This is a genomic window from Arthrobacter sp. Soil762, assembly GCF_001428335.1.
Lineage (GTDB): Bacteria > Actinomycetota > Actinomycetes > Actinomycetales > Micrococcaceae > Arthrobacter.
In genome coordinates this window covers 1-57,671 of the sequence record NZ_LMSG01000017.1, presented here as the reverse complement: position 1 = coordinate 57,671, position 57,671 = coordinate 1, and the positions used below count along the sequence as shown (strand labels likewise).

44 protein-coding genes and 1 pseudogene (1 of these 45 running past the window's edge) are annotated in these 57,671 nt (G+C 66.2%); 17 read left to right on the top strand and 28 right to left on the bottom strand.

The window, feature by feature from the left end:
• The 10 genes from ASG77_RS11290 to ASG77_RS11245 form a co-directional block, all read right to left on the bottom strand.
• On the bottom strand, positions 1 to 361 hold the start of the coding sequence (locus ASG77_RS11290) for an energy-coupling factor transporter transmembrane component T (RefSeq protein ID WP_056345396.1). It extends 386 nt beyond the left edge of the window; 361 of the gene's 747 nt are visible here — the first part of the coding sequence; its start codon is at positions 359 to 361; its stop codon lies beyond the left edge, outside the window.
• Positions 362 to 371: 10 nt separating this feature from the next.
• On the bottom strand, positions 372 to 1,220 hold the full coding sequence (locus ASG77_RS11285) for a hypothetical protein (RefSeq protein WP_056345393.1): 849 nt from the start codon (positions 1,218 to 1,220) through the stop codon (positions 372 to 374).
• Between the two features lie 318 nt (positions 1,221 to 1,538).
• Positions 1,539 to 2,564, bottom strand: coding sequence for a nucleoside hydrolase (locus ASG77_RS11280; protein WP_056345389.1), 1,026 nt, complete (start codon positions 2,562 to 2,564; stop codon positions 1,539 to 1,541).
• A gap of 12 nt (positions 2,565 to 2,576) precedes the next feature.
• Positions 2,577 to 3,554 carry an aldo/keto reductase gene (locus ASG77_RS11275; RefSeq protein WP_056345386.1) on the bottom strand — a complete coding sequence of 326 codons (978 nt, stop codon included), beginning with the start codon at positions 3,552 to 3,554 and terminating at the stop codon, positions 2,577 to 2,579.
• Between the two features lie 11 nt (positions 3,555 to 3,565).
• Positions 3,566 to 4,126 (bottom strand): hypothetical protein, encoded by a 561-nt coding sequence (locus ASG77_RS11270; protein ID WP_056345381.1) that lies wholly within the window; start codon positions 4,124 to 4,126, stop codon positions 3,566 to 3,568.
• Positions 4,123 to 4,740 (bottom strand): DUF402 domain-containing protein, encoded by a 618-nt coding sequence (locus ASG77_RS11265; protein WP_082575974.1) that lies wholly within the window; start codon positions 4,738 to 4,740, stop codon positions 4,123 to 4,125. The genes ASG77_RS11270 and ASG77_RS11265 overlap by 4 nt, the downstream gene beginning before the upstream one ends.
• Complete coding sequence (dxs, locus tag ASG77_RS11260) at positions 4,737 to 6,710, bottom strand: 1-deoxy-D-xylulose-5-phosphate synthase (RefSeq protein WP_056345378.1); 1,974 nt, start codon at positions 6,708 to 6,710, stop codon at positions 4,737 to 4,739. The genes ASG77_RS11265 and dxs overlap by 4 nt, the downstream gene beginning before the upstream one ends.
• A 129-nt stretch (positions 6,711 to 6,839) precedes the next feature.
• Complete coding sequence (gene acnA, locus ASG77_RS11255; RefSeq protein ID WP_056345377.1) at positions 6,840 to 9,650, bottom strand: aconitate hydratase AcnA; 2,811 nt, start codon at positions 9,648 to 9,650, stop codon at positions 6,840 to 6,842.
• Positions 9,651 to 9,802: 152 nt separating this feature from the next.
• Positions 9,803 to 11,230: a class I SAM-dependent RNA methyltransferase gene (locus ASG77_RS11250; protein ID WP_056345375.1), complete on the bottom strand. Its 1,428-nt coding sequence runs from the start codon at positions 11,228 to 11,230 to the stop codon at positions 9,803 to 9,805.
• Positions 11,227 to 13,203: an APC family permease gene (locus ASG77_RS11245; RefSeq protein ID WP_056345373.1), complete on the bottom strand. Its 1,977-nt coding sequence runs from the start codon at positions 13,201 to 13,203 to the stop codon at positions 11,227 to 11,229. The genes ASG77_RS11250 and ASG77_RS11245 overlap by 4 nt, the downstream gene beginning before the upstream one ends.
• Positions 13,204 to 13,321: 118 nt before the next feature.
• Here ASG77_RS11245 and ASG77_RS11240 point away from each other — a divergent pair, with 118 nt between their 5' ends.
• Positions 13,322 to 13,993, top strand: a complete 672-nt coding sequence (locus ASG77_RS11240) for a potassium channel family protein (RefSeq protein ID WP_056345371.1) — start codon at positions 13,322 to 13,324, stop codon at positions 13,991 to 13,993.
• A complete protein-coding gene (locus ASG77_RS11235; protein WP_056345368.1) occupies positions 13,993 to 14,742 on the top strand; it encodes a potassium channel family protein in 750 nt (249 codons plus the stop codon). The genes ASG77_RS11240 and ASG77_RS11235 overlap by 1 nt, the downstream gene beginning before the upstream one ends.
• On the opposite strand, the gene ASG77_RS11230 is transcribed toward ASG77_RS11235, so the two are convergent.
• The 4 genes from ASG77_RS11230 to dut form a co-directional block, all read right to left on the bottom strand.
• Positions 14,709 to 15,461, bottom strand: a complete 753-nt coding sequence (locus ASG77_RS11230) for a DUF3159 domain-containing protein (protein WP_056345366.1) — start codon at positions 15,459 to 15,461, stop codon at positions 14,709 to 14,711. The genes ASG77_RS11235 and ASG77_RS11230 overlap by 34 nt on opposite strands.
• On the bottom strand, positions 15,458 to 15,820 hold the full coding sequence (locus tag ASG77_RS11225) for a hypothetical protein (RefSeq protein ID WP_442854242.1): 363 nt from the start codon (positions 15,818 to 15,820) through the stop codon (positions 15,458 to 15,460). The genes ASG77_RS11230 and ASG77_RS11225 overlap by 4 nt, the downstream gene beginning before the upstream one ends.
• A complete protein-coding gene (locus tag ASG77_RS11220) occupies positions 15,813 to 16,550 on the bottom strand; it encodes a DUF3710 domain-containing protein (protein WP_056345360.1) in 738 nt (245 codons plus the stop codon). The genes ASG77_RS11225 and ASG77_RS11220 overlap by 8 nt, the downstream gene beginning before the upstream one ends.
• Before the next feature lie 105 nt (positions 16,551 to 16,655).
• Positions 16,656 to 17,198 carry a dUTP diphosphatase gene (dut, locus tag ASG77_RS11215; protein WP_056345357.1) on the bottom strand — a complete coding sequence of 181 codons (543 nt, stop codon included), beginning with the start codon at positions 17,196 to 17,198 and terminating at the stop codon, positions 16,656 to 16,658.
• A 115-nt stretch (positions 17,199 to 17,313) separates the two neighbouring features.
• On the opposite strand from dut, the gene ASG77_RS11210 reads away from it, so the two are divergent.
• The gene (locus ASG77_RS11210; protein WP_056345354.1) at positions 17,314 to 17,802 is read left to right on the top strand and encodes a DUF3093 domain-containing protein; all 489 of its coding nucleotides are present in this window, start codon (positions 17,314 to 17,316) and stop codon (positions 17,800 to 17,802) included.
• Positions 17,803 to 17,812: 10 nt separating this feature from the next.
• On the opposite strand, the gene ASG77_RS11205 is transcribed toward ASG77_RS11210, so the two are convergent.
• Positions 17,813 to 18,112: a DUF4193 domain-containing protein gene (locus ASG77_RS11205; RefSeq protein ID WP_056345352.1), complete on the bottom strand. Its 300-nt coding sequence runs from the start codon at positions 18,110 to 18,112 to the stop codon at positions 17,813 to 17,815.
• Between the two features lie 282 nt (positions 18,113 to 18,394).
• Between ASG77_RS11205 and sepH the strand changes: the two genes are divergently transcribed.
• Positions 18,395 to 19,768 (top strand): septation protein SepH, encoded by a 1,374-nt coding sequence (gene sepH / locus ASG77_RS11200; RefSeq protein WP_056345350.1) that lies wholly within the window; start codon positions 18,395 to 18,397, stop codon positions 19,766 to 19,768.
• A 4-nt stretch (positions 19,769 to 19,772) separates the two neighbouring features.
• Here sepH and ASG77_RS11195 read toward each other — a convergent pair whose 3' ends face one another.
• The 3 genes from ASG77_RS11195 to ASG77_RS11185 form a co-directional block, all read right to left on the bottom strand.
• Positions 19,773 to 20,939, bottom strand: coding sequence for an alkaline phosphatase family protein (locus ASG77_RS11195; protein ID WP_442854241.1), 1,167 nt, complete (start codon positions 20,937 to 20,939; stop codon positions 19,773 to 19,775).
• Positions 20,940 to 21,018: 79 nt separating this feature from the next.
• On the bottom strand, positions 21,019 to 21,765 hold the full coding sequence (locus ASG77_RS11190) for a DUF5998 family protein (RefSeq protein WP_056345345.1): 747 nt from the start codon (positions 21,763 to 21,765) through the stop codon (positions 21,019 to 21,021).
• 42 nt (positions 21,766 to 21,807) lie between these two features.
• Positions 21,808 to 24,492 (bottom strand): bifunctional acetate--CoA ligase family protein/GNAT family N-acetyltransferase, encoded by a 2,685-nt coding sequence (locus ASG77_RS11185; protein WP_056345342.1) that lies wholly within the window; start codon positions 24,490 to 24,492, stop codon positions 21,808 to 21,810.
• Positions 24,493 to 24,603: 111 nt separating this feature from the next.
• Between ASG77_RS11185 and ASG77_RS11180 the strand changes: the two genes are divergently transcribed.
• Both ASG77_RS11180 and ASG77_RS11175 read left to right on the top strand, forming a co-directional pair.
• The gene (locus tag ASG77_RS11180) at positions 24,604 to 27,114 is read left to right on the top strand and encodes a DNA gyrase/topoisomerase IV subunit A (protein WP_056345339.1); all 2,511 of its coding nucleotides are present in this window, start codon (positions 24,604 to 24,606) and stop codon (positions 27,112 to 27,114) included.
• A gap of 9 nt (positions 27,115 to 27,123) precedes the next feature.
• A complete protein-coding gene (locus ASG77_RS11175; protein WP_056345336.1) occupies positions 27,124 to 27,642 on the top strand; it encodes a DinB family protein in 519 nt (172 codons plus the stop codon).
• Positions 27,643 to 27,648: 6 nt separating this feature from the next.
• On the opposite strand, the gene cydD is transcribed toward ASG77_RS11175, so the two are convergent.
• Genes cydD through ASG77_RS11160 form a run of 3 tightly spaced genes read right to left on the bottom strand, consistent with a single transcriptional unit; the run spans position 27,649 to position 33,820 of the window.
• Positions 27,649 to 31,149, bottom strand: a complete 3,501-nt coding sequence (gene cydD / locus ASG77_RS11170; RefSeq protein WP_056345334.1) for a thiol reductant ABC exporter subunit CydD — start codon at positions 31,147 to 31,149, stop codon at positions 27,649 to 27,651.
• Positions 31,150 to 31,155: 6 nt separating this feature from the next.
• Positions 31,156 to 32,205 (bottom strand): cytochrome d ubiquinol oxidase subunit II, encoded by a 1,050-nt coding sequence (gene cydB, locus ASG77_RS11165; RefSeq protein WP_056345332.1) that lies wholly within the window; start codon positions 32,203 to 32,205, stop codon positions 31,156 to 31,158.
• A 22-nt stretch (positions 32,206 to 32,227) separates the two neighbouring features.
• A complete protein-coding gene (locus ASG77_RS11160; protein ID WP_056345329.1) occupies positions 32,228 to 33,820 on the bottom strand; it encodes a cytochrome ubiquinol oxidase subunit I in 1,593 nt (530 codons plus the stop codon).
• 262 nt (positions 33,821 to 34,082) lie between these two features.
• Here ASG77_RS11160 and ASG77_RS11155 point away from each other — a divergent pair, with 262 nt between their 5' ends.
• Positions 34,083 to 34,469, top strand: coding sequence for a BlaI/MecI/CopY family transcriptional regulator (locus ASG77_RS11155; protein ID WP_056345326.1), 387 nt, complete (start codon positions 34,083 to 34,085; stop codon positions 34,467 to 34,469).
• A 6-nt stretch (positions 34,470 to 34,475) separates the two neighbouring features.
• Positions 34,476 to 35,504, top strand: a complete 1,029-nt coding sequence (locus ASG77_RS11150) for a M56 family metallopeptidase (protein WP_056345323.1) — start codon at positions 34,476 to 34,478, stop codon at positions 35,502 to 35,504.
• An 81-nt stretch (positions 35,505 to 35,585) separates the two neighbouring features.
• Here the strand turns inward: ASG77_RS11150 and ASG77_RS11145 are convergent, their stop codons facing one another.
• Complete coding sequence (locus ASG77_RS11145; RefSeq protein ID WP_056345320.1) at positions 35,586 to 37,694, bottom strand: DNA gyrase/topoisomerase IV subunit B; 2,109 nt, start codon at positions 37,692 to 37,694, stop codon at positions 35,586 to 35,588.
• Between the two features lie 256 nt (positions 37,695 to 37,950).
• Between ASG77_RS11145 and ASG77_RS11140 the strand changes: the two genes are divergently transcribed.
• Positions 37,951 to 38,172: a DUF7455 domain-containing protein gene (locus tag ASG77_RS11140; protein ID WP_056345317.1), complete on the top strand. Its 222-nt coding sequence runs from the start codon at positions 37,951 to 37,953 to the stop codon at positions 38,170 to 38,172.
• A gap of 169 nt (positions 38,173 to 38,341) precedes the next feature.
• Here the strand turns inward: ASG77_RS11140 and ASG77_RS11135 are convergent, their stop codons facing one another.
• From ASG77_RS11135 to ASG77_RS11120, 4 genes are all read right to left on the bottom strand, one after another.
• Entirely contained in the window at positions 38,342 to 39,649 is a 1,308-nt protein-coding gene (locus ASG77_RS11135; RefSeq protein ID WP_056345315.1) for an RNA polymerase sigma factor, read from the bottom strand.
• A 266-nt stretch (positions 39,650 to 39,915) separates the two neighbouring features.
• Complete coding sequence (locus ASG77_RS11130; RefSeq protein ID WP_056345312.1) at positions 39,916 to 41,178, bottom strand: DUF4192 domain-containing protein; 1,263 nt, start codon at positions 41,176 to 41,178, stop codon at positions 39,916 to 39,918.
• An 81-nt stretch (positions 41,179 to 41,259) separates the two neighbouring features.
• On the bottom strand, positions 41,260 to 42,621 hold the full coding sequence (locus ASG77_RS11125) for an MFS transporter (protein WP_056345309.1): 1,362 nt from the start codon (positions 42,619 to 42,621) through the stop codon (positions 41,260 to 41,262).
• A 69-nt stretch (positions 42,622 to 42,690) separates the two neighbouring features.
• Positions 42,691 to 43,629: a proteasome assembly chaperone family protein gene (locus ASG77_RS11120; protein ID WP_056345306.1), complete on the bottom strand. Its 939-nt coding sequence runs from the start codon at positions 43,627 to 43,629 to the stop codon at positions 42,691 to 42,693.
• A 260-nt stretch (positions 43,630 to 43,889) separates the two neighbouring features.
• Here ASG77_RS11120 and ASG77_RS11115 point away from each other — a divergent pair, with 260 nt between their 5' ends.
• From ASG77_RS11115 to ASG77_RS11095, 5 genes are all read left to right on the top strand, one after another.
• Positions 43,890 to 45,416 carry a leucyl aminopeptidase gene (locus ASG77_RS11115; protein ID WP_056345305.1) on the top strand — a complete coding sequence of 509 codons (1,527 nt, stop codon included), beginning with the start codon at positions 43,890 to 43,892 and terminating at the stop codon, positions 45,414 to 45,416.
• A gap of 281 nt (positions 45,417 to 45,697) precedes the next feature.
• The gene (gene lpdA / locus ASG77_RS11110; protein ID WP_056345300.1) at positions 45,698 to 47,080 is read left to right on the top strand and encodes a dihydrolipoyl dehydrogenase; all 1,383 of its coding nucleotides are present in this window, start codon (positions 45,698 to 45,700) and stop codon (positions 47,078 to 47,080) included.
• Between the two features lie 124 nt (positions 47,081 to 47,204).
• The gene (gene sucB, locus ASG77_RS11105) at positions 47,205 to 48,947 is read left to right on the top strand and encodes a 2-oxoglutarate dehydrogenase, E2 component, dihydrolipoamide succinyltransferase (RefSeq protein WP_056345297.1); all 1,743 of its coding nucleotides are present in this window, start codon (positions 47,205 to 47,207) and stop codon (positions 48,945 to 48,947) included.
• Positions 48,948 to 49,111: 164 nt separating this feature from the next.
• Positions 49,112 to 49,462 carry a hypothetical protein gene (locus ASG77_RS11100; protein WP_056345294.1) on the top strand — a complete coding sequence of 117 codons (351 nt, stop codon included), beginning with the start codon at positions 49,112 to 49,114 and terminating at the stop codon, positions 49,460 to 49,462.
• 233 nt (positions 49,463 to 49,695) lie between these two features.
• On the top strand, positions 49,696 to 50,124 hold the full coding sequence (locus ASG77_RS11095; RefSeq protein ID WP_056345291.1) for an OsmC family protein: 429 nt from the start codon (positions 49,696 to 49,698) through the stop codon (positions 50,122 to 50,124).
• A 125-nt stretch (positions 50,125 to 50,249) separates the two neighbouring features.
• Here ASG77_RS11095 and ASG77_RS11090 read toward each other — a convergent pair whose 3' ends face one another.
• A complete protein-coding gene (locus ASG77_RS11090) occupies positions 50,250 to 53,756 on the bottom strand; it encodes a S41 family peptidase (protein WP_056345288.1) in 3,507 nt (1,168 codons plus the stop codon).
• A 74-nt stretch (positions 53,757 to 53,830) separates the two neighbouring features.
• On the opposite strand from ASG77_RS11090, the gene ASG77_RS11085 reads away from it, so the two are divergent.
• Positions 53,831 to 54,724: a TIGR01777 family oxidoreductase gene (locus ASG77_RS11085; protein ID WP_056345285.1), complete on the top strand. Its 894-nt coding sequence runs from the start codon at positions 53,831 to 53,833 to the stop codon at positions 54,722 to 54,724.
• 27 nt (positions 54,725 to 54,751) lie between these two features.
• Here ASG77_RS11085 and ASG77_RS11080 read toward each other — a convergent pair whose 3' ends face one another.
• Complete coding sequence (locus ASG77_RS11080; protein ID WP_056345283.1) at positions 54,752 to 56,677, bottom strand: serine/threonine protein kinase; 1,926 nt, start codon at positions 56,675 to 56,677, stop codon at positions 54,752 to 54,754.
• Between the two features lie 128 nt (positions 56,678 to 56,805).
• Here ASG77_RS11080 and lipB point away from each other — a divergent pair, with 128 nt between their 5' ends.
• Together lipB and ASG77_RS11070 are read left to right on the top strand one after the other, a co-directional pair.
• Positions 56,806 to 57,474: a lipoyl(octanoyl) transferase LipB gene (gene lipB, locus ASG77_RS11075; RefSeq protein ID WP_056345280.1), complete on the top strand. Its 669-nt coding sequence runs from the start codon at positions 56,806 to 56,808 to the stop codon at positions 57,472 to 57,474.
• Positions 57,471 to 57,671 (top strand): annotated as a pseudogene (locus tag ASG77_RS11070) (hypothetical protein); the annotation flags it as partial. The gene lipB and the pseudogene ASG77_RS11070, both read left to right, overlap by 4 nt.

Below are 57,671 nucleotides of genomic sequence, written 5' to 3'. Positions count from 1 at the left end.
CAAGGTCCGGGACGCTTATGGTGAAAGAACATAGCAGCAGCACCAGCACCGCCGCGGAAAGCTGTGCAGCCCGCTGGAGGGCAAAATGGAGCCCTTCCACGGTGACCCGCGCAGGGCCCCATTGCGCCAGGACCGTGGTGCCCTCAGGAAAAAAGAGTCCGTGCATGGCCAGCAGTGACAGGACCAGCGGAGCCAGGATGACCGCCACCACAGGCAGCATCCGGCGGGCCACTCCCCCGGCTACCGACAAGCCCGCGGCCGCGGCGATCACGGTGAGGGACAGCGGCCAGCTGGCAGCCGCCGTCGTGATGACTGCAGTGCTGCCGGCAGCCGCCAGCGACGTCAGCGGGTGAAGACGCATCAGGGCCGGGTCAGGCGTCCTGGCCGGTGGATTTGCCGGTGGATCCGCCGGTGGGCCGGCTGATGGCTGTTCCGGCCAGCACGCGGTACCGCCGGACAAACGGGAACTGCAGGCGGGTGCGGCGCGGCAGGGCGTACACCAGGACGGCCACCAACGTGAAGACGATGGCCTTGTCCATGGGGTCCGAGATGAGGGCCTGCTTGGTGATGGCCGCCAGGAGGGTGTCACCCATGGAGCGGAAGGCGCTGACGATGGCGCCGGTGGCCAGGCCGGAGGTGCCGCCGAAGACGAACGCGGCAACGGGAGCGGAGACCACACCGCCGATGATGCCGGCCAGGAACCCTGCCACCGGCGCCAGGTAGAAGCGCCGGAACAGGCCGTGGCGCGCGGCGACGCCGGCCAGGAAGCCGATCAGGGCGGCACCGGCGGCGAACGGCAGGACGGTGGGGTTGAAGAAGGACCAGACAATGCTGCTGAGGGCACCCGTGGCTGCTCCGGCGGCGGGTCCGGCCAGGACGGCGATCAGGACGGTGCCGATGGCGTCGAGGTAGAAGGGCACCAAGGTGCTGCCCACGAACTGGCCCAGGACAATGTTCAGCACCAGTGCCACCGGGATCAGCACCAGCGTGGATACGGGCAGCGTGGGCAGCACGCCGATGATCAGCAGCACGGCCCCGATGAGGAAGCCGGACAGGGCGATCAGTGCCGACGCGCTGCCGGGGCCGCCGGTGATGTCCGCGGGCTGGTTCAACACCAGGTAGATGTACGTGCCGGCGATGGCCAACGCTCCGAGGGTTTCCAGCAGGCGGCGGTTCCGGGCAGTGGCCGGGGACGGCAAGGTGAGGGAGGGCGATGACATGGCGTTCCTTCTGGGATGCAGGCTGTGGCGCCCGGATGGCCCGGGCAGTGAGGAACGCCGCCTATGTCACCTCGGCGGCAGCCGGGGGCGTCTGCGCCGGCCCGGATCCGGCATCAGTCTACCGGTTCCGGAATCCCGGCATGGTGACGGGCAGGGATACCCTTGGACGAGGAAGGGGTGGTCAAGCTTGTGGCCGAGCGGTCCACCGGCCGCGCGGGGACCGTACTGGATCCATCCGGCCCTCATGGAAGTGGTGGAGAACGCCCTGCTCGCGCTGGACGTGGACTTACCTGAAACGCGCCGCTGTAGGGCGGACGTTCAGCGCAGCCGCGCCGCGAGGCCGCCGACGGACCGTATCAATTCCCCGAAGGCCTGCTCCGGGTTGTTGTTCGAGACGATCCGGGCATTTGGCGGGTGATTCCACAGGCTCCGGTAATCGGCCACGGTGGTCCCCATCAGCAGGGTCGATTCAACCTCGACGTCCACAGTGGCCAGGCGGGTTGCGTAATCGAGAGTCCCGGCGGCCACACCGGCAGCGAAGTAGTCGTGGACGTGCGCCAGGTAGCCCTGGCCGTAGAGACGGTGAAACTCAAAGTAGAAGCGCAGGGCATCGGACAGGTGCCGCACCAGCGGACTGTCGGCCGTGCTCCTGAGCCCTTCAGGCTGCTTCGGCAGGACCAGCTCCCGCTCACTGCAGCCGGCCGCCTCCGCGAGCCGCAACACATGCTCCGGCCGCAGCTCGATCCGCTCAGTGGTGTCCAGTGAACAGACAATGGGCAGCCGGTCCAGCGGCAGGCCGCGGTAGGCCGCATAAACTTCCTTGGCCGCCTGCGGATCGACGTGCGTATTCCATTCGGCGGTGGGAGTGGTGTTCCCCTGGTGGTAGAAGCTGCCACCCATGATCACCACCTTGCCCAGCAGTTCGGGCAACCGCGGTTCGCGGCGGATGGCCAGCGCGAAGTTCGTCAGCGGCGCCGTGATCAGGGCCGTGAGCTCCCCCGGTCTGGCCCGGGCCGCCTCCACCCACAGGTCGGCGGCGGGTCGCGCCGAGACCGTCCCGGACGGCGGCGGCAGGACGGCGTGTCCAATGCCCTGGGGTCCGTGGGTTTCCGGCGTTGTCACCAGCGGAATGCTCAGCGGAGCGAATGCGCCGACGGCGACCTCCACGTCTGTGCGTCCGCACAGTTCCAGCATGGCGAGGGTGTTTCGCGCCACCTGGTGTGCGTCCACGTTCCCGGGCGACGCCGTCACGGCCACAAACTCCATGTCCGGCAAGGAGGCCAGGTAGGCCAGCGCCAAGGCGTCGTCAATCCCGGTATCCACGTCCAGCAGCAGCTTGGTCATCGTCAGGGTTTCCTAAAAGAGTGCCGCTTTGGGGACCTTCGGGAAGATCGCATCCAGTTCGGCGAGTTCGGCCGGCGACGGTACCCAGGCGACAGCGGCCGCATTTTCACGGATCTGCTCCGGCCTGGTGGCCCCGGCGATCACGCTGCTGACGGCAGGCTGGGCCGCGAGCCAGGAGAAGGCCACCTGGATCTCGGTCAGGCCGCGGTCGGCCGCGAAGGAACTGAAACGCTGGAGCTGGTCCCAGTCTGCGTCGCGCACCATGTTGGTCCGCGTATGGCTCAGCCGCGACCCCGCCGGAGCCGAGCCCGGAGAATACTTGCCCGTCAGCAGGCCGTTGGCCAGCGGGAAGTAGGGCAGGACACCCAGGCCGTAGGCTTCTGCCGCCGGGGTGACCTCGAGTTCTGCCCGCCGGTCCAAGAGGTTGTAGTGATTCTGCGTGGAGATAAAACGGGTGCCACCGGCGGCCCTGGCCACAAATTCCGCCTCGGCAATCTGCCAGCCGGCGCGGTTGGAGTGTCCGATGTAGCGGACCTTGCCGCTGGAGACAAGGTCATCGAGAGCACCCAGCGTCTCCTCGATGGGGGTCAGGGGGTCGGGCGTGTGGAACTGGTAAAGGTCGATCCAGTCAGTGCCCAGCCGCCGCAGCGACGCCTCCACCGCACGGACTATGTAGCGCCGGGACCCCCGGGCCCCAAAGTCGTTGCCATTGGCACCCCGGACGTCCATGCCGAACTTGGTGGCTACCACCGCATCATCCCGTTTGCCGGCCAGGGCCTTGCCCAACATCGTCTCGCTGAGTCCGGGCTCACGCCCGTAGTTGTCAGCAACATCGAAAAGCGTCACGCCGGCGTCGAGGGCGGCATGAACGACGGCGTCAGTCCCCGCCTGCGATTCGGTCACTGTGTTGGCGCGGCCCAGGTTGTTGCAACCGAGCCCCACCACGGAGACGGTCAGCCCGGATTTTCCCAGGCGTCGGTAGTCAGGCATGGATTCCCCCTCTAGAGGCTGAAGGAGTTGGCAGGCTTCGGGGAGTGCTTGAGTTTGAAGTTGTCCGGTTCGCTGAAGGGCGCGGCGCCGATGCTGAGCTTGGTGAAGTCGAGGTCTTCCCCGCGGCTGCAGACCTTGATGGCGCTGACGGCCTTGTTCACGTCGGGGCAGAGGCAGACGATGTTCAGTTTGTAGTCCCTGAACTCCGAGCGTTCCACGGTTCCCAGGCCGCGCCAGGCCAGGTGGCTGATGAGGGCGTCCTTCGCCTTTTCCTCAAGGTAGCGGTCACGGTCGGTGCCCTCCTTGGTTTTGAGGGCGAACTGCGCCACCACCCAGAACTGGTCCTCGTTGGGGATTTCGTCGAAGCCGTCCTCTGCGCACTGCACGGCAAAGGCATCCATGAGGCCCTCCACCGCAGCGGCGTCAGCCACATCGGTCTCTTCGGTTTTACTCTGGTGGCCAACCACGCCGTAGTTCATCACAAACTGGCTGTAGTCCTCGTCGAACCAGCCTTCACGGAAGTGCAGGACTCCCTCGTCGTCCCGTTTGTAGACCCTGATGATTCCGCTCATGACCGTCCCTTCGTGAACCATTCGGCATCTGTTCCGTCAAATGGTGCGTGCTGTGCCTTGACGGCCTGATAAAGCTCATCCGCGGCGGCCTGGATGTCATCCACCAGCAGGTCCGGGTAATTCATCGCGATGCGGTGCTCGGCGAACTCGTCCTGGTCATCGATGAAGACGCCCCGGCCAGCCATGCGGATCACGTCCAGGTCCATGTCGATCACATGGAACTCGGTGACCGCGGGCCGGATGTCCGTCCACTCGTGGGCGACGGCGAGGTCAACATAGACCCTGACGCCGCTGGGGTGGGCGTCGTCGTAGAACGTGGCCACCCAGTCTCCGGACCGCGGCACCAGCAGCACGGCGTCGGATGCTGTGTAAAAGGCAGCGCCCGGGCGCGAACAGAATTCGTTGGTCCCCTGGAAGATCCACCAGCCGTGCCGGTCCTCGCCGAGGTACCGCCCCGGGACCACCCAGTGGGCTTGCCCGTTCCATTTCCGGTTCCGGGCCACCACCAGCTGGCCTGGCTGCAGTCCCGCGGGAACGCGGGTGGTGCTGGTGTGCCGCGCCGGGCTTGAATCCCCGACGGCGGCCGGATCCTTCAGTGCGTCTTCTTCCCTCACAGGATCGGCAGGCTGCCGGTAGTGGGGTGTTCCTGCCCTGGCAGGGGGCGCGCGAAGGGGACCTTTGTCCCCAGAACCTGGGCGACGACGTCGTGCGTGATCTGCTGGGCCGTCAGCCCGACGCGCTCCAGCACCTGGCTGCGTGTGCCGTGGTCCAGGAACTCCGCAGGGAGCCCCACCTCGTTCAGGGCGGTGTCCACGCCGGCGGCGCGCATTTCCTGCCGGATCCGCGATCCGACGCCGCCTGCCCTGACACCGTCCTCGATGCAGATTACCAGCCGGTGGTGGGAGGCCAGCGCGATGATGGAACGCCGCACGGGCAGCACCCAGCGCGGGTCCACCACGGTGGTGCTGATGCCTTGGGCGCCCAGGCGGTTGGACACGTCCAGGGCCAGTTCGGACATGGCTCCGACGCTGACAATCAGGACATCGTTTTCGGTGGAGCCGGCCGGCCGGCGGGCCAGCACGTCAACACCGTCGCCCAGACGTTCGATGGCTTCCACTTCGGAGCCCACGGTGCCCTTGGAGAAACGCACCACAGTGGGGGCGTCGTTGATGGCCACGGCCTCGCGCAGCTCTTCCCGCAGCCGGGAAGCGTCGCGCGGCGCGGCGAGGTGGAGTCCGGGAACGATCTGGACCATTGCCATGTCCCACATGCCGTGATGGCTGGCCCCGTCCGGGCCGGTGACGCCGGCCCGGTCCAGGACGATGGTGACGCCGGCTTTGTGCAATGCCACGTCCATCAGGAGCTGGTCAAAGGCACGGTTGAGGAAGGTGGCATACACGGCCACCACGGGGTGGAGCCCGCCGAAAGCCATGCCGGCGGCGGACGTCAGCGCATGCTGCTCGGCGATGCCGACATCGATCACGCGGTCCGGGTGCTTGGCCGCAAACTTGTGCAGGCCCACGGGAATGAGCATTGCCCCGGTGATGCCCACGATGTCGAGGCGTTCGTCGGCGATCTTCGCGATCTCGTCAGCAAAAACAGACGTCCAGGACTGTGCCCCGGAAACTCCGGTCGGCTCACCCGTCTCCGGATCGATAATGCCGACGGCGTGGAACTGGTCCGCTTCATGGGCCCTGGCCGGGGCGTAGCCGTGGCCCTTTTCGGTCATGGCGTGGACAATCACGGGTCCGGCGTAGTTCCTGGCCGTGGACAGGGCGTGCTCCATGGCCTGCAGGTTGTGGCCGTCAACGGGGCCGATGTACTTCATGCCGAGGTCTTCGAACATGCCCTGCGGCGCCCACCAGTCCTTGATGCCCTTTTTCATGGCATGCAGGCTCTTGTAGGTGAACTGGCCTATGGGGCCGCCGTTCTGGAGCTTCTTCTTCCACCAGTCCAGCGTGCCCTCATAGGCAGGCGCCGCGCGGAAAGAGTCGATGGTGGGGCGCAGTGAGGCAAGGTAGTCTGCGAAGCCGCCCACTGTGGGGGCATAGGAGCGGCCGTTGTCGTTGACCACGATCACCACGCGGCGGCGCTTGTCCGCCGCAATGTTGTTGATGGCTTCCCAGGCCATGCCGCCGGTCAGCGCCCCGTCTCCGACGACGGCGACGGTGTATCGCTCCGACTCACCGGTGAGCTGCCTGGCACGGGATATGCCGTCCGCCCAGGAGAGAGAGGAGGAAGCATGCGAGCTTTCCACAATGTCATGCTCGGACTCGGCGCGGGACGGGTAGCCGGACATGCCGCCCTGCTGGCGCAGCGTACTGAAGTCCTGGCGGCCGGTGAGGAGCTTGTGCACATAGGACTGGTGGCCCGTGTCGAACACAATGCTGTCCCGGGGCGAATCGAAGATGCGGTGCACGGCCAGGGTCAGTTCCACAACGCCGAGGTTCGGTCCGAGGTGTCCACCGGTCTGGGAGACGTTGGTGATCAGGAAACTCCTGACCTCAGCGGCCAGCTCTTCGAGCTGCCCTTGAGACAGCTGGTTAAGGTCCTGCGGATTCCGGATGGTGTCCAAGATTCCCAATGACCCCTCCTTCGGGTGGTAGACGTGCCTGTTAACTCTAACGCCTCGCGGAAAATGCAAAGCCGAAGCCCCGGCTGGTCGGTGACCGGCCGGGGCTTCGAAAGAGTACTGCGTGGGTACAGATTCCGGCTAGTTGGCCGAGATCTGGCGCAGGACGTACTGCAGGATGCCGCCGTTGCGGTAGTAGTCGGCTTCGCCCGGAGTATCGATGCGGAGTACTGCATCGAAGGACTTGGCGGAGCCGTCTTCTGCGGTGGCGGTGACCTTGAGGGTCTTGGGCGTGGTCCCTTCGTTCAGGGCAATGACGCCCTCAACCGAGAAGGTTTCCGTGCCGGTCAGCCCCAGGGTGGCTGCGGATTCTCCAGCCGGGAACTGCAGGGGCAGGACGCCCATGCCGATCAGGTTGGAGCGGTGGATACGTTCGTAGCTCTCGGCGACGACGGCCTTGACGCCCAGCAGGGCGGTGCCCTTCGCTGCCCAGTCACGCGAGGATCCGGAACCGTATTCCTTGCCCGCCAGGACCACCAGCGGGGTGCCGGCTGCCTGGTAGTTCTGCGCGGCGTCGTAGACATATGCCTGCGGGCCGTCAGCCTGGGTGAAGTCGCGGGTGAAACCACCTTCGACGCCGTCCAGGATCTGGTTCTTGATGCGGATGTTCGCGAAGGTGCCGCGGATCATGACTTCGTGGTTGCCACGGCGTGAGCCGTAGGAGTTGAAGTCCTTGCGCTCCACACCGTTGGCCAGCAGGTACTGGCCGGCCGGGGTGTCCGACTTGAAGGAACCGGCCGGGGAGATGTGGTCGGTGGTGACCGAATCGCCCAGCTTCAGCAGCACGCGGGCGCCGGAGATGTCCTGGACGGGTTCCGGCTGCGCCTTGATGCCGTCGAAGTACGGGGGCTTCCGGACGTAGGTGGAGTTCGGATCCCAGGCGAAGGTGTCACCGGCCGGGGTGTCGAGCGCCTTCCAGCGCGCGTCGCCGTCAAAGACGCCTTCGTAGCCGCGGGCGAACATGTCCTTGTCGATCGAGGAATCGATGACCTGCTGGACCTCCACCGGGTTGGGCCAGATGTCCTTCAGGAAGACGTCGTTGCCGGCTTCGTCCTTGCCGAGGGAATCGGTGTCGAAGTCGAAGTCCATGGAACCGGCCAGGGCGTATGCGATGACCAGCGGCGGGGAGGCCAGGTAGTTCATCTTCACGTCCGGGTTGATCCGGCCTTCGAAGTTGCGGTTACCGGAGAGCACCGCGGTGACGGAGAGGTCGTTGGCCTGGATGGCCTCGGAGATTTGGGCGTCCAGCGGTCCGGAGTTGCCGATGCAGGTGGCGCAGCCATAGCCCACGATGTAGAAGCCGAGCTTCTCCAGGTACGGGGTCAGGCCCGACTTGTTGTAGTAGTCGGTGACAACTTTGGACCCGGGAGCCACGGAGGTCTTGACCCACGGCTTCGAGGTCAGGCCCTTGTCGACGGCGTTGCGGGCCAGCAGGGCTGCGGCCAGCATCACCGAGGGGTTGGACGTGTTTGTGCAGGACGTGATCGAGGCGATGGATACCGCTCCGTGGTCCAGTTCGAACTCGCGGCCGTCTTCAGTCTTGATGTGCACCGGGTTGGACGGACGCCCGTGGGCGCCGTTCGCTGCGGACACAACACGGCTGGTCTCGGTGGTGTGCGAGTCGGCGTGCGTGAAGGACGGGGCGTCCGAGGCGGGGAACGACTCGTCCAGGGACTCGTCCACGCTGCCGTCTTCGATGGCCACGTAGTTGTGGATGTCCTTGCGGAACTGTTCTTTGGCATCCGTCAGCTCAATGCGGTCCTGGGGACGCTTGGGGCCGGAGATGGAGGGAACAACCGTGGACAGGTCCAGCTCGAGGTACTCGGAGAACTTGATCTCGCGGGAAGCATCGTGCCAGAGGCCCTGTTCCTTGGCGTAGGACTCCACGAGTGCCACATTTTCGTCCGAGCGGCCGGTGAGGCGCAGGTAGTCCAATGTGACGTCGTCGATGGGGAACATTGCGGCGGTGGAGCCGAATTCCGGGCTCATGTTGCCGATGGTGGCGCGGTTGGCCAGCGGCACTGCCGCAACACCTTCGCCGTAGAATTCCACGAACTTGCCCACAACACCGTGCTTGCGCAGCTGCTCGGTGATGGTCAGCACCACGTCCGTGGCGGTGGCGCCGGCCGGAATGGACCCGGTCAGCTTGAAGCCAACAACACGCGGGATAAGCATCGAGACAGGCTGTCCCAGCATGGCCGCTTCGGCTTCGATGCCGCCAACGCCCCAGCCCAGGACACCCAGGCCGTTGACCATGGTGGTGTGCGAGTCGGTGCCGACGCAGGTGTCCGGGTAGGCCCGGAGGACCCCGTCGATTTCGCGGGTCATGACGGTGCGGGCCAGGTATTCGATGTTGACCTGGTGCACAATGCCGGTTCCCGGGGGAACAACCTTGAAGTCGTCGAATGCGGTCTGGCCCCACCGCAGGAACTGGTAACGCTCGCCGTTGCGCTGGTATTCGATCTCCATGTTGCGCTCCAGTGCGCCGGAGTTGCCGAAAGCGTCGATCTGCACGGAGTGGTCAATGACCATTTCCGCAGGAGCGAGGGGGTTGACCCGCTTGGGGTCGCCGCCGAGTTCCTTGACTGCTTCACGCATTGTCGCCAGGTCCACCACGCAGGGGACGCCGGTGAAGTCCTGCATGATCACGCGGGCAGGCGTGAACTGGATTTCTGTATCTGGCTGGGCATTAGGATCCCAGCCGGCCAAGGCACGCACGTGATCGGCCGTGATGTTCGCGCCGTCCTCGGTCCTCAACAGGTTTTCAAGCAATACCTTGAGGCTGAACGGAAGGTTTTCTGCACCTTCAACGGAGTTCAACCGGAAAATTTCGTATTCGGTTCCGGCTACATTAAGTTTGCCTTTTGAACCGAAGCTGTCCACAGTGCTCATCGCAGGACTCCTCTCGCAACAGTTTCATCTTTGTCGCGCGGTAGACCGCTTGCTAGTTAGGCAGGCCTAATTAGTGCTGGCCACACAAATTGCAGGAGGTCAGCCGTGAATACGGGGCGCGACGTGGGATTACTACCGCCATCCTAGTGGCATCAAGGACCCGGCGTCAGCAACGCCACCGTCTCCAGGTGGTGGGTGTGCGGATAGAGATCGAAGGCCCGCAGGCCCGCCAGGGACCAGCCAGCCTGCTGGAAGTACCCAACATCCCGGGCAAACGATGCCGGGTCGCAGGAGACGTAGGCGATGGCGCGGGGCCCGGCAGCGATCAGCTGGCTGACCACGGGCTTCCCGGCACCCGCCCGGGGCGGGTCCAGAACAATGGCATCGAAATTCCGCGGCTTTTGGCGGAGGACTCGTTCCACCCGGCCGTGTTCGATCTCCACTTGCGGCGCACCGTGAAGGTTCTTGCGGGCGTCCCGGCTGGTTCCCGGAGCACCTTCCACCGAGAGAACGGACCCGGTCTCCCCCACCGCATCAGCCAAGGGAGCCGTGAACAGCCCGGCCCCGGCGTAGAGGTCTGCCACCACGGAACCCGGCGCCAGGAATCCGCCATTGTGAAGGAATTCTGTGATGGCCCCCACAAGCGTCCCGGGCGCGTCGCGGTGGATCTGCCAGAAACCGGCGCCCGTAACCCTGTAGTCGTGGCCGGCTGCCGACTCCTGGACCCAGGTCCGGCCGCGCAGCTGCGCGACTTCCCCGGTCAGGGGGTCGAACGTGGCCACGGAGACATCGTCCGGAAGCTGGGCCGCGATGGCACTGAGCCGCTTGGGCTTGGTGCCGGGTGCAGGAGCCAGCAGCACCAGTGGGCGTGAACCGTTCGACGGCGCTGCCACCTCCACGCGTTCGATGCCGGTCAGGTCGAGGTCCCACAAGCGCAGCCGGTTGATGCGCTCCGTTGCGAGCGGCATCTCCCGGACGGCAATGATGTGGTCGGAACGGTGCGCGTGCATGCCCAGTTTGCCGCCCGGAGTCACCGAGAAGCTGGCGCGCGTCCGCCACCCCAGGCCAGTGCCGGCGTCGTACGTTGGCTCAGTCTCCTGGCTGGAATCCGGCCCGCCCGCGTCCACAGCCTCCACGAGGTTTCCTGTGTCTTGGCCATGGCCGTGCCCTTCGGGCAGGCGTTCGACGGCGGCGAGCCGCTGAAGCTGTTCGGCCAGTACCGCCGACTTCAGCGCGCGCTGGCGGGCAAGGGAGATGTGGCCGAATTCGGCTCCGCCCACCGGCGGATGTCCGTGGGCCCAGGCGCGGAGGGAGTCCGCCGGACGCCAGAAGTGCTCCACCCGGTCCGGGGAGGCTTCCAGCACCTCCACAACGTCGGCGCGCCAGAACTTGGCAGACTCCCCCGCGTCGGTGAGGCGGACGCGTACCTTTTCGCCGGGGATGCCGTGCCGGACAAAGATCACCCTGCCCTCGTGCCGGGCCACGCAGTGGCCGCCGTGGGCCACCGGGCCGACGTCGAGCACCAGTTCGGTGGGGGCTGCTGTGGCAGCTGCGGAGTGGGTCTGGGTCTGGGGGTTCATCGGATATCCTGCATGTTTTTGGCTTCTTCGGACGATTTCAACTGCCATGGAACACTGGCCACCATCACGCCAGGTTCAAAGTGCAGCCGGGTTTTGATGCGCAGCGCCGTCTGGTTGTGAACCAGCTGTTCCCACCATTTACCGACCACGTATTCGGGAATGTAGACCACGATCAGGTCGCGGGGGGAATCACGGCGCATGTTCTTCACGTATTCCATGATGGGCGTGATGGTTTCCCGGTAGGGGCTGGCGAGGACGGTCAGCGGCACGGGGATCTCCAGCTTTTCCCAGTCGGCGACCGTGTGCGCGGTTTCTTCCGCGTTAATGTCCACCGTGATGGCGTCCAGCCGCGACGGTCGCGAAGCGCGTGCGTAGGCCAGCGCGCGCAACACGGGCTTACGCACGTGGGACACCAGCAGCACCGCGTGGACCCTTGATGGCAGGGCCCGCGGCGAGGAGTCCTCGTCCACGGCCAGTTCCTTGGCCACGTTGTCATAGTGTGCCCGGATGCTCCACATGATCAGGAACAGGATTAACATGGCCAGCAGCGCGATCCACGCGCCTTGCTGGAACTTGGTGATCAGCACGATCACCAGCACCAGGGACGTCATGCCGAACCCGATGCTGTTGATGGTGCGGGACTTAACCATCCGGCGTCGGGTGGCTTTGTCCTTGGCGAGCTTGAGGTGCCTCCCCCAATGCCGGATCATGCCCAGCTGGCTGAGGGTAAAGGAGATAAAGACGCCCACGATGTAGAGCTGGATCAGCTTGGTGACATCGCCGTTGAACGCGAGGATCAGGACCAGCGCTCCGGCGGCCAGGGCAAGGACGCCGTTGCTGAATGCCAGGCGGTCTCCCCTGGTCCGCAGCTGGCGCGGCAGGTAGCCGTCCTGGGCGAGGATGGAGCCAAGTACCGGGAACCCGTTGAACGCGGTGTTCGAGGCGAACACCAGGATTACTCCGGTGGCGGCGACCACGATGAAGAACAGGATTGATCCCGGCCCGAAGATGGTCTGGGCGATCTGGCTGATGGCAGGACTCTGGATGTAATCCTCCGGCAGCGGCAGGCCGTTCATCAGGAATTCCGTCGCCGGATCCAGCACGATGTGCACCTTCGTGGCGTTGGCCAGAAAGATGATGCCGGCCAGCATGGACGAGGCGATGAGGCCGAGCAGCAACAGCGTGGTGGCCGCGTTTTTGCTCTTCGGTTTCTGGAAGTTCGGCACACCGTTGCTGATGGCCTCAATGCCGGTCAGCGCGGCGGCGCCGGAGGAGAACGCCCGGAGCAGGAGGAAGGCGCCGGCCAGGCCCACCAGCCCTTCGTCGAAACCGGGAGCCGGCACAATCTCGAAGGCCGCCGACGGTGCTTCGCCCAGCTGGCCTGTCGCGGCCTGGAAGACGCCCACCGCTGTCATGCCGAGGATAGCCGCCATAAAAATGTACGTGGGGACAGCGAAAACGCTGCCGGCTTCCTTGATGCCGCGGAGGTTAACGAGGGCAAGGATTACGACGCCGATGGTGGCGAACAGGGCCTGTTGCCCGTGCAGGGAAGGCACCGCCGTGGTGAGGTAGGTGGCCGCCGAGGACATCGAGACGGCCACCGTCAGGACGTAGTCCACAAGGAGCGCCGAGGCGACGGTCAGCCCGGAAAACTTGCCCAGGTTTTCATTGGCGATCTCGTAGTCTCCGCCACCGGAAGGGTAGGCGTGCACGTTCTGCCGGTAGGACGCCACCACAGTCAGGAGGACCACCATGACGGCCAGGCCCACCCACGGCGAAAAGGCCACCGCACTCACGCCGGCCAGGGCCAGGGTGAGCAGGATTTCATCGGGGGCATAGGCCACCGAGGACAGTGCGTCGGAAGCGAAAACCGGAAGTGCTATCCGTTTGGGGAGCAAGGTATGGGCGAGCCTGTCATTCCTGAAGGGCCTGCCCACCAGCACCCGTTTCACGGCATTCAATATAGTCAGCACTCCACAAAGCTAGTCTGATTCCCCGCCCATGTCATGACGGGGTCCGGGCGGCGGCAGCACGCGCGCTGCCGGTAGAGTTCTAGCAGCAGCAACAGGCTACGGAAGTTGAGGAGATACGGTGGCGCATTTCGTGATCATGGGATGTGGCCGGGTAGGGGCCACTCTGGCGCACACGCTGGAGGACGCCGGTCATTCCGTCGCCATCATCGACCAGGACGACCGCGCGTTCCGCCGGCTTCGGCAGGGCTTCACGGGCAGGAAAGTCACCGGTGTGGGCTTCGACCGGGACACGCTCCAGCAGGCCGGCGTGGCAGAGGCGTACGCCTTCGCGGCCGTTTCCAGCGGTGACAACTCCAACATCCTGGCCACCCGCGTGGCGCGCGAGACCTTCCACGTCCCCCACGTTGTGGCCAGGATCTACGACCCCGGCCGGGCAGAAATCTATCAACGGCTCGGCATCCCCACCGTCGCAGCCGTCAGATGGAGCGCAGACCAGGTCTTGCGCCGCATCCTGCCCGAACAGCATCTCGCCGGCGATTTCCGCGAGCCTTCCGGCCGGCTGGTCCTCGCCGAAGTGGACCTCGACGCCGGCTGGATCGGCCACCGGATCAGCGAAGTCGAAAAAGCTGCCGACATCCGGGTGGCATACCTCACCAGGTTCGGCGAAGGCATGCTCCCGGAAACCGGGACTTCGTACCAGGACGGCGACACAGTCCACGCCATGCTGCCGGTGGACCGCAGTTCCCAGGTCGCCCAGATCCTGGCCAAAGCACCCGCCAAGGAGTTGTAGTGAAAGTTGTTATCGTCGGCGCCGGCAGCGTCGGGTCATCGATCGCCAGGGAACTGCTGGCCCACAAGCACGAAATCCTGCTGATCGACCTCAAGCCTGAGGTCATCGGACGCAGCGGGCTGCGCGGCGCGCACTGGCTCGTGGGGGACGCCTGCGAGCTCAGCACCCTGCAGGGAGCGAAGGTGGAGGACGCCGACGTCGTTGTTTCAGCCACGGGCGACGACAAGGTGAACCTGGTGGTCTCACTCCTGGCCAAGACCGAATTCGGCGTGGGCCGCACGGTGGGCCGGGTCAACAACCCCAAGAATGACTGGATGTTCAACGACTCCTGGGGCGTAGACGTTGCCGTCAACACCCCCCAGCTGATGACCGCGCTTGTGGAGGAAGCTGTGGAGATCGGTGACCTGGTCCGGCTCCTGACGCTGCAGACCGGCGTCGCTTCGCTGGTGGAGTTCACGGTGCCGCACGATTCGCACGTCATTGGCCTGACGGTGGGCGACATCCATTGGCCCGAGGACGCCACGCTGGTGGCAATCCTCCGGGACCACGCGCCCATCACTCCCAGCCGGGATGACGTCATCGATGGCGGGGACGAGTTGTTTTTCGTCACCACTATCGCGGCCGAGGATCAGTTGCGTGCGCTGCTGTCGCCCGAATCAGAGGAGGAGCCGGAGGAGGCCTCCCATGAGCCCGAAGGCCTGCAGCCTGCCGAAACTCAGGCGCCGGAGGACGACGGCTTCGGCGGCTGATCCGACGTCGGGGCGTCGGCGTCCGCCGGTACCGGCCGGGTGACAAGCCACGCGATCCAGACGCCGAGGATATAGAGCGGCGCCCCCATGATCAGGCGGGTCGTGGCCAGGGCGGCGAGTCCGTCCTCGCCCATCAGGTACAGGGGAACCTGAACGATCAGCCGAAGTACCAGGACCGCCACGATGATCCACGTGCCCAGGCGGTAAGCCTTAAGCCGCCCGGGATCCTTGCGCCAGTCCAGCCCTTCGTTGCGGATGATCCCGAACAGCAGGCCGGCCACCGGCCACTTGATCGCGATGGAGATCACCATGGCGAGGATGTAGGCGGTGTTCGTGAAGAAGCCCGGCAGGTAGAAGTCCTCGGCCTTGCCCGTAGTGTTGGCGAGCCAGGCCGAGATTCCCACCCCCACCACGCCGGCGAGGGCCTGGGTCAGCGGGCGCCGCTGGACGAGGCGGACCACCGTAAACAGCGCGGCGGAGGCCAGCGCGGCCACCAGCGACGGCGTCAGGTCCCGGGTGATGGTAAAGGCGATCAGGAAGACCAGGCCAGGCACAATGCTCTCGGCGATGCCCTGGATTCCGCCGGCGCTCTTGAGGACATCGATCCGGCCGTCATGGGTGCGGTGCAGGCCGGCTTTGGCTGCATAGCCTTCAGCAAGTCCCTTCACCGGGGACGGCTCGGGCTGTTTGGACGGCTCGGGCTGCTGGGGCGAAGTCATTCGTTCTCCTGGCGGGAAAGTATTTCATAGCGTGGATTGAACATGGTGGGCAGGCCTTGGCTTTGGGACAGCATGCCCTCAAGGCGGACTACGGTCCCGGCCTCGATGCCCGGCACCCTGCGCCGCCCCAGCCAGACCACACGCAAGCGGCCACCCGGTCCATGTGCCGGTTTGGCGCCCGTCTCGCGAATGTCGGGGTCCGAGACAATGGCGGTGAATGCCGCGTTCTGGTCCGCGGGCATGTAGGTGACGGATTCGATGTGCCCCTGGCACACCACCCTCCCCCGTTCCGGCAGCCGGCTGACCGGCATCCCCGCGTCCGGGGAGGAGTCCTGGGGACCTTGGCGGGAATCAGCCAATCTGGGTGGTTTCCGGACCACGTTCGGGGCCCTTGAACTCGGGGGCACTGAATTCGGGGGCAACAGGCGGCGGGGTGACGCTGGCATCCTTGGGCAGCCGCAGCTGAAGCAGGTCACGGGGCGGCATGGGGCTGTCGCCCCGGATGACCACAATCTTGCGGAAAAGGGACTCAAGCGGTGCCGCAGCCTCGCGCTCCATCGCTGCCGCGCCGCCCAGGACGCCGCGCAGGAACCAACGCGGCCCGTCGATGCCTATGAAGCGCGCCACCCGGTAGCCCTGGCTGCCGTCCTGTGCACCGGCGGGCAGTTTGGCGATCAGTTCGGTTCCGAAGCCACCCTGGACTTCTTCAACCTGCCCGCCCTGGCTTCCCACGGACTGACCGATCTGTTCGCGGATCTCGTCCCACAGTCCCTCGGTCTTGGGAGCAGCAAACGCCTGCAGCTGAAGGCTGGAGCCGTTCAGGTCCATAGTCACAGCGACCACGCGCTGGGTGGCTTCCTCAACTTCGAGCCGGAGCTGGAGCCCCTCGCTCGGAGAAATGAGCAGCGCACCGAGGTCAACATATCCCTCGCGGCTGGAGACCTCGGAAACATCAAAGGGGCCCGAGACCCGACGCCCGGCGCCCACCGCGGCCGTGTCAGCGGAATCCGTTGATTCCACTGAGGCCTGGGATTCGTCCGGGTCGGCCGGATGTTCCTTCTTTGATTTCCTGCCGAGCCCAAAAACCATGGGGATTGTCTCCTTAGTTGTGAAAGTGACTCGCCGGGCCCGGTGGGTACCGTCGGAAGTCTTGCTGCCGCGGGCAACCAACGCTGGTTGCCGCCGTCGGCTGTGTCAGGCGTTCGGCGAGGTGAAGCCGCCGGTGGATCCGAATCCGCCGGCTCCCCGCACGGATTCGCTCAATTCGTTGACGGGGACAAACCGCGCATATTCCACCCGCTGGATCACCATCTGTGCAATTCTATCGCCGCGCCGCAGCTCGATGGCGTTCCTGGAATCGGTGTTGAGGAGGGTCACGGAAATTTCCCCGCGATAACCGGCATCCACAGTGCCGGGCGCATTGACGATGGTCAGCCCATGCTTCGTGGCCAGGCCGGAGCGAGGGTGGATCAGGGCGACAAACCCGTCCGGCAGCGCGATGGAAACACCGGTAGCCACCAGCTTCCGCTCCCCCGGTGCCAGGACCACATCTTCCCGGGTCCGCAGGTCAGCTCCCGCATCGCCGGGGTGGGCATAGGAAGGTGCCTCCAGCCCGGCGTCGAGCATTTTCAGCTGCACCTGCAGCGTCGGGGCCCCGTAGGCTGCCTCTGCATCCGGTGCAGAGACGGTCAGCTCATTGTCAGGAACGGTTTCAACAGTGGCAAGTTCGTCAGTCACAGTCACTCACTCTAACGCCCAGCCGCAGTTCCGTCCTAGATTCAACGGGACGCCGCAGGCCAAGACAGGATGAACCCAAGATGAAATAGCCAGCCAAAGGTGGAAAGCTGGTGGCATGCCCGAATCCAGCTCCACCGCGCCCGTCCCTGACGCCCCCTCTGCCGGCACCCCGGCAGTTTTCCGGGAGAGGCTGTGGCCGAACGTCTGGATCTGGATCATCGCGGCGGGGATCTCCGGTGCCGGGATCCTTGTTTTCGCCCCGATCAGCATGGTTGCGGGCTATACGGCGGCCGGCGTCCTGTTCACGATCATGGCTGTCCTGCTCGTGCTGTCCACTCCGACGATCCTGGTCACCAGTGACGCCTTAACGGTAGGACGCGCCACCATTGAGCGCCGCTTCATCGGCGACGCGGCAGCGTTCCACGGCAAGGACGCCACGGCCCAGCGCGGGACCCGGCTCAACGGCCTCGCCTACCTGTGCATCCGTGGCTGGATCGACCCGGTGGTGCGGATCGAAATCACGGACCCGTCTGACCGGACACCCTATTGGCTGACGTCGTCCAGGCGGCCCGAGGAACTCGCTGCCGCGCTTTCGCGGAAATAGGCACCCCGCATCAGCCCTCACACTCCTTGCAATAGAAATGGCCGTCCTTTTCCCGCGCAATCTGCGAACGGTGCCGGACCAGGAAGCACGAGGAACACGTAAACTCGTCCGCTTGTGGAGGCACCACCAGAACCAGCAGCTCCTCGCCGGACAGGTCCGCCCCGGGAAGCTCGTAGCCTGCGGCGAGGTCGCTTTCGTCCACATCAACCGCGGCCGTCGGGTTATCTGATCGCCGGGTTTTCAGATCCTCCAGCGAATCCTCGGTGAGGTCTTCTTCGGATTTTCGCGGCGCATCGTAGTCGGTGGCCATCGCGGCTTAACTCCATTCCTTTCCGGTCAGCGGGTGACACCCTTGATAACGCCGGACACCTCATGTTTGTGCCCGGCGTGGGCTCATCCTTCCGCATGCACGCGGCAAAATCCAGACTTCCGCGCCCGGTGCGGTCCGCTGGCACTGCGCAAACCCCCGCCGCTGACCGCACTGGTGTCCGAAAGTGCCGGAATATCGCGGCGCGCCCTTGCTCCTAACCCAAAAGGGTGCCGGTGAGTGGCAGAGTTTCGATTGATAGTAATGCCAGGGTGGAGGATTTGTATGCAGGATCTACGGCTTGTAGGCGTACACGACGACGGGGAGCATCTCCTGTTGAGCGGTGCCGGCGGCGAGATGTTCCAGCTGCCGATCGATGAAGCACTGCGGACGGCCAGCCGGTCTTCGGCGAAGACGGCTTCCGCGGCTGCGCCCATTGCCATGTCCCCGCGGGACATCCAGTCACGGATCCGCAGCGGTGCCACCGCAGCGGACGTGGCTGAGCTTTCCGGGCTTCCCCTCGCAAAAGTCGAGCGGTATGAGGGCCCTGTCCTTGCAGAGCGGGAGTATGTAGCGCAACAGGCACGGAAGGTGGAAGTGGCTTCGCCCTCCCCCGGCCATGACACCTACCGCTCCATTTTCGGCGACCACCCGGCTTCCCTCCACGACATGGTCAACCACCGGCTCTCAGCCCACGGGATTGAACCTTCCACCGTGGAGTGGGATTCGTGGCGGCGCCAGGACGGCAATTGGACCGTGGTGGCCCGTTTTGAAGCCAAAAAGGACGGCACCTCCGGCATCGGGGAAGAGCCGCCTGCGCAGTGGACGTTCAGCCCGGCCCGCAAGTCGCTGCAGAACGCCAACCGCTGGGCCCAGCAGCTCAGTGAGCTGGAACCGCTGGACGGTCCCGTTCCGGCCCGCCGTCTCACTGCCGTCTCGGACCGCCCGTTTGACTTTGAAACCGACGCGGAAGCAGCGGCCGCCCGAAATTCGACCGGCCCGCAGGCCGTCCCGCAGGCCAGGGAATCTGACGGTCTCCTGGATATGCTCCGTTCACGCCGCGGCCAGCGTCTGGGTGTCGACGAAGACGCGGACGACGCCCTGGCGCTGTTGCTGACCCACGGCGTGCCCGCTGCCCATCCACGTCCCTCTGAGGTGGTCCCTGAACCGGATTCCAGGGAACAGAAGTACCGGGAGCCCGAAACGCGCGAGGCAGCACCTGCCGAGTCCACCGCGCAGGATGACGCCGCGGCCGCCGATCCACTCACCCGCAAGCGTGATGCGCGGCCGTCAATGCTGTCCCGGCTGAGCCTCATCCCGCCGCACCGGGACTCCGAGGATGACGACGTCCTGAAACTGCACGACGGCGTCAGCACCGAAACGAGGGAAGTCACCATTGTGGCGTCCCCGCTTTGTCCCGCAGGGCAGGGTGCCCCCGGCGAGACAGCTCCGGGGCGTCCCGCGCCGAACGTGGGCCTGGACGAGCTGCTGGGCGGCGGCAGCCCGCGCCGGGCAGCCTACGCGGCCGGCACCGACGACGCAGGATCGGGCCAGCACCCCGACCATGATGCGGACCAGCCTGAACGGCAGCCCGCTAAACCGAAGCGGTCCACGGTTCCCAGCTGGGACGAGATCGTGTTCGGGACTAAGCGGGACTGACGCCTCAGCGTCGCCGTGGCTTGCCTTCGGCCTTAAAGCACAGCAGCGGTACTTCGCGTTCCGCTTTGGTCAGCGAGCCGTGCTGGCCCACCACCTCCATGGCGGCTGGGCGCCCGCGGCGGGTGTCGTAGAGGGCCAGCGCGTCCCGGGCCGCAATCATGATGTCGCCAATCCGGGGCCCGACGGCCGGGCGCAGTGTCCCGAACAGTCCGGCGGCGATGGCATCTTCCCGGGTAAAGGCCCAGATCCTGTCGCCGAAACGGGCACGCCACGCGCCCAGCAATCGCTCCCGGCCCGCGGCGTCTGCCGCATCCTCAAGGTAGAGATGGACCATCCGGGGCTCCCCCGCCGTATGCCGCACGCCGTCAACAAGCGACGCGTCCGCGGCGAAGTCGATCCGCTGCTGTTCCGGGACGTCGAGCATCCCGTGGTCCGCGGTGAGCAGGACGGTGGTCCCTGCCGGCAGCGACGCGTTGAGCCGTTTGACGGTTGCGTCAAGCTCTTCGAGCTGGTGCTCCCACTGTTCGGACTGGCAACCGTGCCGGTGGCCGGCCTTATCCAGTTCGTTGACGTAGAAGTACATCAGGGACTTGCCGGCTGTGTCCATGGCTTCGGCCGCGGCTTCTGTGCGCGCGTGGGCCGTCACGGCAGAAACGAAATTCCCGCCGCGGAGGGCCGCCTGCGTCATGGGCGAGTTGCCGAACTGCGGCAGGCTGACCGTGGTCACATTAACTGATTCGGCAGCCCGTTCGAGGACGGTAGGGAACGGCTGCCACTCAGCGGGGTCCACCTTGGCATCCCAGTTGCCGAGCATGTTGACGACTTTGTCCTGGTCCGGGTCCAGGACGTCATAGCCCACCATTCCGTGCTGGCCGGGCGGGAGTCCTGTGCCGAAGCTGGCCAGGGCAGCGGCCGTGGTTGAGGGGAACGTGGAGTCCAGCCAGACGGGAACTTCCCCCTGCCCGGACTGCATCACGGAGCGCAGGAAGGGTGTGTGGGCAGACTTCTGTTTGAGCAGGTTCCGGCCCAGGCCGTCGGCCAGGACCACGCAGACGCGCGACGCCGGCGGAAGGCCCAGGGAGTTCGTGAAACCTTCTACCCCGAGGCTGGCCGCCGCGCTGGTGAGGACATCCCCGATGGACCGCCGCCCAAAGGCAGGCGCGGGCGGCATGCTCAGCTGCGGGGAGGCCCCGTGGGAAACCGCTGCGGAAGAGGCTGGGGAGACTGTTGCTTTCCCTTGGTCCGGCATCTCAGCGCTGCTGGTGCCCGCGGCTGAGCCGGTTTCCGAACACACCCGTCCGGGGCCGGGGCTGGAGTGTCTGGCCGGCGTGCGGCACGGGAGCCGTGGAGCCGGTGTTCACGGCCCGCAGGGCGCGGGCAAAGAGTTTGGCGTCCTGGACGGCCTGCGGACCGTCGGCTTCGGCGCTGATCCGCAGGACGATGTCCTCCTGGGCAATGGTGCCGCTATAGCCGTGGTCTGCCTCGCATTGCGGGTCGCCGCAGCTGGCGGGGCCCATGTCCAGCCGCTGGCCGCCGGACCAGGCAATGGCGAGGGTGACTTCCCGGACCGGGTCCGAGGGCTTGTAGTCCTGCGGCTGGGAGTACATGTAGCTCAGGACCACGGAGCGGATCTGCGCGACGGGCACGGATTCGGTGGAAATCTGGGCCACGATCTGTTCGCCGGCCTCATCGAGCTGTTGGTCGTCCACGTGGGTGATCACCAGCATGTCTGAGGTCAGGACCAGCACGGTGATGTGGCGGCGGACTTCAGCCCGGTCAAAGTGGGTTTCCAGGTGCACCAGGTGGGCCACGCATTCGCGCCCGTCGAGGGCGTCGTCAACGACGTCGGCCACCAGGCGCGGGTAGAAACCAGCCTTCTGGAGCGCACCGTCCAGGCTCTGGCCCTGCGGCGTGTGGCTGTGTGAGCTGTGGGGGCGGGTTGCCTGGCTGTCACTGCCGGAGGTGGAAGGCGTCGACGGGGAAGGCTGTGAGCTCATCCCCCCATTTTCACAGATCGGCCGGGGACATGCTAACCGCGGTCAGCCCAGCATGGCCCGGCGGGCGCTGTCGGTACGCTGTGCTGCGTTGCCGATCCGGATATCTGCGGCCAGGATGTTCACGCCCCGGGTTCCGCAGAGGACCGGATTGAATTCCACCAAGGCTATTTCCGGATGGTTGTCCTTCATCCAGGCCAACCGCCCGGCGACTTCCTCCAGGGCGTCAATGTCCACGGCGGGAAGGCCCTGGTAGCCGAAGAGTTTGCGGGCGGCCCGGGGCCCACGGATGAAGTCTTTCACGTCGGCCGCGGACAGCGGAGGAACGCGGTGTGCCCAGTCATCCAGCAGGTTGACGGCGTCCCCGGCCAGCCCGAAGGAGACTACCGGTCCAAGCAGCGGATCCTCAATGGCCCGGAACGTGCACGCCTGCCCCACCGGGGCCATGGACTGCACCTCCAGGGCCGGCGAACCGTAGGGTGCCAGTGAGCGCCGCATCTGCACGATGTTGCGGCGGAGGGAATCCGGATCCTCGACGTCGAGGCGGACTCCGCCCAGGTCCAGGCGGTGGCGGAGCGCCGGGTCGGTCGTTTTCAGCGCGACCGGCCAGCCCAGCCTGCCGGCGGCAGCAACCGCCTCGTCCTCTGAGTCGAAACCGGCGGACGGGAGCACCGCAATGCCGTAGTGCGCCAGCAGCTCTGCCGCGGACGCCGGATCGAGGGTCTTAAGGTGCTCCCCGTGGACATCGCGCAGAAGCTGATCCAGCAGGATCCGTGCGCCTTCCGGATCGCAGCCGTCAGGTTGGACAAAGTGGCCGGGGTCCCGCGCCACCCATTCCGCGTAGCGCACGACGGCGGCGAGCGCCGCCACAGCCGCACCGGCGTTCGAGAAGCATGGCACTGTCCGGCCCTCACCTCCCACCATGCCCTCCACGTAGATGGAGGGATCAAGGATGCCGGTGAAGGCAGCGACTACCGGCTTTCCGGCGGCGGCCGAGCATTCGGCCAGGACCTCGGCGATATGGTCCACGGTCAGGCCACGCACCGGCAGCAGCGCGGCCACCACGGCGTGGACGGCGTCGGACGCGAGCGTGTCCTGGAGGCTGTGGCGGAGGGCCGGCAGCGCCAGGGACATGCCGGCGTCGAGATCCACGTCCGTGATGATGCCATCCACGGTCAGGCCGTGGGCCTCGGCGCTGTCCGCCACCACTTTGCCCAGCGCCAGGGAGTTGCTGAAGATGGCCAGTCCGGGCCCCGCCGGGAGCGGCTGGCTGGACACTATCTGGGTGATGTCCATCAGCTGTTCGATGGTCTCGACCCTGATGACGCCGGCCTGGCGCATCATGGCGTCCAGCGCACCGGCGGGCGCCTGGGTGGTCCGGACGGCGTGGCCGGGCGGCAGCCGCAAGCCCATGGTTTCCGACTTGGCCACTACCACGGGCTTGGTGCGGGCGAGCCGCCGGGCGATCCGGGAGAATTTGCGGGGGTTCCCGATCGACTCCAGGTAGAGGCCCACCGCGGCGGTGTCGGCGTCGTCCTCCCAGAACTGCATGATGTCGTTGCCGGAGACGTCCGCACGGTTGCCCGCCGACAGGAACGTGGACAGGCCCAGCCTGCGGCGGTGTGACGCCGCGTAGAGGGAAACACCGATCGCCGCCGACTGGCTGAACAGGCCCAGGCCCCCGCGCCGCGGCAGTGAGGGCGCCATGGAGGCGTTCAGTTTCACGTCGGGATGGGTGTTCACGATCCCCAGGGACGCGGGCCCGATCACCCTCATGCCGTTGGCCCGGGCCTTGCGGACCAGGTTGCGCTGGCGGGTGAGGCCGCGTTCGCCGTCGTCCGCGAAGCCCGCGGAGGCAATCACCAGCCCCTTGACCCCGGCCGCGGCGCACTGGTCAACCACGGTGGCCACTTCCTCGTAAGGGACGGCGATCACGGCCAGCCCCACCGGCTCCGGGATCTCGGAAATCCGGCCGAAGGACAGCATTCCGGCGAGCTCCAGTGCCTCCGGGTTGATGGCGTAGACCTGCCCGGAAAAACCGCCTTCAATGATGTGTTCCAGCAGCTGGTACCCCACGGTCCCCCACTTGCGGCTCGCGCCGATGACTGCAATGGACGACGGCGCCAGCAGGTCCCGGACGCTCCTCGCCTCGGCGCGGTGCTCGCGTGACTCCATCACCGCCCGGGACTTTTCGGTGGGGTCGATGTTGAACTCCAGGCTCACCACGCCGTCGTCGAAGTGGCGTTTGACGTCGTAGCCGGCGTCGGCGAACACCATCAGCATTTTGCGGTTTTCGGGCAGCACTTCGGCGCTGAAGCGGCGGATCCCGTTTTCGTGGGCGGCTGCGGCAAGGTGTTCGAGCAGGATTGAGCCGATGCCCCGGCCCTGGTGGGCGTCGGCGATGTTGAACGCAACTTCGGCCTCGAGGGGGTCATCCAGCCTGTCGTAGCGGCCGATCCCCAGGATTTCGCCGCCGATGGTGATCACCAGGGCAACCCGGTCCTTGTAGTCCACTTCGGTGAAGCGCTTGAGCTCCTTGCTGGACAGCCGGGCCTTGAATGCGAAGAAGCGCATGTAGATTGAGTTCTGCGATTGCCCGGTGTGGAAAGCCTGGACCGCGTCCGCATCGCTGGGGTGGATGGGCCTCAGATGGGCTGTGCCGCCGTCACGGAGCACGACATCGGCTTCCCAATGTTCCGGATATTCGCCGTCCCCGGGCTGATCCACCATAGGCTTAGCCTAACCACAAACTGACAGCGCAGGCCGTGTGCCCGGAGTTATCCTCCACACCTGCGCCCAGACCACAGCACCACCCGTAACCCAGAAGGATCCACCAGCCCTATGGCCCGCCGCCAAAGCCCAGCCCCTGCCGGGGACGCACCCCAGGATTTCGTCGAGAACATCGTGGACATCGATGTCACGTCCGAGATGGAAGGCTCCTTCCTGGAGTATGCGTATTCGGTGATCTACTCCAGGGCCCTGCCTGATGCCCGGGACGGGCTCAAGCCGGTCCAGCGCCGGATCCTGTACATGATGAGTGAGATGGGCCTGCGTCCGGACCGCGGCCACGTCAAGAGCGCCCGTGTGGTGGGCGAGGTCATGGGCAAGCTCCACCCCCACGGCGATACCGCCATCTATGACGCCATGGTGCGGATGGCCCAGGACTTCTCGCTGCGCCTGCCGCTGATTGACGGCCACGGCAACTTCGGCTCCCTCGACGACGGCCCGGCGGCCCCCCGGTACACGGAGGCGAGGCTCGCGGCAGCAGCCCTGACGCTGACCGACCACCTCGACGAAGACGTGGTGGACTTTGTCCCCAACTACGACAACCAGCTGACCCAGCCGGATGTCCTCCCGGCCGCGTTCCCCAACCTGCTGGTCAACGGCGCCACGGGTATCGCAGTCGGGATGGCCACCAACATGGCCCCGCATAACCTCGTGGAGGTCATCTCCGCCGCGCGGCACCTGATCGCCCACCCGGACGCGACCCTCGATGACCTCATGCGCTTTGTGCCGGGGCCGGACCTGCCAACAGGCGGCCGGATCGTGGGCCTGGACGGCATCCGGGACGCCTACGCCACCGGACGCGGTTCCTTCAAGACCCGGGCGAAGGTTGAGATCGAGCAGCTCTCGGCCCGGCGCACCGGCCTGGTGGTCACCGAGCTTCCCTACATGGTGGGCCCCGAAAAGGTGATCGAGAAGATCAAGGACGCCGTCAATGGCAAGAAACTGACCGGGATCAGTGACATCGTTGACCTGACGGACCGCCAGCATGGCCTGCGCCTGGTCATCGAGCTGAAAAACGGATTCAACCCGAACGCCGTGCTCCAGCAGCTCTACCGCTACTCGCCGATGGAGGATTCCTTCGGCATCAACAACGTGACGCTGGTGGACGGCCAGCCGCAGACCCTCGGCCTGGTAAAGCTGCTTTCCGTGTACGTGGAGCACCGGATCGATGTGGTGCGCCGGCGGACGTCGTTCCGGCTGGGTAAGAAGAAGGACCGCCTGCACCTGGTGGAGGGCCTCCTGATCGCAATCGTGGACATCGATGAGGTCATCCAGATCATCCGCTCCTCGGATGAGGTGGCGGCGGCCAGGGTCCGGCTGATGTCCATCTACGATCTTTCCGAGATCCAGGCCAACTACATCCTGGAACTGCGGCTGCGGCAGCTGACCAAGTACTCCCGGATCGAGCTTGAAAAGGAGCAGGAGGAGCTGCGCCGCGAGATCGCGGAACTGGAAGCCATCCTCGGCTCCGAGGAGCGGTTGCGCGGACTTGTGTCCTCCGAACTCGGCGAAATCGCCGAAAAATACGGCACGCCGCGACGGACGGTCCTGCTCGAATCCGAGGCCGTCTCCCCCACCGTGGCGGCAGCCCTGGCGGCCGCCCCCAACGGCAAAGGCCAGGCCGCGCCGCTCGCCCTGGAGATCTCGGACGATCCCTGCTGGGCCATCCTGACGGCGTCGGGCCAGATCGCGCGCACGTCCAACCAGGAGCCCCTCGCCGAGTCCGGGCCGCGGGCCAAGCACGACGTTTTCCGTTCAGTGGTCAAGACCTCGGCCCGCGGGGAAATAGCGGCGGTCACCTCACAGGGCCGGATGCTGCGGCTTCAGGTCATGGACATGCCGGTGCTGCCGCCGATGTCCGGCCTGCCCAACCTCGCCGGCGGTGTTCCGGCCAAGGACTTCATCACGCTCCTGAAGGGTGAAGCGCTGGTGGCGTTCGCCCCGCTGGATGAAGTCCTGGCCATCGGCACCGCCCAGGGTGTGGTCAAGCGGGTCCAGCCCGATTACCCCCTGAACCGCGAGGACTGGGAAGTCATTGCGCTCAAGGACAAGGACGAGGTGGTGGGTGTGGCGCCGGCCGGGTCTGAGGAGACTGATCTGGTGTTCCTGACCCGTGAGGCTCAATTGCTCCGTTTCGGCGCCGCCAACGTCCGGGCCCAGGGCAGGACGGCCGGCGGCATGGTGGGTATCAAGCTCGGCGCCGGGGACCAGGTGCTGTTCTTCGGGGCGGTCACCGCCGCCGACGACGACGCCGTGGTGGTCACCATTGCGGGCACGAACGGCGCCCTGCCGGGCACCGCTCCGGGTGCGGCGAAAGTGACGGCCTTCGCCGAATACCCTGCCAAGGGCCGTGCGACAGCCGGGGTTCGCGCCCACAGGTTCCTCAAGGGCGAAGACACGCTGCTGCTGGCGTGGGCCGGGCACGGACCCGCGAAGGCCTCATCGCTGGCCGGTATTGCCAGGTCGCTGCCGCAGGAACACGGCCGGCGGGACGGTTCGGGGATTCCGCTGTCCCAGGCAGTTGACGCGGTGGGTCCGGCCATGGCCTGGAGCGATCCGTCCTAGACTGCTGCCATGCCTATCATTCCTGATGAAAAGGACTGGACCTGGGTCCTCTCCCGGCCGTGCCCCGAGTGCTCCTTCGATGCTTCCACCGCCACACCGGCCACGGTGCCGGGCAGCGTGGAAAACATGCTCCCGCGCTGGCGGGCCGTCCTCCGCCGGCCTGACGTTGCAGAACGCCCGGATGACAGGACGTGGTCGGCGTTGGAATATGCCTGCCACGTCCGCGACGTCTTCACGCTGTTCGACCAGCGGCTGAACCTGATGCTCGACGCCGACGGCGCCCGGTTTGAGAACTGGGACCAGGACCAAACGGCAGTCGAAAAGGATTACGCCAATGCCGATCCCGCCGTGGTCAGCGCCGAACTGACGGCCGAGGGCAAGCAGATTGCCGAGTCCTTCGCCGGCGTCCGGGAGTCAGAGTGGGGACGGCGGGGCCTGCGCAGCAACGGTTCCGAATTCACGGTCCTGACGCTGGCCCAGTACTTCTTGCACGACGTGGTCCATCACCTCCACGATGTGGACGGCTGAGGGGACTCAACCCACCAGCGAAGCAGACGTGCCCGTCCGGGACACTGCCGAGAGCTCCAGCCGGGCGTCATCCGGCTGGATGTCGGCCGGATTGTGGGTGACCATAACCACTGTGCGGTCTTTCAGGCCGGCGCGGAGGTCTGCCAGCATTTCCCGTCCCGACTGTGCGTCCAGATGAGCCGTGGGCTCGTCGAGCAGGATAACCTCGGCCCCCGTCAGCAGGGTACGCGCCACCGCCAGCCGTTGCCGCTCGCCGCCGCTGAGGAAGGAACCACCCGGCCCGATCCGGGTGTCCAGCCCGGTGGGCAGCCGCGACACCAGGGCGCTGAGGCCGACGGCGGCCAGCGCCGCTTCCAGCTCTGCTTCACCGACGGCAGGCGCATCAGTGGCAGGCGGCGCCTGGATGCCCAGCATCAGGTTGCCCCGCAGCGTCGAATCGAAAAGGTGTGCCTCCTGCGGGCACCAGGCCGCCGTCCCGGTCACCGCGGCCCGGCCCGTGGCGGCCGGCAGGAAGCCCAGTAGGACGGCGAGCAGCGTGGATTTCCCCGCGCCGGACGGTCCGGTGACCGCCAGCCAGATGCCCGGTCCGGCCATTGCGGAGACTCCGGAGAACACAGGTTCCCCGCCGGGCCACGCCGCCCCGACGCTTTCCAGTTCAACACCCGCGGCGGCGCCGGAACGGGCGGGAACAGCATGCAGGCCGTCACCGGCCTCGGCGCCGGTGGCGCCGGTTTCGCCGGCGCCGGTTTCCGTGGCGCCGCCATCCAGCACCCCTGACTCACCGACCCGACCCATAACCCTGCGAAGCGCCGGGTACTGGCGCACCGCCGTCGTCATCGCCGCGTACGGTTCCACGAGTGCAAGCTGCAGCAGGACAACAACCGCGGCCGTGGCGGGCTCCATGGTTCCTGCCAGCACCTGGGGTGCGGTCAGCACGGCAGCAGCCAAGGCGGCGGTTCCGCAGGCGGCGACGGTGATGGCCTGGCCGAGGCCTTCGGCCCAGGCGGAACGCTGCGATGCCCGGGTGGCCAGGCGGTCCTCGGCGCGCAGCGCGTCCAGGATGGCTGCAGCGATGCCGTTCGCGTGCAGCTCGGGCCTGGCATCCAGCGCGGCGGACGTGCGCCGCAGGACGCCTGCCCGCAGGCTTTGTTCCGCTGTGGCCGAGCGGCGGTCCCCCCACAGGGCGGCGGCCGGCGCCACGAACAGGCCGACAGCTGCTGCGAAGGCAACGGCCGGCAACGCGGCAGGCGCCACGAGGGCGGTTGCCACCAGCGCTGAACCGGCCACGGCCAGCGCCGTTGCGGGCGGCAGCACAACCCGCGGCAGCAGGTCCCGGACGGTGTCGACGTCATCAATCACCGTACCCAGGACGTTGCCGCCCTGCAGGAGCCGCCGGAGTGAAAGGGCCTTGCGGCTCAGTGATTCCCAGAGCCGGCCGCGCAGGCGGGTGAGGGCGCCGAACACGGCATCGTGCAGCAGGAGCCGTTCCCAGTAGCGCAGGACGGCGCGCCCGATCCCAAAGAACCGCACCCCGACGATGGCAGTGAGCAGGTACAGGATGGGCGGCTGTTCGCTGGCCCTGATGATAAGCCAGCCGGAGAGGCCGGACAGGGCAACGGCGAAAAGGGCGGCAAAAGTGCCCACCACGGCGGCGCCGGTGAACCGGCCAGCCACCGGTGCCAGCAGGCCGGCCAGCAGGCGGGCGGTCCCGCCTGGCCGGGAATCCCCGGCCGCGGGCGTCTGCGTCCTCGCCGGATGACGCCCGGAAATTTCCGGTGCATGCTCTTGCTCCACGGTGGCCCCGGTTCCGTCGCACACGGTTCCGGAGGGCTCTGTTCCTGCTGACAGCCCAGCTCCGTCGGAGGGCGCCGTGATGCCGTGGGCGGAAACAGGCACCAGGTGGTCAGCCAGCTCGCGGGTCTGCTGGTCGTGGGCCACCAGGATGACGGTGACCTGGCCCCGGAGTGCACGGATCGATTCCTGCACCAGCGCCGCCGACACGCCGTCAAGGTGTGCGGTGGGCTCGTCGAGAAGCAGCAAGGTGGCACCGGACCTGATGCGGGCCAGGCCGCGCGCCAGCGCAACGCGCCGCAGCTCACCCGGGCTAAGTTCGGCCGGATGGTGGCCGGCGAGGTGCCCGGCAGCCGCAGCGGCCAGACAATCCGTGGCCGCCTCGGCTGCTGCCACAGTATCTGAGCCCCTTCCGCCACCGAGGTACAGCATGACCTCCTCGAGCACGGAGTCCGCCACCATCACCGGATGCTGCGGGACCCAGGCGATCGCGTCGCGTGCCAGGCCGGAGAGGCGGCCGGAAACTGTGGTTCCGCCGCCGTCCCCGATGGTCCCGGCCAGCACGCCAAGGACTGTGCTTTTACCGGCGCCGCTGGGACCGTCCAGGGCGGTGATCAGCCCGTGCGGGGCAGTGAACGTTAACGGCCCGACGGCGGGAGCGGACCGTCCGGAGTACGTGACACTGAGGTCGGTGACCGTCACTCCCGCGGACCCGGGCACGGAACCCGGGCTGCCGCCGTCGGACGCGGCAGCTTCGCGTCCCTGTGCGGGCAGCGGCTGCGGCTCGGGTGCTTCAGTGACCTTCCTGGTCTCGGCCAGGGCCGCCCGGCCGTCATCACTGGCGTGGTGGGCGGTGCCCAGCTCTCGCAGCGGCAGGTAGCAGTCCGGCGCAAGAATCAGCGCCAGGAGGCCGGCCTCAAGCGGCATTTCGCCGTGCACCAGGCGGACGCCGATGAATACGGCAACCACTGCTACGGAAATGGTTGCGATCAGTTCCAGCGCCAGTGCGGACAGGAACGCGGTGCGCAGCGTCCCCATGGTCCTGGCGCGGTATTCCTCGGAGATCTCCTCAAGGGCCTTGCGCTGCGCGGTGGCACGGCCCAGCCCCACCAGGACGGGCAGGCCCTTGGCCAGCTCCAGCATGTGGGCGGACAGCCGGGTCAGGGTTTCCTGGGCCTCGCGGACATGATCCTCGGTGTAGCGGCCGATCAGCACCATAAACAGCGGGACCAGCGGAACCGTCAGGACAATCACCACCGCGCTGACCCAGTCCGTGAACAGGATGCGCGCCCCGAGCAGCAACGGGATCGCGGAACAGTTCACCAGTGCGGGAAGAAACTGCGTGTAGTAGCTGTCCAGCGCGTCCAACCCGCGCGTAGCCAGCACGGCCAGTCCGCCGTCGGCCGGGCCGGTGCTGCGCGCACCGTTCCGCAGGGCCCGGGCCAGCAGCTCGGACCGGAGTTCCTCCTTGATGCCCAGCGCGGCGCGGCGCGCGGCGATGCCCTGGGCCCAGACTGTGGCGGACCTCAGGACAACGCCCGCCAGGCCCCAAGGCAACTGTTCGGCCCACGACCCGTTCCCGGTGGCCAGCCCGGCCAGCATGGCAGCCACGGCCTGCCCCATCAGGACCAGTGACAGCGCCTTCAGCGCCGCCAGCAGGCCAAGCCAGTAGATGGCGGAGCGTGTGGCCGGTCCGGCCGGAAAGTCCGGGCGCACAGCCGGTCAGCCCTTTGTCGTGAATGCCCGGACGGCAATGGCCGGCAGGAAGCTGTGCGCCGCGGGGATCTGGGACGCGCTGACACGGCGCCGGAACACCCAGTAGGTCCACGCCTGGTAGGTGATCACGAGGGGCAGGCCAACGGCTGCCACCACACTCATGAGCCCGAGCGTGTAATCGGACGACGACGCGTTGGCCACGGTGAGGTCAAACGCAGGGTCCAGAGTGGAGGGCAGCACCACCGGGAACACGGCGCCGAAAATGGACGCGCTGCCGAGGAGGAGGAAGGCCCCCATCGCCATAAACGCCCTGCGTTCGGATCCCCGCCGTGCCAGGAACCAAGCGGCTGCTGCGGCAATGACGGCCACGATCACGGCCGCCCAGGTCCACGGCTTGCCCTCCAGGAACTGGATGATGAGTGCCCAGCCTGCCAAAGGCAGCAGCAGGACCGGAAGCAGCCGGACGAACCAGCGGCGCGCGCGGTGGCGCACGTCGCCGTCGGTCTTCAATGCGAGGAACGCCAGCGCGTGCAGCAGGGAGAACCCCACCACGGCCAGCCCGCCCAGTACGGCGTAGCCGCTGAACCACGCAAACGCGCCGCCTTCGCGGTCACCGTTCGCGTTCAGCGGCAGGCCCGTGGTGGTCAAGGCCAGGGCAGCGCCGACGCCGAACGCGGCGAAGAAGGAGCCCAGGGCAATGGCCCAGTCCCAGCGCGACCGCCATTTGTCCGTGTCACCCTTGCCGCGGTATTCGAATGCCACGGCACGGAAGATAAGGGCAACCAGCACCACCAGCAGGGGGAGGTAGAGGGCGGAAAACAGCGAGGCGTACCAGAGCGGGAACGCCGCAAACGTTGCGGCTCCGGCCGTGATCAGCCAGACCTCGTTGCCGTCCCAGACTGGGCCGACGGTGTTCAGCAGCACCCGGCGCTCGGTGTTGTCCCGCGCGAAAAGCTTCATCAGCATTCCCACGCCGAGGTCAAAGCCTTCAAGAAAGAGGTAGCCGGTCCAAAGCACCGCGATGACGATGAACCAGATGGTGGGCAGCAGTTCCATGCTCGAGTATCCTCTGCTCTTTTTAGTAGGCGAATGCCAGGACGTCGTCGGCGGGCCTGCCAGTGCCGGGGCCCTTGTTGGCGTCCCCGTTTTCGTCGGCCGGGGTGTGGGCAAGTTCCGGCATCGCGGACACCACACCGCCCCGGATGAACTTGACCAGGAGCTTGACCTCAACCACCAGCAGCGCGGCGTAGACGGCGGTCAGGACGATCAATGACGTCAGCAGCTCACCGGCCGACACTCCTGGTGAGACTGCGGCCGCGGTGAACATAAACACCTGGTCGATGCCGTTCAGGTCCGGGTTGGGGGCCACCACAAACGGCTGCCGGCCCATCTCGGTGAAGATCCAGCCGGCCGCGTTGGCGCCGAAGGGGGCCAGGATGCCGAACACCGCCAGGCGCATCAGCCAGCGGGACGCGGGCACGGTGCCCTTCCGCGTCACCCACAGCGCGATGAGCGCCGCCAGTGCCGCAAGGCCGCCGAAGCCGATCATCATCCGGAAGCCCCAGTAGGTGACTTCCATAACCGGGACGTACTCGATCTCCTGGCCGGCCCGCTCGCCGTAGATCGGGTTGTCCGGCAGGTGGGTTCCGTAGTCGGCCTTGTACTGGTCCAGGAGTCCGTTGACGCCCTTGACTTCGGTAGTGAAATCGCCCTTGGCGAGGAAGGACAGGATGCCCGGAACCTCGATCAGGGCCACAATCTCGTCGCAGTTCTTGGAGCCAAGGTTCCCGACGCTGAGCACGGAGAAACCGGTGCCGTCGTGGCAGGCGCCCTCGGCCGCGGCCATCTTCATGGGTTGCTGCTCAAACATGAGTTTGCCCTGCAGGTCGCCGGTCAGGGCGGTGCCGGCGAACGAGATCATGGCGACGACGGCGCCGATCCGCAGGGAGCGGATCCAGACTTTGTGGTCGGTCAGGTCGCGGCCGGGGATGGCAGCCTCGCCGGGAACCACCTTCCCGTCGGCGCCGATGGTATCGATGCCGTCCGTGCGCCTGCGCCAGAGGTGGTACCAGGCGATGCCCAGGAGGAAACCGCCGGCAACGGCCAGCGCTCCCATCAGCGTGTGCGGAAAGGCCACCAGGGCGGTGTTGTTGGTGAACACGGCCCAGGCGTCGGTCATGACCGGCCGGCCGTCAATAATCTCCGCGCCCACCGGATGCTGCATCCAGCTGTTGGCCACGATGATGAAGTAGGCGGAGAACACCGATCCCACCACGGCCACCCAGAGGCAGGCCAGGTGGATGGCCGGCTTCAGCTGCTTCCAGCCGAAGATCCACAGGCCCAGGAATGTGGACTCAACGAAGAAGGCCAGCAGCGACTCCAGGGCCAGCGGCGCCCCGAACACGTCTCCAACGAAGCGGCTGTACTCGCTCCAGGCCATGCCGAACTGGAACTCCTGCACAATGCCGGTGGCCACGCCCATGATGAAGTTGATCAGGAAGAGCTTGCCCCAGAACTTGGTCATCCGGAGGTATTCCACCTTGCCGGTGCGGTGCCAGAGCGTCTGCATCACGGCCACCACCAGGCCCAGTCCGATGGTGAGCGGCACCATCATGAAGTGGTAGACGGTGGTGATGCCGAATTGCCAGCGTGCGATTTCCAGAGCTTCCACAGCAGTCCCTCGGGTTGGCGGAGCAATTTTTCTACGTGACGTAGAACTTTGACTTCTACAGAGTGTAGAACAATGCGGCGGGCACTGTAAACCAACAGTTCCATGTGTAAGTGGCGCCCACAAGGCCGCGGCGCGCCGAGTGTTCTACCGTACGTAGAAACTCAGACGAAAAACAGGTAAATTTGTTCTTGTATATGTAGCGCTAGTTCAGTCACCGCGGCCGTCAACGGCCCGGTGCGGGGAAATCGAAGGATGTATCGCAATGGCAAGTCTTGGCGAACTGGAACGGGCAGTGATGGATCTGCTCTGGGCGGGCCACGAAGCAGCCACCGCGAATACCCTGCGCGACAGACTGGCAACAACCACCGAGGCAAAGGGTGATGCTGCCGGGCATGAGGGCAAGGAGCTTGCCGTCACCACGGTCCTGACGGTCCTCTCACGGCTTGAGAAGAAGGGCCTGGTGGAGCGGGAACGCGGTATGCGGCCGCACCGCTACCAGGCCGTTTCCAGCAGGGAAGACCACACTGCGGAGCTGATGCATGAAGTGCTGGGCTCAGCGCCTGACCGTGAAGCCGTGCTGGCCCGGTTCATCGGCTCCGTGACGGACAGTGAAGCGGAAACGCTGCGCAAACTGCTTGGCCACATCTAGCGGACCATGTTCTGGACCTCGTACCTGCTGGCGGTCCTTGCGATAGTCCTGGCGTGGCCAGTGCCTATCCTGCTTTCCCGTGCCTCGTGGCCTGCCCGGTCACCGTTCACGGCAATGCTGCTGTGGCAGGCAATAGCACTTGCGGGCGGGCTGTCCATGATCGGCGCCATGCTGGTCTACGGGCTTGAACCGATCGGTGACAACCTCATCTCCGGGCTTCGCGGGCTGGCGGATATGGTCCTGTTCAACGCGCCCACCACGGCCTTGGGCTTCTGGCATCTGTTCGCCCTGTCCGCCGCGGCGCTGCTCACCGCCCACCTGGTCTTCACCCTGCTGCTGACCTACTACAAGATCGAACGGCAGCGGCGTAGGCACCGGGAACTCCTGGCCCTGTTGGCCGCCCCGTCCGTCGACGCGGCCCGCACGGTGGTCATCAGCCACGATTCACCCGTCGCCTATTGCCTGCCCGGCGGGGCCCGCTCCGTCACGGTACTCTCGGACGGCCTGATGGCCGCGCTGGAGCCGGCTGAGTTGCGGGCCGTCCTGAGCCACGAGAATGCCCACCTCAACCAGCGCCACCATCTCCTGCTCTGGGCGTTTGCCGCGTGGCGCCAGGCGCTCCCCTGGCTGCCCACCACCCGCCTCGCTCAGGAAGCGGTGAACTCGCTCATCGAAATGCTGGCGGACGACGTCGCGCTGAAGACGGAAAGCAAGGCCACGCTCATCAAGGCGATCGCCATTGTTGCCAGCGGCCCCACCGGAGGTATGGCCGGAGGTATGACGGCAGGGATGGGGGCGGGAAGCATGGCGGCTGCCGCCATGCCGTCCGCGCACCCCGGCCTTGCCCTGGACGGGCTTGAGGCGCCCACAGGCGCCGTCTCAGGTTCTGCCCGGACCACCATCTCCCGGGTCAGCCGGCTGCTGTCCCCTGAGCCGCAGTTGCCTGCCGCCGCCCGCGGGCTGGTGCTTGCCGGCTCCGCCCTGCTCCTGGCCGTGCCCACCGCCCTGCTGATCGTGCCGGGCCTGCTGGGCTGAACGGACGCCGCGGATGGAACCGCCGTCTGGACTGAACCCCGGCATGGGCTGTGCCGACGCCGGCCTAGCCGTCACCGGACATCAGGCGTCGATCCGCTCCCGGTCCAGGCTGGAGGCGCCGGCGATGATGAAGTCTTTGCGGGGGGCAACATCGGATCCCATCAGCAGGTCGAACGTGTCTTCGGCATGCTTGGCGTTCTCGATCCCCACCTTGCGCAGCGTCCGGTGCCGCGGGTCCATGGTGGTCTCGGCAAGCTGTCCGGCGTCCATCTCGCCCAGGCCCTTGTAGCGTTGGATCGGTTCCTTGTAGCGCTTGCCTTCCTTGGCCAGCCGGGCCAGGAGCACATGGAGTTCCGCCTCCGAGTAGGTGTAGATCATGTCGTTGGCTTTCTGCCCGGCGTTGATGACCTCCACCCGGTGCAGCGGCGGCACGGCAGCATAGACCCGTCCGGCGTCGATCATGGGGCGCATGTACCGGAAAAAGAGTGTCAGCAGGAGGGTCCGGATGTGGGCTCCGTCGACGTCGGCGTCGGTCATGAGAATGACCTTGCCGTACCGGGCCGCGTTGATGTCGAAGCTGCGTCCGGATCCCGCACCCACTACCTGGATCAGCGCAGCGCACTCCGTGTTGGACAGCATGTCCCCTACGGACGCCTTCTGCACGTTCAGGATCTTGCCGCGGATGGGCAGCAGCGCCTGGAAGTCCGAGGACCGCGCCAGCTTGGCGGTTCCCAGCGCGGAGTCGCCTTCCACAATGAACAGTTCGGAACGGTCGACGTCGTCCGTCCGGCAGTCGGCCAGCTTGGTGGGCATGGACGAGGTTTCCAGGGCATTCTTGCGCCGCTGGGTTTCCTTGTGCACCCGCGCGGAAATCCTGGACTTCATCTCGCTGACGATTTTTTCCAGGAGCAGCGCTGAGTGGGCCTTGTCGTTCCGGTTGGCCGAATTCAGCTTTGCGGTGATCTCCTGCTCCACCAGCTTCGAGACGATGGCGCGGACGGCGGAGGTGCCCAGGATTTCCTTCGTCTGGCCTTCGAACTGCGGTTCGGCCAGCCGGACCGTCAGGACAGCTGTCAGGCCGGCGAAGATGTCATCCTTCTCGATCTTGTCGTTGCCGGCCTTCAGCTTGCGGGCGTTGGCCTCCACTGCTTTCCGGAACGTCTTGACCAGCGCCTGCTCGAAGCCCGACTGGTGGGTTCCGCCTTTGGGCGTGGCGATGATGTTGACGAAACTGCGGACGGTGCTGTCATAGCCGATGCCCCACCGGAGAGCCACGTCCACTTCGCAGTCACGTTCAACCTCGGCGAGCTGGCTATGGCCCCGTTCGTCGAGTACCGGCACGGTTTCCTTGAATTTGCCTGAGCCGTGCAGCCGCCAGACGTCGGTCACGCCGGGATCGGCGGCGAGGAACTCGACGAACTCGGACAGGCCGCCGTCGTGGTGGAACACCTCTTCGTGGCCGGCTGCTTCACCGGGGGTACCGGGCAGCCTGCGCTCATCGCGGACGGTGAGCTTGAGTCCCGGTACCAGGAAGGAGGTCTGTCGTGCCCGTGCGGCCAGTTCGTCGTAGGAGAACTTGGCGTCCGGCGTGAAAATCTGGCGGTCCGCCCAATAGCGGATCCGGGTCCCGGTCACACCACGCTTCGCCTTGCCCACCACCTCGAGCACTGAGCCGTCCACAAACGGCGCGAACACCGCCGACGGGTCCAGCTTGGATCCCTGGTCCTTGAAGCGCCCGGGCTCGCCGCGCCGGAACGACATTTTGTAGGTCTTGCCGCCGCGGTCCACTTCTACGTCCAGGCGCGCAGACAGGGCGTTCACCACGGAGGCGCCCACGCCGTGCAGGCCGCCGGAGGCCGTGTAGGACCCGCCGCCGAACTTGCCGCCCGCATGGAGCTTGGTGAAGACCACCTCGACGCCGGTGAGCCCCGTCTTGGGTTCCATGTCCACGGGGATGCCTCGGCCGTCGTCGTGGATTTCCACCGAGTTGTCCGCGTGCAGGATGATCTTGATGTCGTGGCCAAATCCGGCAAGCGCTTCGTCCACCGAGTTGTCGATGATCTCCCACAAGCAGTGCATCAGCCCGCGCGAATCGGTGGAACCGATGTACATGCCGGGGCGCTTGCGGACGGCCTCGAGGCCCTCCAGGACAGAAAGGTGCCGGGCGGTGTAATCAGAACTTGGTGCCACGGGTTGTGAACTCCTTCAGTGACGGAACAGCTGGCGCTGCGGGCGCTCCATCAAGCCTAGTCGGCGCGGCAGGAGACAGAGGGCTGCCACACTTCCCACGGGCTGTGGGCAAGGCCACTCGTTATCTTTCCGTGACCGAAACCGGCGCCTTGATCCATTCTTGTGGCTACGCGGACAGCGAACTTGACCCGTCCTTGCGATGGGATTGGTACGAATACTGGTTATATAGACATACAGATCTACTAAGGAGGCCGACATGACAACAGCAGTGGCAGACCGCACACTCAACGCACTGGACCGGTGCGATCGTTGCGGGGCTCAGGCATATGTCCGCGTTGTTCTCGAGTCCTCCGGCGGTGAGCTGCTGTTCTGCGGCCACCATGCCCGTGCAATCGAGGCTACGCTGAGGCCGTTGAGCTCCGACTGGCACGACGAGACGGGCAGGCTTCACGAGAAGGCTCCCGTCTCCGTCGACTGACCAGGCGCACCACAACCTGATACACCTCGAAGAGGACCCCTCCAGCCGGAGGGGTCCTCTTTTGTCGTGAACTTGCCATGAAGCCGCAGACAGGAAAACGCGGGTCCCCTCCGGCCCATCCATCCGAAGATTCTGGGCCGAAGGGGACCCGCGCTGCCTGAGTCCTGATCTAGTCCAGGTAGTCCCGCAGCACCTGCGACCGTGACGGGTGGCGGAGCTTGGACATGGTCTTGGATTCGATCTGGCGGATGCGCTCACGCGTAACACCGTAGACCTTGCCGATTTCGTCTAAAGTCTTCGGCTGTCCGTCGGTCAGGCCGAAACGCATGGCCACCACGCCGGCTTCGCGCTCGGACAGGGTGTCCAGGACGGAGTGCAGCTGTTCCTGCAGGAGCGTGAAGCTCACCGCGTCGGCGGGAACCACAGCCTCGGAATCCTCGATGAGGTCACCGAACTCGGAGTCACCGTCTTCACCCAGCGGGGTGTGCAGGGAGATCGGTTCGCGGCCGTACTTCTGGACCTCGACGACCTTCTCCGGAGTCATGTCCAGTTCGAGGGCCAGCTCTTCGGGCGTGGGTTCGCGGCCCAGGTCCTGAAGCATCTGGCGCTGCACGCGGGCCAGCTTGTTGATGACTTCAACCATGTGCACCGGGATGCGGATGGTGCGGGCCTGGTCTGCCATGGCGCGGGTAATGGCCTGGCGGATCCACCACGTGGCGTACGTGGAGAACTTGAAGCCCTTGGTGTAGTCGAACTTCTCGACAGCGCGGATCAGGCCCAGGTTACCTTCCTGGATAAGGTCCAGGAACAGCATGCCGCGGCCGGTGTAGCGCTTGGCCAGCGAGACCACGAGGCGGAGGTTGGCTTCGAGCAGGTGGTTCTTGGCGCGCTTGCCGTCGTGGATGACGAACTCAAGTTCACGCTTGAACTTGGGGTCCATCGAGCCGTCGTCGGCGTTGATTTTCTCTTCGGCGAAGAGCCCGGCTTCGATCCGGAGCGCGAGGTCAACTTCCTGCTCGGCATTGAGCAGCGCAACCTTACCGATCTGCTTGAGGTAGTCCTTGACGGGGTCAGCCGTGGCGCCGGCCGACATCACCTGCTGGACAGGGGCGTCGTCGTCATCGGCATCCGAGTAGACAAAACCCTTGCCCGTGGCTGCTGATGCGGCCTTGGCGGCGTTGATCTCGCTTTCATCGGCGATGTTGATGTCGTCGAGGTCCTCCTCAACGTCCTCATCATCGTCCGATGCGCCGCGGGCTGATTTTCCGGCTGCTTCGGCAGCGGCTTTGGCGCCAGGCTTGGGCCCGCGCTTCTTGGGCTCAGGCTTGCCGTCCAAACCGGTGTCACCGGAGGCATCCTTGATGGCTTTGTTGGCTGCCCGCGTCGCTGCTCGCTTGGCGTTCGTTGCAGCCTGCTTCGCCTCAGGGGACAAATCGTCCTGGGCGGCGGGTTCCTTCTTCGCGGAAGACGGGGTCACAGAAAACCTTTCTAGCGGCGGTCTGTGGAATCACCATACGGGCAACACCACTATGACCCTGTCAAGTCCGTGATGAATATCAGGTGCAACCACGGCCGGCAGAGTCTACAAGTAGAACTGCCGGGGCGGCTGTAATGTTCCCGACTGGGCTTCATCACATGCACTTGATTCACGGACCCAACCGGGTCTCGGCAACCATTGTCTCACGGTTTTCCCAAACCTGACCTCAAGGCTGCCCCCATCCAAACCAGTCAGGCGGAATCCGGTCAGGCCGCATCCGGTTCGAATTTCCGCCAGGCGGCCTCCTTCCGTGCAGCCCAGCCGCAGAGGGTGCCGCGCCGGACCAGCTCAAGCATGAGTTCGGCGAGCCGGTAGCCTGGCTCCTCGTTAAGGGCGCGGCCGAGGTACGCAGCAGCGTAGGAGCCCCTCCCCCTGCACCACGCGATCCACCCACGCCCGGTCAGCGCGGCTGCACCGGCCTGCCCGCCGCACGCCGACAGCTGTTCCAGCACCTCGTCCAGGCTGTTAAGGGTGTGCCAGGCAGGAACCACCGGGTCCAGTCCCAACAGGACTTCGCCATATCCTGGAATGCCCTGCATGCTGCGAGTACTGGGACCGTTAGCACCCGGTCCGGCAGGCTCCCTTCCTGTCAGTCCGGCTCCCGACGCTGGAAGTCCGGATGGTAAGGGCCCCGGGAGTACGGGCCCCACCGGAGCCAGGATGCAGCCGGCATCGAAGATGCCGAACATCTCGGCACCCGCCAAGGCAGCCGCCTGACCGGCGGCGGCCATCACCAGGACGGCGTCACGCCAGGCGGGGACCCGGAGCGACGCGCGTAGGAAGGCAACGTCATAGACGGGCAGAGGCTGACCAGGCTCGTTGGCCAGCAGGGCCTCCCATTGGAGCATCAGCTGGCCAAACTGTTCCCTGCTCCCCCGTCGCCGGTCCAGCTGCGCCGCCCACGTGGCCTCAGAGGCAAGGACGGCTGCCCGGTCCTCGCCGGAAAGCAGGGGTGGAGGATGCGCCCCGTCCTCCGGCGCGGGCCCGACGCTACTGCCGCGGAAGACCATCTCGGCATTAAGCATGCTGTCCCGGATCGCCTGAACCGACCGGCCTGGCGAGGGGCAGCAGGACGGATCGGTGCAAAAGGCATCACGCCAGAAGGCGTCACCGACATACCAGGCGTCCCGCACCGGCATCCCCGCGGCCCCTAGGACCATCTGGAGTGCATCCAATAGCCCGCGGTATGTTCCAGGTGGTTCCATCCAGCCGTCGTTGGTGAAACAGGCCAGCAGGGCGGCATCGGCATTCTCGTCAGCCAGGAGATAATCGCGCACCGTGCGCGCGTACTCCCGCGGATCCGCGAGGGTTTCCGGGCCGGGAAGATCCAGCCTCAGGGTTGCTCCCAGCCGGTTCCCCTGCAGGGTCATCGCAACCAGGCTGTCGGCCGGCCAGTAGCCCAGGGAATGCGGAATGAACCCGAGGATGTCTTCAGGGCCTCGGACGGTCAGGTGTTCTGAAGGTTTCATGGTTCCAGCTTTGGCGCAGCGCGAGCCGCGGTGAAGCGCCAACTTACCGTATGTGAATAACCTGCCTGTGCAGGAAAGGTGTCAGTCTTTGCCCGCGCGGTCCTTGGACTCGGACGGCTGGCGACGCTGGGCCAGGTTCGCCCGCCGCTGCTGCGCCATGGCCCGAAGGAGCGGCGCCACCACAACACCCTGCGCTGCCATCTGGCGCCGTACTTTGCGCCGGCAGACAATCGTCATGGCGGCGCCAAAGCCCAGCAGCAGGAACTGTACGCTGAGTGCGATCCGGAACGGTTCGAGCCCGTACAGGACGCCGCCGGAATAGCCGATGGCCAGCAGGACGTCCAGCACCAGGCCGATCAGGAAGATGGCCACGAGGGCCGCGATGAAGCCGCCCACATTCACGATGCCCGTTGCGGTTCCGATCCTGTGCGCCGGATTGAACGTCCGCGCGAAATCAAACCCGATCATCGATCCCGGCCCCCCGATGGCCAGGACGACCACCAGGCACGCCAGCAACCACAGCGGGGAACGGCCAGGCATCAGCAGCACCGCGGCCCAGGCAGCGGCCGTGGCGCCGGCGATGAGCAGGACCATCGTTGACCGGCGAAGCGGGTGACGGGAGACGAACTGCCCAATGAAGGGGCCCACCGCCATCGCCGCCGCAACGTACAAGGTCATCAGGCCCGCCACGGTTCCGGCATCCAGGCCCTGCCCCGAGATCAGGAACGGATATCCCCAGGTCATGGCGAAGACGGTGCCGCTGAACTGGATGGTGAAGTGGCTCCACATCCCCAGCCGGGTACCCGGCTGGCGCCAGGCCCGCGCGAGCGAGGCGCCCGTGGCTTTCAACCCCTGCTGCGCCTGCGGCGCGGGCGCACCGGGCGGGTGGTCCTTCAAGAGCACAAGCACCAGGACAACCGCAACGCCCGCCATGCCCGCCAGCATCAGGAAACCGGAGGTCCAGCCGAAGGAATGCAGGACAAAGGCGAAGGGAAGCACACTGAAAAGCTGCCCGAGCTGGCCTGACATGCCCGTCAGCTGGGTGACCAGGGGAACCCTGGCCGGCGCGAACCACAACGGAATCAGGCGGATCACGGAAATAAAGGTCATGGCGTCCCCGGCGCCCACCAGAACCCGCCCCGCCACACCGCCGGGGATGGTGTCGGCGAAGGCCAACTGGAACTGGCCAAGACCCATCAGGACGGCTCCACCGGCGATCATGGCGCGCGAGCCGAATCTGTCCACCAGCAGGCCCACGGGGATCTGCAGGCCGGCGTAGACCAGCAATTGCAGCACCGTAAAGAAGGAGATGGCGGACGCGCCGGCATGGAACCGCTCGGTGGCCTCAAGTCCCACCACCCCGAATGACGTGCGCTGGGAGACGGCCACAAGGTAGGCGAAGATGCCGATGGTCCAGATCAGCCAGGCTCGGGGTGCAGTCACCCCCTCATTATGCCCGGGCTGCTGCCCGGACCAGGGCAAGCGTCTGCCAGGCGGACGCACGGGTGCGGGCTACGAGTGCGGGTTCTCGCGGGCCAGGTAAGCCTCCACTGCCGCGCCCAGCTCGTCCCCGTTGGGCAGTTCGTCATTTTCATCGGCCAGGAGGGAGCGCCGGACGGTGCCTTCGGCCTTCTCGTCGTACCGCTCCTCCAGCCGGGTGACCACCTGCTGGACATCTTCGGAGGCGGCCACCTGCTCGGCGATCTGGCGGCCCACTTCCCGGCCCGCTTCGCGCAGCCGGTCCGCCGGCAACATCAGGGATGTCGCGGCACCGAGGAATTCGAGTCCGGCTACGGCGGCCGGCGGGTATTCCGCCTCAGCGAGGTAATGCGGAACGTGGATCACGTAGCCGGCAACATTGCGCTCAGCTTCCATCAGCCGCAGCTCCAGGATGTGGCCCACGGCCGCCGGAACGTCAACGGTGGGCTTCCAGACCGAGATGCCCTCGATCAGTTCCGGACGGTTGCCGTGGACGGTCACACCCACCGGGCGGGTGTGCGGTACCGGCATCGGAATGGAGTGGATCCACGTTACGAGGTTCACGTCCAGCTTTTCCACAATGCCGACGACGGCGCGCGCGAACCGCTCCCATTGAAGGTCGGGTTCAAAACCGGCCAGCAGCAGGAAGGGGCTGCCGAGCCCGTCCGTCAGCTTGTACAGCGCCAGCTTCGGCTGCTGATAGTCCTGCAAGTGATCCTCCACAAAGGAGATGTGGGGCCGCCGCGACCGGTAGTCGATGAGCTGGTCGGCGTCGAACACCGCCACCGTCTCGGCGTCGAGGGTGTCCAGGAGCTCAGCATTGATCTGCTTCACCACGTGGCCGGCATCGGCGAAGCCGGTGAAACCCATCACCAGGTTCAGCCCGCGGAGCGCCGGGCTGTGGAACAGCTCGATGTTGCTCGCATAGAGCGCATCGGGGTCCAGCAGGGAACCGGAAATCCGTTCAAGCACGGCGTCTTCCTTTCAAGGAGTCGGGTGAATATCTTGTACAACGCGGCCAGGCACCCCTGAATTCCGCCAGCGGGTGTGGCGCAGGTCTCAGGAGATTCCGCTGCCGCGGCCCGCAGCGGCTACGATCGTGAATGGCCCGCCGGACGGGTTTACCGGTACCCCGGCGACGTCCCGATCGGACGGCCGCCGGATTTCCATGGCCGGGCGCCTGACATCCATACCAGCGCGAACAGCCTTTTCGAGAATTGAGGACTTACCCCGTGGTCAAGAATACTGAAATCAACCTTAGTACCCTCGCTAAGGACCTGAAGAGGACCCCCAGTGACGCCGTTGTCATCGGCGTGGGACAGGGATCGGACGGCCCCGTCCTGCTTGAGAATCCGCTGACCGCAAAATCGGCTGAAGCGCTCACTGACTCCCTGAAGGTCCTGGGCGTCACCGGCGCCGCTGACCAGGTCGTCCGGCTGCCCGGCCTGCCGGAAACGGGTTCCGGGGTCCTGGTCCTCGCCGGCGTCGGCAAAGTGGCCGCTGGCCGCCCGCTGACCGAAGAGGCCCTGCGGCGTGCGGCAGGTTCCGCCGTCCGCCAGCTCAGCGGCCTGCCCACCGTTGTCCTCGCGCTCCCGACGGCGGGAGTCGCCGACGTCGCGGCGGTCGCCGAAGGTGCCGCCCTGGGAGCCTATTCGTTCACCGAGTACCGGTCGTCCAACGACGGGCTGAAGGATCCGGTCCGCAACGCAGTGATCTACACGGACGTTACCGCCAATGATGCGCTGCGCTCTGCCCTGACGCGGGCAGGCCTGATCGGCAAAGCCGTCAACGCCACGCGATCCCTGGTCAACCAGCCGCCCAGCCACCTCTACCCCGAATCCTTCGCCGAGGCCGCCAAGGAACTGTCCAAGGGCCTGCCTGTTAAGGTCACGGTCTGGGACGAAAAGCGCCTCGAAAAAGAAGGCTTCGGCGGCATCATGGGCGTGGGCAAGGGGTCCACGCGACAGCCCCGCCTGGTGAAGGTCGAATACGCCCCCGCAAAGGCCACCGCAAAAATCGCCCTGGTGGGCAAGGGCATCACGTTCGACACCGGCGGAATTTCGATCAAGCCGGCCCTTGGCATGGGTGACATGAAGAGCGATATGGCGGGCGCCGCCGTCGTCCTTAATACTGTGCTGGCCATCGCGGGACTTGGCCTGCCGGTGAAGGCGACCGCCTGGCTCTGTATCGCAGAAAACATGCCCTCCGGTGCGGCCTCACGGCCGGCGGATGTCCTTACCATGTTCGGCGGCAAGACCGTTGAGGTGCTGAACACCGATGCCGAGGGCCGCCTGGTCATGGCAGACGGCATCGTCGCGGCGAGCCTCGAATACCCTGACGCCATCATCGACGTCGCCACCCTCACCGGTGCGCAGCTCATCGCCCTCGGCAACAGGACCGCCGGCGTGATGGGCTCTGACAGTGTCACCGGGCCGCTCAAGTCCGCCGCCGACCGTGCGGGCGAACTGGTGTGGCCCATGCCCCTGCCGGAGGAACTGCGCCCGAGCATCGACTCCCAGGTGGCCGACCTCGCCAATATCGGTGAGCGCCACGGCGGCATGATGACCGCGGCTGTTTTCCTGCGCGAGTTTGTGGGCAAGGGCAAAGACGGGGAGCAGATCCCCTGGGCGCACATCGACATCGCCGGCCCCTCCTTCAACAACGGAAGCCCTTACGGCTACACCCACAAGCAGGGCACGGGCTGCACGGTCCGCACACTGGTGGCCTACGTGGAGGACATCCTGGCGGCTGCCGCCTGACCCAGGCAAACCCTGCCTTGCTGGTGAGTTGTCACGCGGCTGTGCGTCATGCGCCTCCAGAACCGGCCGTGATCCCTTGGCCACATGGCCGCGTGACACTCGACACAAGCGCCCCACAAAGGCGGCGCCAAGGTGGAGCATGGATGAGGGGTTCGCTAAGGTGAACCCCGGTAGTCACAAATGAAAGAGAACCTGCCTGCTGGCATAATCACGGCAGTACAAGTTCCAAGACCAGATGATGCGCAAAGCTCGCGTCATCGTTCACGCGAGGGAGCGTCTAAGTGGCCGATCAGGCAACTGCGCAAGAATTCGACATCCTGGTACTCGGTGGCGGAAGCGGCGGCTACGCCACCGCCCTCCGGGCCGTTCAGCTTGGCTTCACCGTTGGTCTGGTTGAGAAAGCCAAACTGGGTGGTACGTGCCTGCATAACGGCTGTATCCCCACCAAGGCACTGCTGCACTCCGCAGAGCTGGCGGATCACGCCCGTGACTCCGCCAAATACGGCGTGAATGTCACCCTGGACAGCATCGACATCACCGCTGTCAATGCATACAAGGACGGCATCGTCGCCGGCAAGTTCAAGGGACTGCAGGGGCTGATCAAGTCCAAGGGCATCACTGTCATCGAAGGCGAAGGCAAGCTGACCGCCCCGGACACCGTCACCGTCAACGGCACGGCCTACAAGGGCAAGAACATCGTGCTTGCGACCGGTTCGTACTCCCGCTCGCTGCCGGGCCTGGAAATCGGCGGCAAGGTTATCACCTCCGACGAAGCCCTCACCATGGACTACATCCCCAAGAGCGCCATCATCCTGGGCGGCGGCGTGATCGGCGTCGAGTTCGCTTCGGTCTGGAAGTCCTTCGGGGTCGATGTCACCATCGTCGAGGGCCTGCCTTCGCTGGTCCCGAACGAGGACGCGACGATCGTCAAGAACTTCGAGCGCGCCTTCAAGAAGCGCGGCATCAAGTTCTCCACCGGTGTCTTCTTCCAGGGTGTGGAGCAGAACGACGACGGCGTCAAGGTCACCCTCGTGGACGGCAAGACGTTCGAAGCCGACCTGCTCCTTGTTGCCGTGGGCCGCGGCCCCGTCACAGCCAACCTTGGCTACGAGGAAGCGGGCGTCACCATTGACCGCGGCTTCGTCATTACCAACGAGCGCCTGCACACCGGCGTTGGCAACGTCTACGCCGTTGGCGACATCGTCCCGGGCGTGCAGCTGGCACACCGCGGCTACCAGCAGGGAATCTTCGTGGCCGAGGAAATCGCCGGCCTGAAGCCCGTCGTCGTCGAGGACGTCAACATCCCCAAGGTCACGTACTCCGAACCGGAGATCGCCACGGTTGGTTACACCGAGAAGGGCGCCAAGGAGAAGTTCGGCGAGGACCAGGTGGAAACCCAGGAGTACAACCTGGCCGGAAACGGCAAGAGTTCCATCCTGGGCACCAGCGGCATCGTGAAGCTGGTCCGCCAGAAGGACGGTCCAGTGGTGGGCGTGCACATGATCGGCGCCCGCATGGGCGAGCAGATCGGTGAAGCGCAGCTCATCGTGAACTGGGAAGCCTACCCGGAGGACGTCGCACAGCTTGTGCATGCCCACCCGACCCAGAACGAGTCACTCGGTGAAGCCCACCTTGCACTCGCAGGCAAGGCCCTCCACGGCTAATAGCCTCCCGTTTTACCGCAAGACAACAGGGCTTGGTGCACCCGGCGCGACCTGCCGGGTGCACTAAGCTCAAACAAGCCAGCCATCATCCGCACAAAAGATCAATAAGGAGAACGGGGACGACATGTCTGAATCCGTTAACTTGCCCGCCCTCGGTGAGAGCGTCACCGAAGGAACCGTCACCCGCTGGCTCAAGCAGGTAGGTGACCGGGTAGAGGTGGACGAACCGCTGCTCGAGGTTTCCACCGACAAAGTAGACACCGAAATCCCCTCTCCGATTGCCGGCATCATCGAGGAAATCCTCGTAGCCGAAGACGAGACCGCTGAAGTTGGCGCTCCCCTGGTCCGCATCGGCGATGGCTCCGGCGGCGGCGCAGCCCCCGAAGCAGCAGCACCGGCCGTGGAAGCCCCCGCCGCACCGGCTGCAGAGGCCCCGGCCGAGGAAGCCCCGGCCGCAGAAGCACCGGCTGCAGAAGCTCCCGCAGCGGCAGCACCCGCCGCTTCGGACGGCGAAAGCCACGACGTCACCCTCCCGGCACTGGGCGAAAGCGTCACCGAAGGAACCGTCACCCGCTGGCTGAAGGCCGTGGGCGACACCGTTGCAGTGGACGAACCGCTGCTCGAGGTATCCACGGACAAGGTTGACACCGAAATCCCGTCCCCCGTCGCGGGAACGCTGCAGGAAATCCGTGTCAACGAAGACGAAACCGCCGAAGTTGGCGCCGTCCTCGCCGTCATCGGCTCCGGCGCGGCAGCCCCCGCAGCCTCCGCACCGGCCCCAGCTGCAGCGCCGGCACCCGCCGCCGCGCCTGCCGCACCGGCGCCCGCAGCGGCACCGGCACCCGAAGCACCCAAGGCAGAGCCTGCTCCGGCGGCACCTGCCGCGGCAGCAGCACCTGCTCCCGCTACGGCCCCGGCACCCGCAGCCGAGCCTGCTGCCGGTGGCGAATCCGGCTACGTGACTCCCCTGGTCCGGAAGCTGGCCAACCAGCACGGCGTGGACGTCGCATCACTGTCCGGCACCGGCGTCGGTGGGCGCATCCGCAAGCAGGACGTCCTCGCCGCGGCAGAAGCCAAGGCCGCTCCCGCTCCAGCAGCACCGGCCAAGCCGTCCGCCGCTCCGGCCGGCCCGGCTGCCTCCTCCCTGCGCGGCACCACGCAGAAGGCACCCCGCATCCGCCAGGTCATCGCCCGCCGTATGCGCGAATCCCTCGAAATCTCCACGCAGCTCACGCAGGTGCACGAAGTGGACATGACCAAGGTGGCCAAGCTCCGCCTGAAGGCCAAGAACTCCTTCCTGGCCCAGAACGGCGTCAAGCTCACCTTCCTGCCGTTCATCGCCAAGGCCGTGGCCGAGGCCCTCAAGCAGCACCCCAAGCTCAACGCTGCGTACGACGAGGACAAGCAGGAGATCACGTACCACAACGCCGAGCACCTGGCGATCGCAGTGGACACGGACAAGGGCCTGCTGGTTCCGGTGATCACGGATGCCGGCAACCTGAACCTGGCCGGACTGGCCGCCAAGATCGCCGACGTTGCCGGGCGCACCCGCGACGGCAAGATCGGTCCGGACGAACTGTCCGGCGGAACGTTCAGCATCACCAACATCGGTTCGGTCGGCGCCCTGTTCGACACCCCGATCATCAACCAGCCGCAGGTGGGCATCCTGGGAACCGGCGCGATCGTCAAGCGCCCCGTGGTGGTGGCCGATGAGAACGGTGACGACTCGATCGCCATCCGCTCCATGATGTACCTGTCCCTCACGTACGACCACCGCCTGGTGGACGGCGCGGATGCGGGCCGCTTCCTCCAGACCCTGAAGGCCCGCCTTGAAGAAGGCGCCTTCGAGGCCGACCTGGGACTCTAGCCCCAGGCCAGAACCAAACGACGGCGGTGCACGCACCGGTGGGAAACCACCGGAACGCGTGCACCGCCGTCGCGGTTTAAGGCGCAGCCCTGTCCCCGCCGACACACAAAAACCCTGCGGCCGGCCTTACTACATGATGTAGAACCCCTGCGTAGACTGGTCGCATGATTATCGTGTACAACATCGTGGTCTTCCTGCACATCGTCGGCGCCGCCATGATCGTCGGAATCTGGATCGGGAACATGAAAACCCCCACGGTCCACCCCCGGCAGTTCGACGGCGCAGCTCTTCAGCTCATCACCGGCATCGTGCTGATGGGCCTGATCCCGTCCCTGGACATGGACGCGAATTACTTCAAGCTGGGCATCAAGTTCGCGATAGCCCTGGCCGTCGGTGTGCTGGCTTTCATCGGCCGCCGCAAATACAAAAAGGGCGAAGACATCAGCAAGGGCCTGGCCCACGGAGTTGGCGGACTTGCACTGCTCAACGTGGCAATCGCCACGCTGTGGAACTGAACGCCTCCTGAACCACTGACGACGGCGCCGCTCCCCTTCTGTGGGGAGCAGCGCCGTCGCTGTCTAACGGCCAAGCGGTGACCGCCACGCAGCCGCCAGGCGGCTGGGGTGCACAGTCACAATCCACTGAGAGCGGACACCCTGTGCACAGCCGCCTCTCAATCCCTAGGATTGGAACCGGCGGGGCCAGGCAACGGCCGGTCCCGGTTCGAACCGATTTTTGAGGAGTGGACATGGCAGCAACACGCACCGCGCACACAGTATGGAACGGCGACCTGATGACGGGGTCGGGTCAGACCACGCTGGACAGCTCCGGCCTGGGCACATTTGAGGTTACCTGGAAGGCACGCACCGAAGCGGCCGAGGGGAAGACCAGCCCGGAGGAACTGATCGCCGCAGCGCACGCGAGCTGCTTCTCGATGGCGTTCAGCCACGCCCTCGCCGGCGCCGGCCACGCTCCGGAGGAAGTCAACACCAAAGCAGACGTGACCTTCGTTCCCGGCACCGGCATCACGGGGAGCCACCTGACGATGTCCGCCAAGATCCCCGGTATCTCCGAAGAGGAATTCCAGAAGATCGCTGCCGAGGCCAAGACCGGCTGCCCGGTTTCCGGCGCACTGGCCAGTATCGACATCACCCTGGACGCGACCCTGCAGTCCTGATCCGCTCCGGCGGCTGCCGCGTACGCGATGAACGCTGAAGGCTGCTGAGACAGAGCAGGCCCTGCCCTGCCCGGACTAACCGGGAGGGGCAGGGCCTGCTTTTGTTCTGTGGCGCCGGGCAGGCCTTATTCGCCGTGCCGGCGGGCCGGAAGCGGTGCGGGCTTCAGACGGCGGTAGCCCTCGCGGACCGGGGGCTTGTCCGTGGGCAACTCCTGAATCATTTCCTTGAGCGCACCGATCCCGTATTCCAGCTGGGGGTCCCTTCCGGCGGCATATGCGTGCGGCGGGTAGAGCACCTCGATGTCGGGGTCCACGCCGTAGTTTTCCACTGACCAGCCCACGCCGCCGCCGAACCAGGTGGCGTACCGCGGCTGGGTCACGCCGGTACCGTCAGCCAGGGAGAACCTGTTGTCGATCCCCACTACGCCGCCCCAGGTCCGCGTGCCGATCACCGGGCCGATCCCCCGCAGCTTGGAGACCTGGGTGATGATGTCGCCGTCGGACCCGGCAAATTCATCGGCGAGGATGATCACCGGACCCCGCGGGGCGTGGTGCGGGTAGGTCCGCGGACGTTCGCCGCGGGGCATGCTCCAGCCGGTGACCTTCCGGCCAATCAGCTCCGCCACCAGCTGGGACGTGTGTCCGCCACGGTTCCGGCGGACATCCACGATGAGTCCGTCCAGGGCAGTTTCGGTGTCCAGGTCGCGGTGCAGCTGCGCCCAGCCGTTGGCCATCATGTCCGGGATGTGCAGGTACCCGTAGCGGCCGCCGGAGGCCTCCCGGACGATCCCGCGGTTCGCGGCCACCCACTCCTGGTAACGCAGGCGTTCCTCGTCCTTGACCGGGATCACGGCGATCCGCCGCTGCTCCCCTTCCTCGACTCCATGCCCGGCTCCGTTGCGTAGTGTCAGCTCCACAGCCCGTCCGGCGGCGCCTACCAGCTGCATCGCGGGGCTCACCGTGGCGGACAGCGGCACACCGTCGATGGCCAGTACTACGTCCCCGGCCATGGCGGCAGCGCCGGGCCGGGTCAGCGGCGAGGTGGCCAGCGGGTCCGAGGACTCGCCGGCCAGGATGCGGGTGATCTCCCAGCCCGCCGGTGTGAACGTGAAGTCTGCGCCAAGCCGTCCCTGGCCGTTGCTGCCGTTTTCCGTGACGGCTGCGGGCCGGACGTAGGCGTGCGAGGTGCCCAGCTCGCCGTGGAGCTCCCAGAGCAGGTCCACCAGGTCGTCGTGGGATCCCAACCGGTCAACGATCGGACGGTACCGCTTGTGGATTGACTCCCAGTCCTGTCCTGCCATGTCCTCGGCCCAGAAGAAATCGCGCTGCAGGCGCCAGGCTTCGTCGAACGCCTGGCCCCAGACACTGAGGGGGTCCATCATCACGCGGATACGGCCCAGGTCCACCTTCACCAGCTCGCCGGATTCCTCATCGGCTTTGGCAGCAGAAGGAACGACGCTGACCTGTTTGTCGTTGACCAGCACTACTTTCTTGCCATCGCCGGAGAGCCGGTAGCTGTCCAGGGCTTCCACCAGCGTGGCGGACTTCCGGCGGGCCAGGTCGAACCGGACCAGGCTTGGGCGGGCGTCCTTGTCTTCCTGGCTGGCTTTGCCGTCGCCGGTGACGCCTGCCAGGGCCCAGTCCAGCCATAGCAGTGCACCCTCCGTTGACGTGAGTGACGTGTAGTTCCCCTGGGGCACCGGAACGCCGATGACACGGTGGGCCAGCCCGGCCGGATCCACGCGAACCGCACTTACCGGTGCAGCGCCTGCCGCGGTGTCTGCGTCCGTGGTGTCCGCGCTGTCCGTGTTTGCGGCAGGGGACAGGTCAACAGCGGGGCCAAACGGCGACGGCGTCGTGGCAGCCAGTGCCACCAGGTACGGCTTGATGGGGCTGGGGAAGGACAGATCGAACGAGTGGCCGTCATACACCGGATCAAAGCTGCGGTTGGACAGGAAGGCCAGGAACTTACCGTCCGGCGTGAAGCTTGGGGACCCGTCGCAGAAACGGCCGTCCGTGACCTCTACCACGCCGCCCGCCAGGTCCGCGGCATTGGCCAGCCGAAGCCGACTCCGGGAACCGAACGAGGTGACAGGTTCGGACCAGGCAAGCCACTGGGAGTCAGGAGACCACGCGAGTTCCGCGATGCTGCCCTCGCCGATGCTGGTGACAAGGGAAAGCACACCGGTGGCTGTGTCCGCCACATAGACATCCCCGAAGGAGGTCCCCACGGCAAGCCACCGGCCATCGGGGCTCGCTTCCAGGGCGCTGGCGCGTGACGGCTTCGGGAAGGCGATGCGGGTCGGCACGCCGGACCGTCCTGCGTTGACGTCGGCTTCCGACGGGCCGTGGGCGGCGTCGGGCGGGGAGTCATCGGCCCGGGAGCCATCAGGCACCGGAACAACGACGTCGGCAGTCACCGGTGCGGACGATGCCGCCGCGGGAACCGGACGCGGCAGTGGTGCTTCCGACTGGTCCCGGGCGGCTGCAGCGGGTACGGCAGCCGGGGCTGCCGTGACGGCAGGGACCACGGTGTCGGGGACCTGCGCGGCAATCTCCTTGATGTAGATCGCCTCCACGCCGTCGTGATCGGCGACGTAAGCAAGACGGCCACCGTCGAGCGGCCTGGGGAGCCGTGCCCGGACACCCGGAGTGGCCTCGACGATACGGGAGGGGCCGTCCTGGTGACGGAGCCAGTGAAGCGTGCCATGGGCCTCCACTGCGCTGGCGGAGCCGCTGTCATCCGGCACCACCGTGCCCAGATGTTTGGAGGTTTTCAGCAGGCCCGGGCGACGCGATTGCGACGCGGAACCCAGCGAGATGTCCAGCCGTACCGCGGCAGAGGACAGATCGTGCAGGATCCAGAGCTCACCGGCAGATTCGAAGATGACCCGCCCACCGTCGGTGGACGCGTGCCGGACGTAGAAGTCCTCGTGGTCGGTGTGCCGTCGAAGATCGCCGCCGCCGGGCAGCACCGAGTACAGGTTTCCGTATCCCTCGTGGTCTGACAGGAACGCGATGCGCCCGTCCACCCACATCGGATCTGCGAGGTTTCCGTCGAGGTGGGGAACCAGGCGCTCGAACTCCCCGTTTCCGTCGGCGTCAATCCAGAGCTTGCCCGCGGTGCCGCCGCGGTACCGCTTCCACCAGGCCGGTTCACGGGAGAGGACACTGGCCAGTACAACCGGCCGCTCGTCCCCCACTTCCGGACCAAAGGCCACGGATTCGACGGGTCCGAAGGGGAGCTCCTCAGCCGACCCGCCGTCGACCGGGACGCTGTAAGCGTAGGTATGCCGGCTTTCAGCCTGGCGGAACGCGCTGGTCACTACTGCATCGCCGGCTGCCGTGAAGCCTTTAACCCTGGTTGTGGCGTGGCCGAAGTACGTCAGTTGCCGGTAGCCGCCGCCGTCCACCTCCGCCGAGACCACTTCCGGGGCGGTTCCCTGGACGACAGTCCAGACCAGCCGTTTCCCGTCAGGCGTAAACCGCGGATTGCGGGCAGGCAGCTGCAGTGACGAAACCCGCCAGGCGCGGCCGCCGCTGAGCGGCGCGATCCACACGTCGTCCTCTGCCACAAACGTGACCAGATCGCCGTGGACATGCGGAAACCGGAAGTAGCTCGAAGAAGTCATCGTTCGATCATAGTCAACTCCCGGTAGGGTCCCGGGGAGGTACCGACGACGTGCGGGCCGTGGTGAGATGGATCATGCACATCGTCATTGCCGGGGCCTCAGGGCTGATCGGGACCCATTTGTCCGCAACGCTGCGAGAGGCCGGCCATGACGTGACCACCCTCGTCCGACGCGAGCCCACGTCCGCGGCCGAAATCCGCTGGGACCCCGCAGCGCGCCGCCTGGACCCGGCGGCGCTGGCCGGCGCGGACGCAGTGATTAACCTCTCCGGTGCCGGGATCGGCGACAGACCCTGGACCAGACGCCGGATCGACGAGCTGATGACTTCGCGCTTGGCAGCCACCGGCACCCTGACCGCGGCCATGGCCACACTTGACGACCCGCCGCGCACGTTTATCAGCCAGTCGGCGTCCGGGTACTACGGCGACTCCGGGTCCGCCCAGCTCCGGGAGAACGCGTCGCCGGGCTCGGGTGTACTGTCACGTATCTGCGTCGAGTGGGAGGCCGCCGCCCATCGGGCGCCGGCCGGTGTCCGCGTGGTCACACCACGCACCGGTGTTGTTCTCAGCCCCGCAGGTGGCGCGCTGGGCCGGCTGCTGCCGCTGCTTCGCCTCGGGGTGGGCGGTCCACTCGGCCACGGCCGGCAGTACTGGCCGTGGATCACTCTTCCGGACGTCGCCGCAGCATTTATGTTCCTCGCTGACTCCGGGCTCCACGGACCGGTCAACGTCTGCGCGCCCGAAAGCGCTGACGTCAACGCGTTGGTGGGCGCCTTGGCATCCGCGCTCCACCGGCCGGCATTTTTCCGCGTACCGTCGCCGGCCCTGCGCCTGGTCCTGGGTCAGCTGGCCGATGAACTCATCCTTCCCAGCCAGCGGATGGAACCGGCGGCACTGGAAGCAGCCGGCTTCCAGTGGCAGCACCCGTCACTGGCCCAGGCCGCTGCCTGGGTGGCCGGCAAGCACTGAGCCTGAGTCACTGGGCTGAGCCAATGGTCACGTCCCGGGAAGGACGTCCGTGATCCGCCAGCGACCGTCAACGGAGACCATCACCAGCCGGAGGTTCCGGGCTGCTGCAGGGGCGCCGGCCGCCACGATCGCTCCGGAAGCATCCCTTTCCTCATAGGGCGACGTGGCTGACGTGACACTGACAACAACCTTGCCGTTTGGACTGCCGGGCTGGACCTGCAGATCCGCTACGGAACTCGTGAATCCGGCCAGGACGTGTCCTGACTCCTGGAGTTCGGCTTTAAGGCCTGCATCCGCGGCAGAGGCCGCCGATCCCGGGGCATTAACCAGGTCCAGCAGCTCCAGCCGGCCGGAGCTGAAGGCCAGGGACCTCACGGCGGCCAATCCCCGGACTGCTTCGAGCGGGTCCGCCGAGACCAGCCGGGCCGCGGCGTCGGCCGGGACTCCTGCGGCGGCGAGAATGGTGTCCAGCTCGCCGGTGACCACCTCGCCGGTCTCCGCACCCTCAGCTTCTGCCCGTGCGCCGGTCCTGTCGCCGGCACTGGCAGCGACCGCCCCTGGTCCGGCGGGCACCGCCCACGGCCCCTCCGGCCCAAAGGCGCCGGCGGCCCAAATGGCTCCCGCCACGATGGCACCGGCTCCCACCGCCAGCAGCACCGTGCCCCGATGGCGTCCAGCCATCCCGACACGCCCGCCGCGCCGGTTTGGTCCGGGGCCTACCACCTTCTGCGACGCCACCGTCCGACGCTTCGCCCCGGGGATTTTTTCGTGATCCTTCGGGCCAGGTTCCACGGCATGCCTGCCGCGCGGCGCCGGCTTTTCCCCGTCGACAGCCTGGACCATTGCGGCGACGCCGCCGGCCGCGGGCGCGTTGGCCTCAGGTGCGCTGGCCTCTGGTGCGCGCACTACGGGCATCTCCGCTTTCTCCCCAGCCGGGAACGGAAGGACCTGCCGCACCCCCACCAGCCCGGACCAACGCGACGTCGAGATCCGGCGCCGCCAGGCCCGGAGACCATTCCGCAGCGCGCCGCCGGGATGTTCCGGGACGGGGCGACGCGTCAGGAGCTGCGGAATAACCGTGGCGTGGACGGAGGAGGCGAGGTCCACCGGCAACGGTGGGGCACTGCGGTAGACCGCCGTCGCCAGCTCAACAGCCGTGGGCCGGAGCCGCCGGTCCTCATTAAGGCCGGCCTCCAGGGCCGCGGCCAGCTCGACTGGAACGTCAGGGAGCCAGAGGGAAAGAGGCGGACGGTCGGCGCTACGGCGTGGCGGCTGGCCCGTAAGGCAGTACCACCCCAGCGCCGCCACCGAGTAAACGTCGCGTTCCGGCTGCAGCCCCGCCCTCACGGCGTCCACCGGTGCCGGATCCATGAACCCCGGGGTGCCATGGTCCGGCACTGCCGAAACATCACCCACCATCCTGGCGATCCCGACGTCGGACAGCATTGGCTTGCCATGGCCTGTAAAGAGGATGTTCCCGGGCGATACGTCACCGTGGGTGAACCCCTGGCCGTGCAGGTAGCCAAGTACCTGGGCAATAGGGGTGAGCACGGTGACCGTCTCCCCGATGGTGAGCTTGGCCCTGCTTCCGACCAGCTCTCCGAGGGAACCGCCGGGCGCGTAATCCAGCAGCAACCCTATTGTCCCTCCGGCCGTCACTGCTGATCCGGCCGGCTCGTGAAGACGGAGGGCGTCGTGGGCTTTGATGAGGTGCTGGTGGTCAAGGACAGAAAGAATGCGGATTTCACGGCGGATGGCCTCCTCGGCGTAGGCCCCGGTTTCCCTGCCTTCGCCGGGACCGGTCGCGCCGCTGTGCCCTGCACCGAGGCATTTCAGCGCAAACTCGCGGCCGGATCTTTCTTCCGTAACCAGCCACACCGTTGAACTTCCGCCGCGGCCCAACACGCGGCCCACCAGGAAGCCGGGAACCACCGGGGCAGTGAAATCATCCATGACTCATGTCTAGCGGAATCGGGGAATGCCTGCAGAAGTTATCCACAGGCCCACTGGATCCGTCAGAGGTATGAGAGGTCCGACACTATAACCGGACCCCTCGCGGATCGGGGTCTAAGCTTGACGGCATGACTCTTGAGTTTTCACAGGTGGGTCTCGCCCCGGACTTCGTTGACTACACGCGCGGCTGGGATCTGCAGCGCGGGATCCACAGCCAGGTCGTCGCAGCCGAAGCACCCAGCACTGTCCTCATCCTTGAACATGCCGCCGTCTACACAGCGGGCAAGCTCACGGAAGAGCACGAGCGCCCGTTGGACGGCACGCCCGTCGTGGCGGTGGACCGCGGCGGAAAGCTGACCTGGCATGGCCCCGGCCAGCTGATCGCGTATCCGATCCTCAAGCTGAAGAACCGGTCCGGCATACGAGACTACGTTGAGCGGCTCGAAGCCGTCATGATCGCGGTCATGGCTGACTATGGCATCAACGCAGAGCGCATCAAGGGACGCGCCGGCGTGTGGATCACGGCGGACAGCAAAGGCCCGGACCGGAAGATTGCAGCAATCGGCATCCGGGTCCTGGACGGGGTCACAATGCACGGCGTCGCCATTAACTGCAACAATGATCTGGCGCCATATGCCCAGATCATCGCCTGTGGCATCACCGACGCCAGCGTCACCACAATGTCCATCGAAACCGGCAGGAACATCGCCCCGAGCGATATCGCGGACCGGTTCGTGGAAGAATTTCGCAAGCACGAAGAAGCACTCGTTTCAAGCCCTGAGGGAGCACTCCTGTGACACTGGCACCAGAAGGCCGGAAGCTGCTGCGCGTTGAGCAGCGCAACTCTGCAGTACCYGTGGAGCGGAAGCCGGAGTGGATCAAGGCGAAGGTCCAGATGGGTCCGGAGTATGTCCAGCTCAAGAACCTGGTCAAGAAGGAAGGCCTGCACACGGTGTGTGAGGGCCACCATAACGGTGATAAGGGTGGACAAGGG

What these genes read in the sequence shown, in the direction of transcription:
- ASG77_RS11285 (WP_056345393.1), bottom strand. Translation starts at nt 1,220, where the DNA reads ATGTCATCGCCCTCCCTCACCTTGCCGTCCCCGGCCACTGCCCGGAAC.
- ASG77_RS11280 (WP_056345389.1), bottom strand. Translation starts at nt 2,564, where the DNA reads ATGACCAAGCTGCTGCTGGACGTGGATACCGGGATTGACGACGCCTTG.
- ASG77_RS11275 (WP_056345386.1), bottom strand. Translation starts at nt 3,554, where the DNA reads ATGCCTGACTACCGACGCCTGGGAAAATCCGGGCTGACCGTCTCCGTG.
- ASG77_RS11270 (WP_056345381.1), bottom strand. Translation starts at nt 4,126, where the DNA reads ATGAGCGGAATCATCAGGGTCTACAAACGGGACGACGAGGGAGTCCTG.
- acnA (WP_056345377.1), bottom strand. Translation starts at nt 9,650, where the DNA reads ATGAGCACTGTGGACAGCTTCGGTTCAAAAGGCAAACTTAATGTAGCC.
- ASG77_RS11250 (WP_056345375.1), bottom strand. Translation starts at nt 11,230, where the DNA reads ATGAACCCCCAGACCCAGACCCACTCCGCAGCTGCCACAGCAGCCCCC.
- ASG77_RS11230 (WP_056345366.1), bottom strand. Translation starts at nt 15,461, where the DNA reads ATGACTTCGCCCCAGCAGCCCGAGCCGTCCAAACAGCCCGAGCCGTCC.
- ASG77_RS11220 (WP_056345360.1), bottom strand. Translation starts at nt 16,550, where the DNA reads ATGGTTTTTGGGCTCGGCAGGAAATCAAAGAAGGAACATCCGGCCGAC.
- ASG77_RS11210 (WP_056345354.1), top strand. Translation starts at nt 17,314, where the DNA reads ATGCCCGAATCCAGCTCCACCGCGCCCGTCCCTGACGCCCCCTCTGCC.
- ASG77_RS11205 (WP_056345352.1), bottom strand. Translation starts at nt 18,112, where the DNA reads ATGGCCACCGACTACGATGCGCCGCGAAAATCCGAAGAAGACCTCACC.
- sepH (WP_056345350.1), top strand. Translation starts at nt 18,395, where the DNA reads ATGCAGGATCTACGGCTTGTAGGCGTACACGACGACGGGGAGCATCTC.
- ASG77_RS11195 (WP_442854241.1), bottom strand. Translation starts at nt 20,939, where the DNA reads ATGCCGCCCGCGCCTGCCTTTGGGCGGCGGTCCATCGGGGATGTCCTC.
- ASG77_RS11190 (WP_056345345.1), bottom strand. Translation starts at nt 21,765, where the DNA reads ATGAGCTCACAGCCTTCCCCGTCGACGCCTTCCACCTCCGGCAGTGAC.
- ASG77_RS11185 (WP_056345342.1), bottom strand. Translation starts at nt 24,492, where the DNA reads ATGGTGGATCAGCCCGGGGACGGCGAATATCCGGAACATTGGGAAGCC.
- ASG77_RS11180 (WP_056345339.1), top strand. Translation starts at nt 24,604, where the DNA reads ATGGCCCGCCGCCAAAGCCCAGCCCCTGCCGGGGACGCACCCCAGGAT.
- ASG77_RS11175 (WP_056345336.1), top strand. Translation starts at nt 27,124, where the DNA reads ATGCCTATCATTCCTGATGAAAAGGACTGGACCTGGGTCCTCTCCCGG.
- cydB (WP_056345332.1), bottom strand. Translation starts at nt 32,205, where the DNA reads ATGGAACTGCTGCCCACCATCTGGTTCATCGTCATCGCGGTGCTTTGG.
- ASG77_RS11155 (WP_056345326.1), top strand. Translation starts at nt 34,083, where the DNA reads ATGGCAAGTCTTGGCGAACTGGAACGGGCAGTGATGGATCTGCTCTGG.
- ASG77_RS11150 (WP_056345323.1), top strand. Translation starts at nt 34,476, where the DNA reads ATGTTCTGGACCTCGTACCTGCTGGCGGTCCTTGCGATAGTCCTGGCG.
- ASG77_RS11140 (WP_056345317.1), top strand. Translation starts at nt 37,951, where the DNA reads ATGACAACAGCAGTGGCAGACCGCACACTCAACGCACTGGACCGGTGC.
- ASG77_RS11130 (WP_056345312.1), bottom strand. Translation starts at nt 41,178, where the DNA reads ATGAAACCTTCAGAACACCTGACCGTCCGAGGCCCTGAAGACATCCTC.
- sucB (WP_056345297.1), top strand. Translation starts at nt 47,205, where the DNA reads ATGTCTGAATCCGTTAACTTGCCCGCCCTCGGTGAGAGCGTCACCGAA.
- ASG77_RS11100 (WP_056345294.1), top strand. Translation starts at nt 49,112, where the DNA reads ATGATTATCGTGTACAACATCGTGGTCTTCCTGCACATCGTCGGCGCC.
- ASG77_RS11095 (WP_056345291.1), top strand. Translation starts at nt 49,696, where the DNA reads ATGGCAGCAACACGCACCGCGCACACAGTATGGAACGGCGACCTGATG.
- ASG77_RS11090 (WP_056345288.1), bottom strand. Translation starts at nt 53,756, where the DNA reads ATGACTTCTTCGAGCTACTTCCGGTTTCCGCATGTCCACGGCGATCTG.
- ASG77_RS11085 (WP_056345285.1), top strand. Translation starts at nt 53,831, where the DNA reads ATGCACATCGTCATTGCCGGGGCCTCAGGGCTGATCGGGACCCATTTG.
- ASG77_RS11080 (WP_056345283.1), bottom strand. Translation starts at nt 56,677, where the DNA reads ATGGATGATTTCACTGCCCCGGTGGTTCCCGGCTTCCTGGTGGGCCGC.
- lipB (WP_056345280.1), top strand. Translation starts at nt 56,806, where the DNA reads ATGACTCTTGAGTTTTCACAGGTGGGTCTCGCCCCGGACTTCGTTGAC.